Below are 57,506 nucleotides of genomic sequence, written 5' to 3'. Positions count from 1 at the left end.
CGCTGGGGTGCGAACGAGTCCGAATCGGAATAAGGGAAACGACAGGTTCGTTTCTTTGAGTTTGGGGCAAGCGGCCGCTTATGCAAGCGACGCGGAGCGATCGTTAGCGCCCGCCGCCGCCTCCACCGCCGCCACCAGGACCGCGGCCACCACCTCCGCCGCCTTGGCCTCTGCGTTGCGGCTTGGGCTGGATCTTCTCTTGAGCTTTCTTGAAGGCCTTAAACTGGGGCTTTTCCAGGAGCCCCTTCATTTCTTTGGTGAGTTCGGAGTCGAGCTTTTCGCGTTTGGACATCATTTCCATCATGAGCTCGCGGTTGTTTCCTTTCTTCTTCTGGCGAGCTTTCATCATCTCGGAGCGAAGCTTGATGCCTTCGAGGTAGTTCTTGGCGATCAATTGGGTGAAGGTCTCCTGCTGTTCGGCGGTAGGGGCTTTGTCGCCCATTTCCTTCTCGTAGCGAACGACGGTCCTTTCGATTTGCCCGTTGATCCAGTCCATCCGCTCTTCAGGGGTCATGGAGGCGAAGTCGGGCTGTTTTCTCTGGTTCTTTTTGGCTTTCTGCTCTTGGGCGAATCCGGAGATGGGGGCGAGGTAAAGGACTGAAGCGAGGAGGATCAGTCCTGTTTTGAGTAGGGATGTTTTTTTCATAGGGTATTTTGAGGTGGGGAAATACGGCTTCTTATACGGTGTTGTCTGAAACATGGTTTCGCCAGCTGTGCTGGGGCGAGTAGCCGAGCTCGGCCTTGGCTTTGTCGCAACTGAGGAGGGTTTCGAATTCCGCGAGCTCCTTTCGCAACGTCACGTTCGGGAAGACTTCGTCCATGAGGGATTTTGAGGATCTGTTCATGATGGTGTCGGCTGCGGTGATCGTGTAGTTGGGAGCTCCTGATACGTTCGCTTCGAGGGCGACGCGGCAGCTTTGGCCGACGTCGCGGGTATCGACGTAGCCCCAGAGGTTCCAGATGCGCTGCATGGGATCGTCCCAATAGGAAGGGACTTGGGCGTAGTCCTCGGGGCGGAAAATATTGGTGAAGCGTAGTCCGATAATGGGGATGTCGCTCCAGCGGCTGAACTGTCGGGCCATCTCTTCCGCGACCGATTTTGAAAGCGAGTAGCGGGAGTTTGGATACGGAGCGTGATCATCGTCGACCGGGGCGTAGAGAGGTGGGGTATCGCCGAAGGAGAGCCCGAGCACGGTTTCGCTGGAGGCCCAGACGACGCGTTTGAGTTTCAAGGTGGCGGCGGCCTGGAAGATGTTGTAGGTGCTCATCGTGTTGTTTTCGAACACGCGAGAGGGGGCATGGTGGTTCTCGTTGGGGATGGCCGCCATGTGGACGACGCTTTCGCAGCCGTTTAGAAGGTCAATCACTTCGCCCATGTTGCAGAGCTCCGCTTGTTTGAACGGATAGGGCTTAGCGTCGGGCCGCGGGGGGACTGTATCGATATTGATGACGTCGTATCCGTGGGCGGACAGTTCGTCTAGGGCTGCGTTGCCGGCTTTGCCGGATCCTCCAGTGACTGCGATAAGGGGCATGGCAGCGAGTGTGCCTCTCGGATTGAGGATGGCAAGACAGGAGCGGGGCCATCGGGGGCGATGGCGGCTTCCTTTGCTTAGCTGACGTTTTTGCCTTTGCCGTCGAGGTACTTCCAGGAGCCTTTGTGGCGTTTGAAGCGGGAGAGTTCGTGGAGTTCGTAGGGCTTTCCGCCGTGGAAGTATTCGGCGATAAATTCGACCTTCCCGGTTTTGTCCTCTTTGCCGCCGCGGGTCTTGTTGACGATGGTCAGGCGGTTCCAGTTGGCTTGATGGATGGTTTTTTGAAGCTCCTTCTTGAGGCCTGGGTCACGGGTATCGGGATGGGTCGTTTCGAAAAGGTATTCTACGCGGCGGTAGTAGTAGGCGCTGTAGCGCGAGCGCATGAGTTGCTCGGCGGTGTCGGGTTTAGCCTTGCCGTGATGGTAGGGGCGGCAGCAGGTCCCGTATTTGTTTCCGCTTCCGCAGGGGCAGTAGGCGTTTTCTCGCCGCTCCCGAAATTCGTATCTGTTCTCGCTCATTGCTAGGGGGAATGGGCTGTTGCTTAACCGATGTAAAAGGAAATCAGCAAGACGAGCGCTAGCCCGCCTCCGAACATGAGCAGGAAGAGGAGGTTTAGCAAGAGGGTGGAGCCGATTGCGCGTTTCCAGCTGAGCTCGAAGATCCGTTTGAGGGCGATGACGCAATAGACTTGGATCCAGAGTATGGATACGTTCCAGAAGTAGTTGGAGAATGTCTGGTTCCAGATTGAAAGAAGATCGGAGAGGATGCCGACGAGAAGTACCCACAAGAGCAGGAAGGTCTGCAGGTGCATGGAGATGATGGCATGCTCGAGGTAGACGTATCCGCGTTTTCTGAATACGATCCGGGTCGCGAGGGCTAGAGTAGGCACGCCGAGCAGGAAGACGCGGGGCAGCCAGGTGTTTACGGAAGCTATGAAGGCGTCCGGGCTTTGGAATTTCTCCTGCATCTTTTCGCTGAGCGCTTCGGCGCTGGAGCCGGGGCGGGCGTCTTCGTTCAGCTGGGCCATTTCCGCCTCGGTGGGGGCGACGATTTGAAATGTGTCGGAAGTGGTGAACCAGAGGAAGAAGATGAGGGAGGCGAAAAGGTAGAGTCGCAGCGGGGGAATCTGGCTGGAGCGTTTTCCATCGAGAAACACTTTGGTGCTCAGGCCCGGGCGAAAGAGGATCTGGAAGAGGCCGCGAGGGATTTTGCCGTCTACGTTTAGGAAGGAGGAGGCGTATTCGCCGACCAGGCCTTTCCAGTCGCGTTTGAACTCGATGTCGCGTTGACCGCAGGAGGCGCAGTAGGGGCCGTTGAGCGGGGCGGAGCAGTTTTGGCAGCGAGGGGCGTTAGGTTCTGAGGGAGATGGGGTAGCGGGGGCGCTCATTCGGCTGCGGTGGGGGACGCGGTCTTGGCGGGGGAGGAGAAATTCATGATGCGGGGTCGATTGACGATTTCCTCGGGAGGTTTGCGTCGCACGGCTGATCTCATGAGGAGCCCGAAGGACTGGATTGAGCGACGGGCGCGGATTCTGAATTTGGTGAAGCCTTTGTCTGGTGCGGCGGTGGAGCTGAGTCCAAATCGGGAAACGGACTCTTCGATGATGGCTCGCTCCTGTTTAGAGACGCCGTCCTCTTCGAGGATTTTGATGAACTCGCTGTCGGCGTGCGCCTTGAAGGGATCGATATCGAGCTGGCCCGCTCTGATGAGGTTGTAGAGGGCGTCGTGGATGGCGGTGCCGCGCAGGACCTTGGGTGTGTCGATGCCGGGACCGGAGGCGCCGTCCCATGAAAAGCCGGATTGCAGGGTGAGCTGATCGCCTGAGAGGTGGATGTGTTCGAACTCGAGCTCGTGTTGGGAGTCGAAGGAGAGCTGGTGGATGTAGGGCTCGCCGATCTGGTATTTGGGTTGCGTGTAGATTTCGAAGCAGCGTTTGAAGCCTTTGCTTTCGCTATCTGGGGCGTTCTCGCTGTCCGCTTTGGCTAGCGGAAGGGCGAGGGCTAAAAGGAGACTGTAGCGGGCGAGCTGGCTGAGACGTAGGCGCATATTTCAAGTGAGAAAGGCAGAGGAGCTTCAGTCCACCTCCGTTTCGGGCAGTCGTGCAAAGGTGTGGCGGAAGCGGCCTTTGCGGAGCTCGACTTTGAAAAACGACGGGGTTTCTCCAGGCATGAAGCGTAGCGTGACATCATTTTGGCTGGAGACAAGGTAGGATTCGCCTGCGGGAAGGTACTCGACCGGGTCGTCGTCGCCTTCTTGCCAGAAGAAACTGCCGTTTTCTGAGAAGAAGGTTTTGTTGCGATGCCCCTCGTCTCCGTAGCGGCCTTCGAAGGTGGCGAAGCTTGCCGAGTCGAAGGATTCCAAAGGTGTGGGGAGGACAAAGGGATCTTTGGCGTATTCGGCGTTTTTGAGCTTTTGGCGTTCGATGGCTTCGATGCCGCGGCCGGTCTTGTCGCTGCCGAAAACTTTGCCTTTGGGCATCTGGGACTCGATGTAGACGCTGGCGAGGGCTTCGATGTCGCCTTCGTTGAAGGCGGCTTCGTTTGCGGTGAGGACGGACCAGTAGAGGACACCTTTGCGCACGCCTTCCACGGCGTCCTTGATGAGAGGCTTGAAGGCGGCGATAGCGGCACGGGCGAGGGCGCGTTTGACGGGGCCTAGGTCTCCGGCTTCGAATGCGAGAGGAAGGACTTCTTTCAGGACCTTGTTGAGGGAGTTTCGTGGGGGCAGGTAGAAGATCCAGGTGAATTCCTCGAAGTCCTGTTGTTTTAGGTCGGTCGCCTTGAGTTGGGCGAGCAGGGTGTCGACTTGCTCCGGGTCGAAGTTGCGTTCCCAGGCGAGCAGGTAGAGCTGGGCTGCCATTTGTGGAAGCGGTATGGGGAAGGCGTCGACCAGTTTTCTGACGTCGAAGGGGATGTCGTCGTCGCCCTCGTCCATCTCGAAGTGGATCTTTTCGCGCCACTTTCCGAAGCCGTTTTCGAGCTCGGTCGCGATTGCTTTGAGTTCGGGGGAGGCGTTGTCGCTCTGGGCTGTTTCCATGAACTTCTCGAAGAGAGTGATGGGGTGGGGTTCTCCGGAGCGGCCGATGATGACGAGCCCGCTGCCGGGGGAGCGTTCGAGGGTGCGGTAGGCGACTTCGACGACTTTATGGGCGAAGCGGGTCGCGTAGGAGCGGTCGCCGCCGTTGCGGGCGAAGACGGTAATTGGGATCTCCTCGCCTGTTACCTGAAAGGGCTCGAGCTCGTAGTAGTCGGAGAACTGTTTGGCGTCGTCTTTCGGTTTCGCGGAGAGCTCGTTTCCTGCGCTCAGAAGAAGACAGGCAAGCAAAAGCGGGGTGACGAAGGGTTGATTAGGAGTTGGCAGACGCATGGAAGGAGAGGCAATTTCTTGAGTTCGTGGTTTATCGCGAGCGTTTACCCAAAAAAGTTGCAGGTGGTTGCCGGAATTTTCCGAGAGGTTCGTTGAGCAGACGAAACCAAGCGAGAGCGACGGTATTTCGGGTCGACATGTGAGGCGTCCGTGGGAACCTTTGCTTCAAATTTAGCCCCCCTTTTTTGAAAATGGAAAAAGTAACGATAGGAAAGAGTTCACTTGAGTCTACGCGTCTGGTTTACGGCTGCATGCGAATCGCTGGCGATAATTCCCCGGAAGCCCGCAAACGCGGACGCGAAGCGCTGAAGGCTGCCTATGACGCTGGCTACAACCATTTCGACCATGCGGATATTTACGGCGCGGGCGCTTGCGAGGAGGTGTTTGCCGAAGCGGTGGAGGAGTTTGGGTTCGAGCGGGAAAAGCTGATCGTGACCAGCAAGTGCGGCATCCATTTCGAAGACAGCCCGAATGCGGGAGACCCGAAGCGCTACGACTTTTCGCGGGACCACATTTTGCGGAGCGTGGAAGGGTCGCTCAAGCGACTGAAGCTCGACTCCCTGGATCTCTTTTTGCTGCACCGCCCCGACTATCTGATGGATGCGGCCGCTACGGCTGCGACCCTGCAGGAGCTCGTTGACTCCGGCATGGTTCGCAACTGCGGGGTAAGCAATTTCAGTCCTTCGCAGTTCCGCATGCTGCAGTCTTTCTACGGCCAGCCGTTGGTCGCGAACCAGGTGGAGATTAACATCCACAATGTGGATACTTTGAAGGATGGGACGCTTGATCAGTGCCAAGAGCTAGGAGTTGCTCCGATGGCTTGGTGCCCGATTGGCGGGGTCGCTTATCCGGCTTGGGGCAATACCTTTTCGCCGGAGGATGAGGCGCGCATCAAGAAGGAAGTCGATCGTCAGGCGGCCAAGTACGGTGTGGAGGATTGGGTGCTTATTTTGGCTTGGATTCTCAAGTTGCCCGCTCGCGTGCTTCCGATCATCGGATCGACGACGCCGGAGCGGATTCGCGCGGCGCTTCAGTCGTTGGATTTAGAATACAGCCGTGAAGACTGGTATTTGATGCTGGAAGCTCGTGACGGGAATGCGGTTCCTTGATCGGGTCGAGGCGACTGAATTTACGGCAATGACGGAGCATTGCCCTCCTAGATCTCAAGCGATTTGGGTTGCTTTGGTTTAGGGGAGGGAGCAGACAGGCGCGTGGATTTCTATTTCAACTGTTATGCTGAGCTCGGGCTGCAGCGCTACATGGTGTCGGACCGACCGCGCACGGACGCGTTTGCGGCGGCGATCAAGGAAGCTCTTGAAGGGGGCGAGACGGTGATCGACGTAGGGACGGGCTCAGGGCTCTTGGCCATGCTGGCTGCGAAGGCGGGAGCGGAAAAGGTGTACGCTCTTGATCAGTCGGCGGTGGCGGAGGCCGCGCGTGAGACGGTGGAGCGAAATGGCATGAGCCAGCGTATCGAGGTTGTGAAAGGGAACGCGGCTGGATTTCAGGTAGCGGAGCCGGTTGATCTGATCATCAGCGAATGGCTGGGGCATTTCGCCTTTGCGGAGACCATGCTGGATGACGTGATCGATTGTCGGGACGCGAATTTGAAGGAGGGAGGGAGAATGCTTCCGTGCGGCGTCGAGTTGAAGCTCGCTCCGGTTGGTTCGGATGTGCTCTACATGCAGGACGGGCCTGGCTTTTGGAAAAAGCAGGTTCATGGGATCGACTTTTCTCACTTGGAGGGCAGGGAGCTTGAGCAGGCCCTCGCGGTGAAAACCGAGGTACACCCTGATGACTTGATCGGGCCTGCGAAGGGGCTGTTCGGTCTCGACCTGGCCAAGGCGAAGAAGGAGGACGTTTGGCAGTCGGGCAGGGTGGAGATGGAGATCAAGCACGATGGCGAGCTCAATGGTTTCGCAGGCTGGTTCGTGGCGGAGCTTACTCCGTCTGTGATTTTGGATACAGGTCCTGCTCATGAGATCACGCACTGGATGCAGACGTATTTTCCGATTTCGCCGATTCCGGTGAAGGCGGGCGAGACGCTGGAGGTATGTTTCGATCTGACGCGCCACCCTGTGGAGGAGCGCAGTTTGCTGATGAGTCTAACGGTCGGGGATTCGAGCTATTCGTTTACGGTTGGGTAGCCTGAGTTCAGGCTTCTGTAATCTCCGTGATAAGAGGGGCTTCAACACGGCCTAAAGCGTTGCTTTTAGGTGGATAAGAGGGGCTAACTGGGCTATATTGTCCTGAATGAAACGCCCCGCGGCGATCTTCGTTTTTCGCGGGGCGATTCGGTTTGCGTTAACCCTAAAACCTCGAAAGTCATGCTCAAAGACAGAGTTGTCGAACGGACCTGTAATCTGGTCCACCGCGAAGTGAAGCTCGAACTGGCTTGCGACGAAAACGAGACGACGGGATTCCAGACGCCGAGTATGATCAAGGCGTGCGATTCCTGCCATTTGTGCGGCGTCAAGAACGGGACGGAGTATCACTGGGAACGTTGCCTGTTTTATGGCAAAGCTCTTTAGCGGTATAATCTGACCGCTAGGGATTTGTGACCACCGCGCGTTTGTGGGCGGTGGTCCGGTCTTGCTGTTCTTTGCTTTTGGGGGAGTCGGAGATCGAAAATCGGTCTGGACAAGGAAGGTCAGGTCTCGCTAGGGCTTGGCTTTGTTAATGAAGGATCGGTTTAAGGAGAAGGTTTGCCGGGCTTTGGGAGCCTCGGACTTGCGTGAAGTGTCGATGATTCAGAGTCTTTGGAGCGGCTATGGGAAGATTGCTCGCTACGAGGTGTTGAATGGGGGAGTCGATACTGTAGTTGTGAAGCTGGTACGACTGCCGAACGAGGCGGATCACCCGCGTGGGTGGAACACTGATTTGTCGCACGAGCGAAAGGTGCGTTCCTACGACGTGGAAACGTGCTGGTATGGCAGGTACGCCGAGCAAGCTGGGGACGTCGCTCGTTTGCCCAAGTGTTTTGCGACTGATTCTGAAGGGGCGGAGGTGATGATCGCTTTGGAGGACCTGGATGCTGCCGGATTTTTGGAGCGTCGGACTGCTGCTGATCTGGGCGATATGCGGCTTTGTCTGGAGTGGTTGGCGGCGTTTCATGCCAGCTTTCTAGGGCAGGAGCCGGAAGGTCTTTGGGAGAACGGAACGTATTGGCATTTGGATACGCGGCCGGAGGAATTGGAGGTTTTGGATGATCTCCCTCTGAAGGCGGCGGCATCGGAGATTGATAGGATCTTGAAGGAGTGTCGCTGGAAGTCCTTTGTTCATGGGGATGCCAAATTGGCGAATTTCTGTTTTCGGGGAGATGGAAAGGGTGTTGCTGCAGTCGACTTTCAGTATGTGGGAGGGGGCTGCGGGATGAAGGATGTGGCTTACTTTATTGGTAGTTGCTTGAATGATACGGATTGCGAGCGTCTAGAGGACACTCTTCTGGATTTGTATTTTTCTGCTTTGCGGCGTGCTCTTGACGCGTGCGGAAAGGGGGACTGTTTTTCTGAGGTAGAGCTTGAATGGCGGGCGATGTACCCGATCGCTTGGACGGACTTTCACCGGTTTCTGAAAGGGTGGAGTCCGGGGCACTGGAAGGTGCATAGCTACAGCGAACGTCTGGCGAGAGAAGTTGTTTCTGGTTTGCGAGGATGAGCACGGTCGATGGGCATCTGTCGGAATTGCGACTTTTGGCGGTAGAGGCTGCTAAACGGGCGGGAGCGTTTGTTCAGGAGCGGGCGGGCGGCGCGTTGCGAGTGGAATGCAAGGAAGCGGGGGACTCGGAAGCGTCTCAGGTGGTCACTGAGGTGGACCGTCAGGCGCAGGCGTTGATTCTCGAGTTTTTGCAGGAGAGCACGCGGGCATTCGACCTGGGAGTCTTGGCGGAAGAGCTAGGGGATGACGGGAGTCGTTTTGAGAAGGAGCATTTCTGGTGTGTTGATCCCTTGGATGGCACGTTGCCGTTCACGGAGAATCGAAGCGGTTATGCGGTTTCTATTGCTCTTGTCTCGCGAGAAGGGGCGTCGAAGGTCGGGGTTGTTTACGACCCGAGGGGGGAGATTCTCTACGACGCTGCGTTGGGAGAAGGAGCGAAGCGGAATGGTGTTGATTGGGCTTTGGAGCCATCGGGAGATTCGAATTTGCGAGTGTTCGCTGATCGTAGCTTGAGGAAATCGGCCGTGTTTGAGGCTTTGCGCTCCGGCCTTGAGGAGTTGGCGGGAGAGAGGGGCTTGGGTGGTGTGGAGTTCGTATGCCAGGGGGGCGCTGCTTTGAACGCGTGTTGGACGCTAGAGAATGGGCCGGCGTGCTATTTCAAGCTTCCCAAGCGTAACCCGGGCGGTGGGAGCGTGTGGGATTTTGCGGCGACGAGTTGTTTGTTTGGCGAGCTGGGGGCTTCTTTCGGAGACGTGGAGGGAGAGCCGCTGGAGTTGAATCGAGTCGAATCGACCTTCCTAAACCATCGCGGTTTCTGTTGTGCGACGGACGCTCGACTAGCCGAGGGGATTCGGCGCATTTGTTCAGATTTCAGAAGTTTGTAGGGGGCCGGTTGCGGGAATCCGTTAGGAAGATTTACGGGGTCTTGATAGGGGGTCTTTGTAGTTCCTTCTGCACTACATTCGCAGCTCGGCGCGAGCTTTCGCCCTAATGAACTGAGCTTGAGGGGCTTGTAACGCTATAATTACATTTTTTTAGCGAGGGTGCCGTTTGCGCTGCTGGGTGTTTATCTCTTAGTTTTAAGGGGCCCGAGTGTCGTCCATTTCTACTTATCAGATGAAAACCCCTGAGGCAACTGAGCGTGAGCCGCTGTTTGGCTACGTTTTGAAGGTCGCGTGTTTGAGCGCGGCCTATGTGCTTACGGCCTATCTGACTTTGTTTTTGGTGATTCCGCCCAATTATGCGTCTCCGGTTTGGCCGGCTGCGGCGGTGGCCTTGGTTTGGGTGGCGATAAAGGGGTATCGCTATTTGCCGGGGGTAGGGCTGGGAGCGTTGATTGTTTCGCTCTACCAGTTCGAGCGGACGGGAGTGGGGATCTTTTTTACCACGGCGATGGGCGTCTCGTTTCTGGTCGCGATGGGGGCGACTCTGCAAGCGGCATTCGGGGCGTATCTGATAAAGCGGTATGTTGATTTCGAGCGGTATTTGATCGCTCCCAAGAACGTGTTGCTCGTTTTCCTGCTAGGGGGGCCGCTTAGCTGTGTGGTTAACTCGATGGTAGGGACGGTTTCGCTCTGGGCCGTCGGGGCCTTGCCAGCGGAGGCGATGCTGAACAACTGGTTCACTTGGTGGTTGGGCGATAGCTTGGGCGTCTTTTGTTTCGGACCTTTGCTGGTGTTGGTGCTGAGTCCGAGGAGGTCGTTTCAGCCTAGAGTCAAGTGGGGAGCTACGGCTGCGTTGATGGCGGTGTTTTCCTTGGTTTTGGTCGGCATCATGCAGATCAAGGAAGTCGAGTTCGAGCGGCAGGAGGAGCTGTTTCGGGCGGAAGCTGAAAAGGTCTACGAGCTCTTTTCGGCGGATCTGGATGTGGCTCTAGAACCGATGCGAGCGATGGGAGCTGTGCTGTCCTCTGAGGAGGCGGTTTCGGATGAGACTTTGAAGGAGATCAGCAGATCGTTTGTTGAGCGAAGCGAGGCGTTGAAGATGCTCTCATGGGGTGAGCTCTCTGGAGGCGGGATCTTTTCGGTGGAAGGAGCGTGTGATCCAAATAGCGCCTACGAAAAGCTGGATGGTAGGGCAGTCGCGGGAGAGGATGAGTTGCGGAAGCTGGGAAGAGGCAAAGTCTTTCCATTGGCTTCTGGTGTTGGGGGGCAGATTGAGGGGGGCGATCGGATGCTGGCGCTTTTGCCTGTTAGCGATTCCGTTGAAGGGGCGGTTCGTTGCCTGTTGGCAGGGTACGATCGCGATGTATTGTTTCAGATGATACGGGAGCTTCCAAGAGAGAGGGGGATCGATGTACGTTTGAGGGCGATTGAGGATGAGCAGGTCTTGTTGGATGAGCGTCTTGCTTCGATTGGCGAGGCGTCTGTGCCAGCGGAGAATTTTGTAGAGTTTCCGGTTTCATTCGCTGGAGCGGCGTGGCGACTCGAGTTGAGGGAGGGCGCGATGGCTGCGTCGCGAAACGATAGCGGGAGTTTGCGTCTTACTACGATCTGGGGGTGCATGTTTACGGGGGCAGCTGGATTGGTGATCTTGTTTGTTTCGGGGCGTAGTGAACTTGTGGGTACGCTAGTTCGCGAACAGATACGTCAATTGAACAAGCAGGCGGGGGAACTGGAGCGATCGAATCGGGAGTTGACGGAGTTGGCGCAGAAAGCGGAGTCGGCGAATGTGGCCAAGAGCCAGTTTCTGGCGGCGATGAGTCACGAGATCCGGACCCCGATGAACGGGATCTTGGGGGTGCTGCATATTTTGCGCGAGGATTTGCCGGAGCGCAGTTTGGCGATGCTGGAGGTGGCTCGTCAGAGCGCGGATAAGCTTCTGGTTTTGATCAACGATATCTTGGACCTGTCCAAAATCGAAGAGGGGAAGATGACGCTGGAGATGCTCGAGATATCGAGTCTGAGCGTAGTGGAAGAGGTTTGCGAGCTTCATGCGGTCAAGGCTCGGGACAAGGGGATCGTATTGTCCGCTCGAGTCAGGCCGGAGGATTGTTGCATCTTCAGGGGCGATTCTTACCGGCTTGGGCAGGTGCTCAGCAATCTGGTGAGTAATGCGGTGAAGTTTACCGAGGGGGGGCGTATCGAGGTGTCGTGTAAGTTGCTCGGAAAAGGGGGGCGCGAATCGATTCAATTTCGGGTGAAAGATACGGGGATTGGGATTCCTGACGAGTATCGTGAGAATTTGTTCAAGCCGTTCACGCAAGCGGACAGGAGTACGACTCGAAAGCATGGCGGGAGCGGCTTGGGTCTCTCCATTTGCCTGAAGATCGTGGAATTGATGGGCGGGGGCATCGAGCTGGCTGAGTCGGAGGAGGTCGGTTCCGAGTTTATTGTGACGCTTCCGTTGGCTTCGCCATCGATTCCCAGAAAGATTGGCCGGCCGGTCTTGCGTGGGCGTTCGGTCGCTCTGGTTCACCCGGACGAGGGCTTCCGGGAGTACATACGCGAGTGGATGGAGCTTTGGGGAGGGACGCTGTTTTTGGCGAGCTCGGCGGATGCTTTGGGGCGAGTCGCGGATGGCGTGGATTTTGACTTTTGTTTGATAGACGAGAGCGTTTGGTCCGGGCGGAATGGATTAGAGGGCCGTCTGGAGACGTGTTTTATTGGATATAATCAGCCTGAAGACGCTTGGAAGCTAAGGAATGGGGACAAGGCGACCGTATTAATAAAGCCTGTACGTATTGAAAATCTCTTCCCTGTGTTCGATCAGCTGGATCAGCCGGCTGCGGTGGATGAGAAAAATGAGAAGAGTATGCAGCAAACAAGAGTGCTTCTAGTGGACGATAACCCGACCAATACCATGGTCGCGGCTGCCATTTTGAAACGTAGGCACCAGATCGAGCCGGATACTGCGGAGAACGGACTCGTCGCCTTGGACCTGATGAAGGACAAGGAGTACGATGTGGTTTATATGGACTGCATGATGCCGGAGTTGGATGGCTATGCGACGACCCGCGCGATTCGCAAGGGGGATGCTGGCGTTCTGAACCAGAGTACTCCGATAATTGCGCTTACGGCGAACGCCATGAAGGAGGACGAGAGGATTTGCCTCGATTCCGGTATGAGCGACTACATTGCCAAGCCGGTTGATCCGAAGCGGATCGAGAAGTCGCTCGTCCATTGGGTGGGTCGAAGTCATCCGGTGGACAGTTAGCCTCTAGGGTGGGTGGACCAAAAAAAACGCGAGACCTGAGCGGGCTCGCGTTTTGTGTTTTTGAAATTGAGTGGGGCGATCCTAGCGGCTGGCGCGTTTGCGGAGAGTCGCGTTTAGGATGCGCTTGCGGAGGCGAAGGTGGTTGGGCGTCGCTTCCACGAATTCGTCGTTGGCGATGTACTCGATCGAACGCTCGAGGGAGAAGGTGATCGGTGGGCTGAGCTGGATGCCTTTGCCTTCGCCTGAGGAGCGGAAGTTGGTGAGCTGTTTCGCCTTGGTCGGATTGACCGGGATTTCGCCTTGGCGTGGGTTTTCTCCGACGATCATGCCTTCGTAGACTTCGGTGCCAGCGCCAACGAAGAGCTTGCCGCGATCTTCGAGAGCGGCGAGCGAGTAGGCGGTGGTCTTGCCGTTGTCCATGGAGACGAGGGTGCCGCTCTTGCGGGTGACGATGTCGCCAGCCATCGGACGGTACTCGAGGAAGAGGTGGGACATGATGCCGTGGCCGCTGGTAGCGTTTACGAGGTCGATCTCGAAACCGATGATGCCGCGGGTAGGAATTTCCATCTCGAGGAAAACGATGCCGTTGCGCGTTTCCATGTTGGTCATGATGCCGCGGCGGTTGTTGAGGTTTTCCATGATGCCGCCCATGCACTCTTCTGGGAGCTCGATCCAGAGAGTCTCGAACGGTTCGCAAGTGACGCCGTCGATTTGCTGGGTGATGACGCTTGGGCGGGAGACGAGCACTTCGAAGCCTTCGCGGCGCATGGTTTCCACGAGGACGGCGATTTGCATCGCTCCGCGCGCTGAAACATTGAATACGCCGGAGGTCTCGCCGTCTTCGACTTGGATGGAGACGTTGGTCTTCATCTCGCGCATGAGGCGCTCGCGAATTTGGCGGGAGGTGACGAGCTTGCCGTCTCGGCCTGCGAGCGGGCCGTCGTTGACCGCGAACTGCATCATGATGGTTGGCGGATCGATTTCGACGAAGGGGAGAGGTTCCTGCTCTTCGGTGTGGCAGAGGGTTTCGCCGATTTCGACTTCGTCGAATCCAGCGACGCCAACGATGGTACCTGCTTCGCCTTCGACGGATTCGGCGGATGCCATGCCGGAGTATTCGAAGACCTTGGTGACCTTGATGCGCTCGCGCTTGCCGTCTTCCCTTACGCGGAAGATGGTGTCGCCCTTAGCGACCTTGCCGCTGAGGACCTTGCCGATGGCGACGCGACCGACGTAGTCGTCCCAGTCGATGTTGGAAACGAGCATCTTGAACTCGCCTTCGGTGTCTGCTTCCGGGGCAGGGATGTGCTCGAGCACGGTTTCGAAGAGAGGAGTCATGTCGACGCGCTCGTCTTCGAGGTCGCGGACTGCGAATCCGTTTTTGGCGGAGCCGTAGATGAAAGGGGCGTTGAACTGATCGTCGTCAGCGTCGAGAGCGAGGAAGAGTTCGAGGACCAGGTCGTGTACGCGGTGCGGGTCGGCGTGTTCGCGGTCGAGCTTGTTGATGACCACGATTGGCTTGAGGCCGTGGCCGAGGGCCTTGCGGAGCACGAAACGCGTTTGAGCTTGGGGGCCGTCCTTGGCGTCGACTAGGAGGAGTACGCCGTCGACCATCTTCATGACGCGTTCCACTTCGCCGCCGAAGTCGGCGTGTCCCGGGGTGTCGACGATGTTGATGGTCTTGCCGTTCCAGTGGACGGAAGTGTTCTTGGCCTTGATGGTGATGCCTTTTTCACGCTCGAGGTCCATGGAATCCATGGCGCGCTCTGCGACCTCCTGGTTTTCGCGGTAGATGCCGCCTTCCTGCATGAGCCGGTCGACGAGGGTGGTTTTCCCGTGGTCGACGTGGGCGATGATAGCGATGTTGCGGATGTCTTCGTTGCGTTTCATTGGTGCCTCTTGGTGAAAAAGGGGGGACAGATGACCATCAAAAGTGGCTTTGGCAAGGCTCGATGCGAGATCGCCCCTCTAATAATGTATAATTCGGGGCGGATTTGCCGGTTTTTGAGGGGTGAGCGCCCTCGTTTTTCGCTTTTCCCGATCATTTCTTTTGAACTGTAAAATTATCTTATGAGATAAAAAATATCAAAAATATTATTGCAGAGAAAAAGATTGTGGTTTTGGGTTTTGATCATGGCGAAGGACCCCGAAACAGCTTCAGAAGCAGTGCCAGCGTTTGATTTCTCGATTTTGCGGGAAATTCGGAAACGGGCGGATTTGACCTTGAGCGCTCTTTCCGAGCGGAGTGGCGTATCGGTTGCGGTCATCTCGAAGTTGGAGAGGAACCAGACCCAGGCGGAAGTCGGCACCTTGCATAAGATCGGCAAGGTTTTCGGGATGCGGGCGACGGATATCCTGTCTTTGGCCGAGGCGCCGATTTCGAACAAGAAGAGCTCGGTCAAGTACCAGTCTGGAGAGTTCGCCTTGGAGGCGATTCGCTATGGGAATGCCGACTGTATTTTTGCCACGGCTGATGCGGGAGCACAGGTATCCAAGCCGGAGATACATCACGACGACCACGAGATTTGCTGGGTGCTAAAGGGGAAGGTGAGGCTCGATCTGCCAAAGGAAAGCCACGACCTCGAAGCGGGGCAGAGTATTCAATTTGATGCGATTCAAGAACACACTTACGAGGCGATCGAGAAGTGCGAGGTTGTGATCGTGCATATTCGTAAAGGGAAACGTTACTAGGAAGAACGGTTATGAGTTTCGAGAAACTATGTCTCCACACGATCACTACGAAATCGTGGGATTTGCAAACTGCGGTACAAAAGTACTCTGCTGCCGGAATCGGTGGTGTATCGATCTGGCAAGACTCGGCCCAAGCGTATGCGGGCGGATTGAAGGCTGCCGGAGAGATGACGCGTTCGGAGGGGCTTGATATCGTTTCGTACGTACGCGGAGGTTTTTTTACGGGCTTGGATGCGGCAACGCGACAGAAGGCGATCGATCACAATAAATCGATGATCGATGAGGCGGCCGAGTTGGGCGCTCCTTTGATTGTCTTGGTCTGCGGAGCGACTCCGGGCCAATCGCTTTTCACTTCTCGCGATCAGATCGCTGAGGGGTTGGCTCAGGTGATGCCTCATGCTGAGGCGGCGGGGGTTAAACTTGGTATCGAGCCATTGCACCCTATGTATGCGGACAGCCGCAGCGCGGTTTCGACCATGGCCCAGTCGAACGCGATTTGCGATATCGTTGACCACAAGAATTTGGGAATCACACTCGACGTTTTTCATGTCTGGTGGGATGACCAGCTGGAAGCCCAGATCAAGGTGACGGGCGAGAAGGGACGGCTCTTCTCTTTTCACATTTGCGACTGGAAAGACAATCCGGAGGACATGCTCAACGACCGTGGGTTGATGGGCGAGGGCGTTATCGATATTCCGCAAATTCGCTCTTGGGTGAATGCGGCCGGTTTCGACGGGTATGACGAAGTTGAGATCTTCTCGAATCGCTACTGGGCGATGGATCAGGACGAGTATCTCGCGATGATCAAACAAGCCTATTTGGATACCAAATAGAGCGCGGAACACTGTAATCAGAAATTTAAGACAAAATATTCAGATCATGAAAGTACACAAAATTGGCATCATCATGAACGGCGTCACAGGACGCATGGGTAAGAATCAGCACCTGCTCCGCTCGATCGTCGAGATCATCAAGCAAGGAGGGGTGCACGTGAGCCCGACTGAGTTCATTATGCCGGATCCTATTTTGGTTGGCCGCAACGAGGTAAAGCTTAAGGAGCTTTGCAAGCTGACTGGTATCGAGAAGTGGACTACGGATCTTGATAGCGTGATGGCCGACCCTGAGTACCCAATCTACTTCGATGCTCAGACTACGCTCCGTCGCGCTGACGCTGTTAAGGCGGCTGCGACTGCTGGAAAGCATGTCTATTGTGAAAAGCCAACTGCGATCGATACCGAAACCGCTTTGGATCTCTTCAAGTTCTGCGAGGAGAAGGGCGTGAAGAACGGTGTTGTACAGGACAAGCTTTGGTTGCCTGGCCTTGTTAAGCTGCAACGCGCTATTCAGAACGGCTACCTCGGTCGTATCGTTTCCGTGACAGGTGATTTTGGATACTGGGTTTTCGAGGGGGATTCAGTGCCTGCGCAGCGTCCTTCCTGGAACTACCGTAAGGAAGATGGGGGTGGCATGATCATCGACATGCTCTGCCACTGGCGTTATGTGCTCGATAATATCTTTGGCCCAGTGAAGGCGGTTCAGTGTCGTGGGGCGACTCACATCAAGGAGCGTGTGGATGAAGCGGGTAACACGTACAAGTGTACGGCTGACGATGCGGCTTACGCTATGTTTGAAATCGATGGTCCAGATGGTGAGATCATCGTGAACTTCAACTCCTCTTGGGTGACTCGCGTTCGTCGCGACGACTTGCTCACTCTCCACGTTGATGGTGAAAAGGGATCTGCGGTCGCCGGGCTTCGCGATTGTTACATTCAGCACTACAGCAACACTCCTAAGCCAGTTTGGAATCCGGACATCGATCAGCCGATCAACTTCTATGACGATTGGTCAAAGGTGCCTGACCAGGAAGGCTACGACAATGCGTTCAAGGTGCAGTGGGAGATGTTTCTCAAGCACGTAGTTCTCGATGAACCGTTCCGTTGGACGCTTCTCGAGGGAGCGAAAGGCGTACAGCTTGCCGAGCTTGGTATCAAGAGCTGGGAAGAGCGTAAGTGGCTCGACGTAGACGATCTAGCGTAAACTTTTTTGCGATATTGAACAACGAAAGCAGGCGTGGGGAGCGATTGGCGAACCACGCCTGTGTTGGATTTTAGAAAGGAGAAGATTGAAATGAAAAAGACAGCTTTAGTAACTGGTGGTTCTCGTGGGATCGGATTTGGGGTAGCCCTTGCTCTGGCGAAGGAAGGTTGGGATCTTGTGATCAACGGAATGCGTCCTGAGGAGGGCGTGAGCGAGCCGCTCGAGACGCTTCGTGCGGAAGGTGTATCCGTGGCGTACGCACGAGGGGATATCGGTAGTGTAGAGGGGCGTGATGCGATTTTGAAGGTGGCTCGTGAAGCTGCCGGTGGGTCCTTGAATCTCTTGGTCAATAATGCGGGCGTTGCTCCGAAGGTGCGTCTGGACTTGTTGGATACTACGGAAGAGAGCTACGACTTCGTAGTGGATACGAACCTGAAGGGAGCTTTCTTTCTCACGCAGGCGGTTGCGAACGACATGGTCGCTGCGAAAAAGGAGAATGAGGAATTTTCCGGCACGATCGTGAACGTGTCATCAATTTCGGCTACTGTGGCTTCTGTTAATCGAGGAGAATACTGTATCGCGAAAGCCGGTTTGAGTATGGTGACGAGCCTGTTCGCGGCCCGTCTAGGGGAGTTTGGCTTGCCGGTCTATGAAGTACGCCCCGGTGTGACCAAGACGGACATGACTGCGGGTGTATCAGAAAAGTATGACAAGCTCATTGAAGACGGCTTGTGCGTTACCAAGCGTTGGGGATTCCCGGAGGATATTGGCAAGGCGGTGGCTAGCCTTTCTCGTGGTGACTTCCCGTACTCGACAGGTCAGGTCATCATGATCGATGGAGGACTGACGCTGCCGAGGCTCTAGTTTGATTAGGAGGGCGATGCTCCGTCATAGGCTATGTGATAGTAGGAAATGACGGAGCATTTCCCTCCTGTGGGATCTGCTTATAGGTCCTCGAACTCCTCAGCTATCCAAGGTTCGGTGCGGTCTTTCTGCTCTTCTAGGTAGCCTCGTGCTTCGCCAGGCTCGAAAGGGGACGCGTTGTTGCCCCAGGCGGAGCGAATGTAGTTGAGGACGTCGTTGAAGGCCTCCCCCTTGAGGGATGCATGTTTGCCGTGAGCGGGCATTGCGGCGCTCCAGAGCGTGTCGCCGACTTCGATCGGTCCATAGAGTCCTTGTCCGACTACGAGAGCGAGGCGCCGCTTGTCTCCGGTTACCCAGTCGACGCCAACGAGTTCAGGCGCGAGAGAGGGGTGCCCTTCGCCATTTGCTTGGTGGCAGATTCCGCAGAGGTTCTCGTACAAAGGCTTACCTCGGTTGATGGAGGCGAGTTCCTCGTCGCTGTATTGGTAAGCCACTACAGCGTTGGGATCGATCTTTCCTTCCCAGGTGAAGGCGGCGTAAATAGGGGATTCCTCGTCGACGAAGGATTGCGGTTTCGAAGCGATCTCGAGCGGAGTCACGTTCTTTGCTTCCATGGCGTTGAGGAATCCTTGTGTGATCGCTTCAGTGATGGGAGCTGGAGTTTGCTGCTGGTTGGCAACTGCCGCGAAATGGAGTGCGGTGTCGGTGTACCCAGCTTTGAATACTGCTTGGACGAGGAGAGAGAGGAGTTGTTTGTAGCGGTCGGAGTTGGGGGCTGATTCTGCGAGTTCGAGAATGCTGGTTTCGTGTTGGTGGAGAGTGGATACGAGCGCGTCGAGGAAGTAGGGATCTGTGAGGTCGCTTTCCGGGAGATTCGCGATGGCGTGTTGAGTGACGCTTGCGTTTTCCACGCGACCGAGAAGGTGAACGGCTTGCAGGCGGATCCGTTTCGAGTCGCTGGAAAGGGCCTGCATGTAGCTTTGCCAAAGTTCGTTTTGTTGAGCGTTGGCTTGGGGGAGGAGGGGTTCTGAGATACGTAGAACGTGCGCTTGGACGAATTCGTCACCTGTTTCGAAGGCGGTTGTGAGAATCTCTTCTGAAATGAGACCCAGTCCTTCTAGGGTCCAGAGCGCGTGGAGTCGAGTGACGGTGTTCGCCGATGCAGTTTGTCGTATGAGAATGTCGGTCGCTTCTTTTGAAATGGATCTGCTTTCCACGAGCAGGCGTTGGGCGGTGTCGCGTTCCCAGCCGTTGTCGCTATCGAGTTTTTCGGCGAGTTGGGCGGAGGTGAGGTCGGCTAGTTTGGGCGCGGCTCGCGAGCTATCGTCGCTTTCGTGCACGATGCGGTAGATGCGGCCCAATCCGACTGGATTGTCTAGTCCACGCTCGATAATTTGCTTGCGAAGGAAGGTGGTTAGGAAGGCCTTGTGCTGCAGGATGCCGCGATACATGTCTACGACGTACATGAATCCGTCGGGTCCTAGAGCAGTGGCGACAGGGCGGAAACGTTCGTCGGTCGAGGCGATGAACTCGATCTCTCCCCATTTGCTTCCGTCGTGGAGTTGTTTGGTTCCGTGAATCTCGAGCTCTTCGTTCGCGAGTTGGAATCTGGATACGACGTTGCCGCCTGGCTCGGGGACGAGCGCGTTGCCTTGGGCGTCTTCCGGGTAGCGGTGTCCTCGCGCTATTGCGGGAGCGCTGATCGCGTCGGTCTTTTTCATGCGAAAGTCCGGGCGAAGCCAGTTTTCGCGGTAGGCTCGATTGAGGCCTGGGTTGATTCGATTTGTGAATACGGATTGATCGGGGACGACGGGAGTTCTGAATCCGGCGGTTGGTTTGTGTCCGGGGTGCTTGGATACGTTTTCCCAAGGGATGGTATCGCCGTAGAGGTAGAAGCTATTGGTGGTGTAGTAGAGGCGACCGTAGTCGTCTTGGGTGATGCCCCATTGACCGCGAAAGTGCGTGTCTTCGAAGGTGATCTGGCCGTTCTCGAATTTGAACCGGCGGTTGGATTTTGCGTTGTAGTACCAGTTGTCTATGCCTCGCAGCAGGCCATTTTCGGCGTGTTCGACGTTTCCTTTGACGGCATACGGTGCGACGATGGTTTTCTCGTCGCTAACCAGGTCGCCGTCGGTGTCTTTGCAGAAGTAGAGGTTAGGGGGATCGGCGATCAGTACGCCGTCTTCGACGATTGCGACGGCTCGAGGGAGCACGAGCTTGTCTAGGAATACGGTCGAGCGGTCCATTTGTCCGTCGTTGTCCAAATCTTCTAGAACGACGACTCGACTGACGGGTTGGTCCTCGCCTGTGCCATCGACATCGGGCATGAAGGCCCACATTTCAGCGACCCAGAGGCGACCGTGCTCATCCCAAGTTACAGCGACGGGATCGTTTACGAGAGGTTCGGCGGCAACTAGTTCGAGAGAGTAGCCCGCTTCGATTTCGAAGCTCTCCATAGCTTCCTCTGGGGAAAGGATCGGTGCTGGGGGGACGTCCATCGTTTTCCAGACCTCTTCTTGGACTTGGCCGGGTTCGTCTCGTTTGTCTCCCGCTTGAGCGAGGAGAATCTGAGGGAGGCAGGCGAGAGTCGCTGCGAGCGTGGCGGCGTAAAAGGAATGCTTTGGATAGCGTGTCATAGATGTTTGTTTAGAGACCAAACAAAATAGGTAGGCATTCAAGCCGTTATTTTGCTCGAAGCGTTTAGTCCCGCTACGGAGCGTTTGGTTCGATCGATTCGGGCACAAAAAAAGACCGCTAATCGCGGTCTTTTTTTAAATGGTGCTCAGAAGAGGATTGGTTCGGGCTGAACGCCCGAAGCCCTGCGGGCTAATGCCTGCGGCATTCCCCATCTTCGCTCCTTATGTCGCTCCGTCGAACTTCGTTCTCGTCCACTTATTCGCACACAAAAAAAGACCGCAAAATGCGGTCTTCTTTTTAAATGGTGCTCAGAAGAGGACTCGAACCTCCACGGCTTGCGCCATACGCCCCTCAAGCGTACGTGTCTACCAATTCCACCACCTGAGCAATGTTGTTGAGGCCGCAAAGAAATGGAGATCTTCACGTCTTTGTAAAGTGCGAAAATGAACTTTTTTTCGATTTCTTCGTATTGGGTTGATTCCGGACCAACAAGCTCGTAGATCGTCCTTCAATTCTCCCTTTACCGTCCCTTCCTAAGAGACTTCTCTAGAACTACAAACTACAGGATGCCCAGATAACCCGGCGCCTTTTATTCAGCTCAGATGCCCGATTCCACACCTACGGAACCCGACGAGGAACCTAAACAAGACTCAGTCGACCTTTCAGATCTCAAAAGCTTTAGCTTCGGCACGCAGTGGACCGCTGCGAGCAAGTCGTCTTCCGATTCTGGGAGATCGCGCCAAGGGAAGGGAGGTCCGCGTAAGGACCGTCGTCCTGGTGGCGGCCCGCCAGCTCGCAAGGACCGTCGTCCTCCTCGTCCGCCTCGCCGTGAATCGGCAGAGGGGGGAGAGCAGCAGCCACGCCGCGACCATGGTGGCCGTGGGCATGGAGATCAGCAGCAGGGCCGACGTCAGTTCCGTCGCGGTGGGAAGCACGATTCGCACAGAGCTCCTTTCCAGCCTTACGAGAGTCAGGTCTTTGATGTGTGCTTCTACCCGGACGACAGCTGTTTTTCAGCGATCATCAAGGCGATGCGGGCGAACCACCTGACCTACGAGCTTTTCCAGGTCGCTAAGCTTTTCATGGAGAAGCCGGACCGCTTCATCGCGAGCGTCACCCGCAAGGCGGTTGATGGGCAAAAGCCAGAGAAGGTGTTTATTTGCGCCTTCGATAACATGCCTTTCCTGACGGAGGAAGAAGTGCTTAGCCACGCGATGGCGAACCACGCGAGCGAGTTTTTCACCGTAGAGGAAGTGGAAGTTGAAGCGCCAAGCGGCAATTTCGCTTTCGTTAACCGTTGCCCCTTTACCAAGGAGCTGCTCGGTCCGCCAAACTACCATAAGTACGAGACTACGCTTCGGAACCACCATCGGACCCGACTTCCAAACATGTCTTTCGAGAAGCTGCAGAGCTCGATCGAGACGGTACGTGAGGAAGAAGCGGTTGCTCAATGGCTAGAAAGCCAGAAGAAGGCGACACGCTATTCGGCGAAGGAAGTGACCGAGGGAGCTGAAGCTCAGGTTTTCGACTCGGTAGAAGATGCGATGGGCTACCTGCGGACGGCTTTGAAATCCAAGATCGTCAAGCAAGTGAACTACGCTCGTGTTTCAGGTACAGTTCTTGAGTCCTTCAAGGATTCCGAGGCGTTCAAGGCGATGGACGGTGAGCGTCAGCGTCAGCAGCGCTTCCCGCTCGACACGGCAAACGCGATTCGCGGTCGTATGCGTCGCGAAAAGTTCAGCATCTATAAGAAGGGCGCCAAGGGCGTAACCTATGTTTGCTCGACCAAGCGTAATTTCCGCAGCCCTGGCCAAGTGATGTCTCCGGATTTGGATCGGATCATTCAGTTCCTCGAGGGGAACCAGTCGATCAAGTCCAAGGATATGCCGAGCCTTTACGAAGCTTGGCTCAAGGAAAAGGGGATCGAGATCGATTTCGACGAGAAGAAGGTGCAGCGCGATTTGCACTGGTTGATTGCCGATGGTTATATCAGCCACTTCGAGGACGACAGCCTTTTTGCTCAGCCTGTCTTGGACTCCGGTTCGAAGGGCGAGGCGAAGAAAGCGCCGGCTGCTCCTGCTCCGGAAGCGAAGGCTGAGTCTGCTCCAGCAGCGAAAACCAAGGTCGAGAAAGCTGAGGAAACGCCTGCTCCTGAGGTAAAGGAGGAAGCTCCTGCCGCTGAAGCGGAAACTCCAGCTACCGAACCGACGCCGGAAGAGGCTGCTCCATCAGAGCCGGAAAAGCCTGAAGCCGCAGTGGCTGTTGAGGAAGCGCCGACAGCAGAAGAACCAGCTGCTGAAGCGAAGCCTGAGGCTGAGGAGAACGAGAGCGAAGCGGAAAAGGCATAAGTTTCTCGTTTAGTTCTAGATTTTTGAGGGAGTCCCGGTTTGGGGCTCCCTTTTTTTGTTAGGATAGGGCCTGCTATCCTTGTTATATGTGGCGAACCATCGATATGGCCGTTGGGGACAACGGCCGCTACCTTGTTTGTTTTTCTAAAACAACTACTGGCTAATTTCGTTTTGCTCTGCGGAGCGGCGCGAGCGCCGTCCCTACTTTTTGGCAATCGGTCGCTCTTCACAAAGAGGAGATTGCTTGTAGTGAACCTTCAACGACGAGGAGATTAACCTTGCTGGAGGGGGGCGCTTGCTTTGACTGGAGGTTCCCTAATCCCCGAACTGAAAGTACCCCCCAATATTGCCTAATGACTGATTCCTCTTCTGATGAAGCGAAAGACGGCTCCCCTGTGTCCCGCTCTGACAAGCAAATAGAGAAGCGTCGGACTTTTCTCCGATCCAGTTTCAAAGTGATTCTTTGTCTGTTGCCGATCTGGTTTTTCGTAAGCTACGGCTGCGGAATTTTGTTTCGGGATTGGCTGGATCAGAATTTCCCATCGGTGGGGAACGCGCCGTTCGGATTTTGGATGGCGCAGCAAGGATCGATCATTTGTTTCGTTCTCATCCTGATCACGTATGCGGTTTTGATGAACCGACTTGATCGCAAGTATAGTTCTGACGAAGGGGAGTAATACAGATGTCTCAGGATCTTTTAAACTTCCTCTTTATCGGGGCGACCTTCGGTCTCTATATCTTTATAGCTGTCACTTCCCGCGCATCCTCTACCAAGGAATATTATACGGCGGGAGGCGGCGTTTCTCCATTTGCGAACGGGATGGCGACTGCTGCGGATTGGATGTCTGCCGCTACTTTCATTTCGATGGCTGGCACTGTAGCCATAAGTGGATACGACGCGTCTCGTTTCTTGATGGGATGGACCGGTGGTTTCGTATTGCTGACGGTGTTGATGGTTCCGTATCTCCGGAAGTTCAATAAGCCGACAGTCCCTGATTTTATCGGGGATCGCTACTATTCGCGGACGGCTCGAGGAGTGGCGGTCGTTTGCGCGATCTTCATTTGCATGACCTATATCATGGGGCAAATGCGAGGCGTGGGTGTGGTATTTTCCCAGTTATTCGGAATCGAAATCCAATCGGGCGTTTTGGTGGGGGCGAGTATCGTTTTTATCTATGCAGGCCTCGGCGGGATGAAGGGGATCACTTACACGCAGGTGGCCCAATATTGCGTGATGGCGTTTTCTTATACGATCCCAGCTATCTTTATCGCGATCGCCTTGACGAATAATTTCATTCCGCAGCTTGGTTTGATTGGAGACTTTACTGCTGAAGGGGCGAAGGTCCCGTTCTTGGAAAAGTTGAACAATATCAATACGGAGCTTGGCTTCAGCGAGTTCACGGCGGGAAAACTGGATACGGTAAACATGTTCTGTATCACCGCGGCTCTCATGTGCGGCACGGCTGGGCTGCCTCACGTGATCGTGCGATTCTTCACGGTTAAGAACGTTGCGTCCGTGCGAAAATCGGCGTGTTGGACCTTGGCGTTTATCGCGGTCATTTACCTAACCGCTCCGACCATCGGCTCTTTCGCTCGTGTGAATCTAATCACTACGCTGCACGAAAGCAGTTATGAGAAAGCTCCTTATTGGTTTAAGGACTTCGAGGAGACGGGGCAGATGGCTTGGGTCGACAAGAATGGCGATGGGAAGATCCAGTATTTCGGGCCCGGCAAATCGGAATTGAACTCGAACTCCGTATTCATCGGAAAAGGACCGTTGTATCCGGCGGATGACGCTCCTGAAAGCCAGCGCTTCGGATCGCTCGGGCAACGTCTCATCGCGAATAAGGCGGATATGACGAATCCTAACGAGCTGTGGTTTGGCAACGATATCATGGTGATGGCGAACCCGCATATGGCTGGTTTGCCTAAGTGGGTGATCGCTTTGCTGATGGCGGGCTGTATCGCGGCGGCTTTGTCCACGGCGGCCGGACTGCTACTGGTTTTGTCGACTTCGATCTCCCACGATTTGATGAAGAAGATCGTCAAGCCGACCTTGAGCGACAAGGAGGAGGTCAATTACGCGCGTGCCGCCTCGTTTGTAGCGCTCGCGGTTGCTGCGTATTTCGGGATCAATCCGCCCTCGGCATTTATCGCTAAGACGGTGGCGTTCGCCTTTGGTCTAGCGGCTTCTTCTTTCTTCCCGACGCTGTTGATAGGCATCTTCTTCAAGAGGATCAATAAGCAGGGCGCGATCTGGGGGATGTTGGCGGGGATCGTTTTTACGATCAGCTACATCGTTTACTTCCAGTTTTTGGGCGGAACGGCGGATCAGTATCTTTGGGGAATCACTCCGGAGGGGATCGGGTTCATCGGAATGCTGATCAACTTCCTTGTCGCCTTCACGGTAAGCTACCTCACGCCCGCGCCTCCCGCTGAGATTCAGCGTATGGTGGAAAGCATCCATTTGCCGGGGCCAACTAGGGCTCTTACCGGTGAGGAAGCGGAAGAACGCCAAGCGGGTGTGGGAGGCGAGGGCATCTAGCCGCTCCTCGCAGATTCCTCCCGGTGTGACAGCTCGTCCCCGGGCTTCAGTTTTAAAACGGTCAGCGTGTCCCGCTGGCCGTTTTTCATTGGGAGCGTCGCTGCCTGGAATTCATTGTAAATCGAGACTCGCAATTTTCGCAAATAGGCGAAGGCTAAGGACTTAGGTATGCTTCGGGAATTCCGATACAGGAATTCTCACGCCCGGTACAAAAGCTGCAAAGATGGGGCCGAGGAGGAAAACCCGAAATGATTGATCCAAATAGACTTACCGAAATGGCCCGCAACGCTCTGACCGAGGCTCAGAGCATTTCTCGACGTAAGCAGAACAACGAGGTCGATACGCTGCACCTTTTGTCCGCGCTCGCCGAGCAAGAGAATGGGATTGTGCAGGGAGTGTTGAAGAAGCTGGGCATCCCGGAGAGTGCAGTGCCGCTGGCTCTCGATCGAGAGCTTGATAAGCTGCCCAAAGTTTCGGGAAGTGTGGATAGCTCGAAGATCTTCATTACGCAGGCGACGAACGAGGTGTATTCGAAGGCGGAGGAGGAGGCCGCGTCTTTGAAGGACGAATACATCAGTGTGGAGCATCTGTTTCTGGCTTTGGCGACAGTACGCAAGCCGCATGCCCTGGAGTCGGTTTTGAAGAGCTTCGACCTTTCTCGGGATCGTATTCTAGGGGCTCTGCAATCGGTGCGGGGAAATCAGCGAGTGACCTCGCAAAATCCGGAAGCGACTTTTCAGGCTCTTGAGAAGTACGGCTCGGATTTGGTGGACAGGGCTCGGTCGGGGAAAATGGACCCGGTGATCGGGCGCGACGACGAGATTCGCCGCGTGATTCGTATCCTTTCTCGTAAGACAAAGAACAATCCGGTCCTGATCGGCGAGCCTGGTGTTGGTAAGACGGCGATCGCAGAGGGGCTTGCTCAGAGAATTGTTCGTGGTGATGTGCCCGAGGGCTTGAAGGACAAGACTGTGTTCTCGCTCGATATGGGAGCCTTGATTGCCGGAGCGAAGTTTCGTGGCGAGTTTGAAGAGCGTCTAAAAGCGGTCTTGCAGGAAGTGAAATCGAGCGAGGGTCAGATTCTGCTCTTCATCGATGAGCTGCACACGATCGTGGGGGCTGGAAAGACCGATGGGGCGATGGATGCCGGAAATTTGCTGAAGCCGATGCTGGCGCGTGGCGAACTGCACTGTATTGGGGCAACCACGCTCGACGAGTACCGACAGTACATCGAGAAGGATGCTGCTCTGGAGCGCAGATTCCAAAGCGTGTTGGTGGATCAGCCTAGCGTGGAGGACACGATATCAATTTTGCGCGGCTTGAAGGAGCGTTTCGAGGTGCATCACGGTGTGAGGATACAGGATAATGCTCTCGTGACCGCGACGGTGCTTTCGAATCGCTACATCACGGACCGTTTCTTGCCTGACAAGGCGATTGATTTGGTGGATGAGGCGTGCGCGGCGATCCGTACGGAAATGGACAGCTTGCCTGAGGAGCTCGATGCTCTCACGCGTCGTTTGATGCAGCTAGAGATTGAAGAAGCGGCCCTTATCCAGGAAACGGATACGGTATCCAAAGATCGCCTTAAGGGAGTGCAAAAGGAGATCGCGGATCTTCGGGAAGAGGAAAAAGCCCAGCGGCAAGTTTGGCAGGCTGAGAAGGACGTCATTTCGTCTTTGCAGCAGTTGCGCGAGTCGATCGAAGCGACCAAGACGGAGATCGAGCGGGCGGAGCGGGCTTACGATTTGAACAAGGCGGCTGAGCTGAAGCATGGGCGTTTGCCGGAGCTTGAGGAGCAGTTGGAAGCTGCGGAAGCCAAGCACAGCGAGCGGTCTTTACTGAAGGAGGAGGTCTCGCAGGAGGAGATTGCGGAGATCGTTTCGCGTTGGACGGGAGTGCCGGTGACAAAGCTCATCGAAGGAGAGCGTCAGAAACTGTTGCATCTCGATTCGGCTCTGGAAGAGCGTGTTATTGGTCAGCCGGAGGCGATTCGCTATGTCTCGGAGGCGATCCTACGTGCTCGTGCGGGGATCAAGGATCCGAAGCGTCCGATTGGTAGCTTTATCTTCCTGGGGCCTACGGGCGTGGGAAAGACGGAATTAGTGAAGACCTTGGCGAGCACTTTGTTTGATAGCGAAGATGCGATTATCCGTATCGACATGAGCGAATACATGGAGCGTCACGCGGTGGCCCGACTTATTGGAGCGCCTCCGGGCTATGTGGGCTATGAGGAAGGCGGGCAATTGACGGAGGCTGTCCGTCGCAAGCCGTATTCGGTCGTTTTGTTCGACGAGGTCGAGAAAGCTCACCCAGACGTATTCAACATAATGCTACAGATCCTTGATGATGGTCGTGTGACCGACTCTCAGGGGCGAGTCGTCGATTTCAAGAATACGATCGTGATTATGACTTCGAATCTCGGTAGCCAGTATTTGCTGGAACAAGGCGGGGGCGAGATTTCGGAGTCGACCAAAGAGGCTGTTTTGACGGAGCTGCGCGGGCGTTTCCGACCGGAGTTTCTGAATCGCATCGACGAGACCGTAGTATTCAAGCCGCTCGATCTAGAGGATATCGAAAAGATCGTAGTACTGCTTTTGGCGGACCTGAACCGGACGCTCGAGGAGCGACGGATCGTCGTCGAGTTGGATGAGGAGGCGTTGAAATGGGTCGCTTTGAAAGGGTTCGATCCTGTTTACGGGGCTCGTCCGCTCCGTCGCTTTATTCAGCGTTCGATCCAGACCGATTTGGCGAAGGCGATCATCGCCGGAACAGTTACCGATGGTAGCACGGCCCGTTTTGTGGTGAAGGGCGACGAGCTTTGTTTGGTCGAGTCCTAGTTGGCCTGGGTCCACCGGCTTAGGGTGGCGGCGAGCGGTTTGATTTCGAGTGGCTTGGACAAGTAGTCGTCCATGCCAGCCTCGAAGCAACGCTCCTTGGTCCCTTTGAGGGAGAGGGCAGTCAAGGCGATGATGGGCGTTCTTGGCTGAGAGGACTCTTTCTCGATGGCGCGGATTTCTTGAGTGGTTTCAAATCCGTCGAGCTCGGGCATCTGACAGTCCATGAGCACGAGGTCGTAGTTGTTTTTCTTGAACAGCTCGATTGCTTCCAGACCGTTGTTCGCGGTGTCGGCGGAGAGACCGATGCGTTTGAGCATCCCGAGGATTAGCTTTTGGTTGCCGATGTTGTCCTCTGCGACGAGCACCCGGTGCTGGCTCATTTCTGCGGGATCGATGGAGAGCGGGGTGTCGAAAAATTGCTCCTCTTGCTGTACGCTGGTTTCGAGGTAGGCGGTTACGTGGAAGGTGGAGCCTTGTCCCGGGGAGCTCTCGATGGTGATGTCTCCCCCCATCATTTCGGCGAGACGTTTTGAGATGACGAGTCCAAGGCCTGTACCACCGTGTTTTCTGCGAGTTGACGAATCGGCTTGGGTGAAGGGTTGGAAGAGGCGGTTCTGCACGTCTGGCGGAATGCCGATTCCTGTATCGGATACGCTGATACGTATCATGGAGTGGGTATCGGTGGCGCTGTCCGCTTTGGCTTCGATCTTCACTCCTCCTTTCGCGGTGAACTTAATCGCGTTGCTGACGAGGTTGAGCATGATCTGGCGAACTTTTCCAGGATCGCCGATAACGAACTCGGAGAGGGTGTCGGAGTAGGAGAGTTCGAGCTTGAGGGCTTTGTCTGCAGCGATGGGGGAGGTGATGTTGAGGACCTCTTGAAGCGTTTGGTTGAGATTGAAACTGACAAGTTCCAGCTCCTCGCGTCCGGCTTCGATTTTGGAGAAGTCAAGAATGTCGTTGATAATGCTGAGCAGGGAGTCGCCGGAGGTGCGGATGGTGCCGACAAAGTCCCGCTGCTCCTGGCTCATGTCGGTTTCCAGCAAGAGGGAGGCGAAGCCGATGACACCGTTCATCGGTGTGCGAAGCTCGTGGCTCATCATGGCGAGGAATTCGCTTTTGGCCTGGTTGGCTTTTTCCGCTTCGTCTTTGGCTTTGAGGAAGGCGGCGGTGCGCTTGGCCACTGTTTCCTCGAGGCTCTTGTTTTGGAGTTGGAGTTCTCCGCGTAGAGCGAGGCCGTAGAGAGTGGTGGCTGTTAGGGTGAGGGTAAGCGATATGTGGTTGAGGACGATGTTTTGTTGCTCGCTTGGGCGGGATTGGTCGAAGAGGCCCACGTACATGCCTAAGGTGCGTTCTCGGGTGGAGAGCGAGTGCAGCATGAGGTGGAGCCCCGACTTGTCGTCTTGCCACAAAAGAGGTTTCTGCTGGCGCAGGGCCCAGGCGAAGGCTCCTTGTCGAATGGCTCGGCGAATGACAGTGGTGAGCGTGTCGTATTCGGCGGAAGGGCGCGTCTTGTGGAGCTCGAATCCGCCTTCGCGTTCGTCTACCAGGTAGAAGCCTTGGACGGAGAATTCCTGAATGCTCTCGAGTTCGTTTTCGCTTATTTGGATGACTTCGCGGACGTTGCTGGCTTCGCGAAGTTTACGCTGGAAGAAGTCTAGCGACTCAAAGCGACTCTGCTGCTGCTCGTATTTTTCCTGTCCTTTGGGATCCATCATTTCTTAGGGATGCTCGAGGAAAACGGAGCAGACGCTGTCGAGCTGTCGTAGTAGATCTTCGACTACGTTGGCTATTTTGGATTCTTCGAATCGAGCATAGCCCCAAGCTGCTTCAGAGAACTCGGGGACGAATCGATCGCCGGAATCGCCTATTTGCAAAGCGGATACGAGGAAACTGGCAATGTGCACGAGGCTGACTCCGCGAACGAAATTGCGGGCGAGCACCGGCTTGTTGTGGTAGCGAACCAGGGTGGAAATGTTTTCTGGGAAGTGCCAAAGCTGGAGGGCTTCGGCTCCGATAGCGCTGTCGTCGATCCCGAGTTGCTGCTGGGCCGCTGAAGTGTAGAGGGTATCCCGTTTTTGGGTACTCTTGTAGATTTTCTTACCTTTTTCCGGTATGAGTTGTCCGATCAGCGGGCGTCCTAGCTTATGCAGGAAACCGGCTATAAAGTGTCGCTCGGTGTTTGCTTCACGGCATTCGAGAGCCATCAGTCGAGTGCAGAGGCCGACTGCGATGCTGTATTTCCAGAAGGCTTTGTGGTTTACCGGAAAGCCTGGGGATTCGGGGAATTGTTTGGGGAGGCAAAGCAGGACGCTGAGGTTGCGGACGTTGCGAAGTCCGATGACGCTGAGGGCGTCTGGCACGGTGGTGACCTTTATGGGGTAGTCGTAGAAGCGGCTGTTGGCTAATGCGAGGATGCGGCCCGATAGCTCGGCGTCGGACTCGACTACGCGGGCAATGTCTTCGAAGGATGACTCGGGATTGTCGACTGCTGTTTCGATCGCTTGTCCGATGTCGGGCAGTGGGGGGAAAGCCTCCGGATCTTCGAGAAGTGGGTTGAGGGGAGGGTTCACGAGTTGCTGTTATGAGCGTCGGAGGATTTCGCCATTTCTAGTACGGCGAGTTCGCGAATCGCGATGACTGCGGGATGAGAGGACTTAACCAGCTTGAAGCGTTTCTGCACGGCGAGCTCGGCATCCTGTTTTACTGTATTGGAGAAGCTGCGGATTGAGACGGTCTCGGGATCGTCGACGCTGCCTTGCACGGTTACGTTTTCAACCCCCCACATCATCAGGATCTCGATCCTCTTTTCATTGAGGATAGTGCCTGATGGGAAGAGCAACTTGGCGTCTAGGTTGTAGACGTCGTCGGCGAGCGCCATTCCGGCTTTGAGATCGTGAGGGGAGTGGTTGGGCATACCTGTTTCTGTTGTGAAGCTGGCGAATCAACCTAGCAAGGGCGCTGCAGATCGCAAACGCCGCTTATACTCGGATCTCGCTTTTCCAATTTTTTGCAGGAATGTAGGCGAGAGCGATAACCGCAAGCTGAGTGAGCCAGAAGGCGAGTAGGTAGTGGAAGGCGGAGTTCATGAACCCGTAGGAATGAAGTCCGATTCCGAGCATGTTGGTGCCCATCCAGGACCAGCTTGTCACCACGTTGCCGAAGATGGCCATCGCCATGATGCCGCGTGTCTTCGCGAAGCCGCCCCAACGGGAGTGCAGAATGATGACGTTCCAGAGGACGAGTAGGATGGCGCCGTTTTCCTTCGGGTCCCAACCCCAGAAGCGGCCCCATGACTGGTCGGCCCAGATGCCGCCGCTGACGGTTCCGAAGAAGCTGAAGAGGGTGGAGAAGCAGATGATACCGTAGACTACGGAGGCGAGCATCTTGCTACGCTGCTTGTCGATGAGTTTGGTGGTGAGGCCGGCGAGAACCCAGAATATGCCGATGAATCCTGAGAAGAACGTCGACGCGTAGCCGAAAGTGATGGTCAGGACGTGAACGGTTAGCCAGAAGTTCGAGTCGAGCACGGCTTTCATTTGCTCGAGCGTATCCCGGCCGTCGATAAGGTGGTGGGCTACGATCAAGCTCGCGATACCTATAACGGCGGCGATGAAGCTGCCGATGCCATTGCGGTAAAGGCGTTCGATTATGAGGGAGAGCAAGGTCGCTCCCCATCCCACGTAGATGGCGGATGAGTAGAGGTTGATGACGGGGGCGTATCCGATAATGTATACACGGTAGCCCATGCCGATGGTATGGATCGCGAATACGGCGATCAACGTCCAGAATGCGGCGCGATTGAGTCCTCGGGACGAGAACGGCCAGGAGAATACGGCGAGCAGAAATACGAAGACGTATCCGACGATGGATACGTAGAAGGGAGAGAGATAGTTGAACTGATGTTCCGCCTTGGCCTTGCTGAAGGCTTTTGCGTCCTCGGCGTCGAGTGCCGCCAAAAGCTCTGCGGCCGCCTGATTGAAGGTGGCAACGTCATCTTGGCGGTAGGCGTCAGTGAGGGTGGCGTAATTCTTGGAAATCTTGCTAGGCGCTCCGTCTCGGGTGACTTCGTCCAGGACAACGCTCATCTTGTCCCAGTTTGGCTGGCCATCGACTGGCTCTGCCGGGTGGGTGAAGAAGGCTGCGTTTTCGCCGAAGCCGCGGTAGAGCTGGATGAAGCCGAGCATCCCTTGGAGACTTTCGCTGTCGAACGCTTCGCCGCGTTGCTGCTTTTCGGTTTCCGCAACTGCTTTGGGAGCGATTGTCTGCATGGCGGCCAGCTCATCGAGGTAGCTAGGCGTTTCGCCGTGGTGTATGGTGCGAGTAAGGTTATAGAACTGGATCGCGTTGTTGGCGAGGTTGACGACCGCCTTTTGGTAGCGGGTGCGGAGTTCGGACTCGATCTGAGAAGCTTCCATCGCATCGCGCCGGATCTTTTCGAAGGAGCCGCGGATTTCATTGAAGGAGTAGTAGTGGTGACTGCTTCCGGAGCCGAACAGGGCTGCCATGATGGCTGAGTCGCGTTGCTCGGGCGTCTTGTGGGGAAGGATGGCGCGTAGGCCGTCGTCATGAATTCTGAATACGGGACGGTCGAAGGCTGCGCTTGGTTCGAAAATCGCTTCGGCGAGCCATTCGATGGCGTGGTGCTTGGTGCCGTCCTGGTAAACGGCGGAGCGCTTGCCGTTCATGGCGAGCAACGAGTTTTTCGCCACGGAGTCCAGCGGTTGAACGCGACCGTTCATGATCACTGGCACCTTGCCAAGTGTGTCGAAGTCGAAGTCCGACTTGGGGGTCTGCTTCTTGAAGTTCGAGTAGATGTACCCGAAGAAGAAGAGGATCGAGAGTATGGTGGCTAGATTGCGTTTCATGCGTCCGCTTTCTTTCTTTTCTTAGAGAATCGTTGGAGGCCGAATGCGAATTGGATCGCGAGACCGAGAGTCATGACCGTGGTGGAGATGTAAGGGAGGGAGCGGCCTGGATTGCGTACCACTTGCAGGATCGAAGTTTGGTCGCCGGGAAGGAAGCTGGCTTGGTAGAACGTCAAGTCGTCGTAGCGAAGCGGGTTGTTCATGTAGATCAGGAAGTCCTGTTCGAGCCCGGTGCGCTTGTCTTTGACTGTGACGTCGCTGGAGAAGTTCTTGGGGATGTTGGTGCCCAAGTAGCGATCGTGACTGAAATCGTTGAGCGTGATGTAGTAGTCGATGATTTCACGTTGCCTGCGGAGAACGAGGTCGTAGTTGCGGCCTTGATACGAGAAGGATTGGTGGCGCATGAACTCGCGGGCGAGCCAAGTGCCGAGGATTTCCGATTCACCGTCGACAGATTCCTTTGCGAACAAGGTTACTATGGTGGAAGGCTGGTTGCGCTCGCTCATCTTTCCAGTTTCGGGCACCTCGATCGCGAAGTACTGGAGTCCGAAGCCCTGGTTGACTACGTGAGCGGATTCCGGAGCGGTGTCGTCGCGACGCTGTAGGGCGGAGTTGGGCATGAACACGTCCACGCTGATGTGGAAAGGAAGCTCGTCGATTTCGATTTGCTGCTTTCGTTCCAGCATGGCTTCCGGGATGGCGTAGACTCGGTCGGTTTCCGTATCCGTGGTATCGATAACGGCCAGTTCCACGAGGCTGGTGCTTTCGGTGAAATCTGCGGTGCCGCCTTCGTCTAGGGTGAGGTTGGCCTCTTCCTGAAATACGCTTGAGATGAACTCGCCGAGAAGCAGGAGGACGAAACCGAGGTGGATCAACCAGATGCCCAGCTTTTTGCTGCCCATGCGGAAGCGGTAGATCATGGCGGATAGGTTGTTGAGAAACAAGGCGAAGCCTATGAGGTAGCCGCCGGGCATGTAGGGGACATTGATGTCGAGAAACTCTACGTATTGGGTGACGAATACGGTGTAGAAGTATTTTTCGGTGGCTCCGTGGATGCCGAGGTGCGTTTGATCCAAAGTCCCGAAGAGGATGAGGACCATGGCGAGCACGAGACAGCCGATGGTGAGCTCGAGGGATGCGAGAAGTTTTAGAAGTGGCTTCATTTTCTGAGATCGCGACGGCGCGAACTAGTGGTTGTGGCCTTCGTGGCTAAAGTGGACGCTTTGCAGCAGGGCTTTGAATTCCTCGTCTTGCAGTTCCAGGAGCAGAGCGTCTCCACGGAGTTTGAAGAACCAGGAGCGGCCGGCGAAATTCATGATGGCGACGAGGATGCGTTGGTCGTCCTGCGAGCTTTCCCCGTTTTCCGCTTTGAGCTCGAAGAAGGTGAACTCGTGGCCGGCAGGGTTCATAATGGTCTCGGCGGCGGCGTTCACTTGTTCGCTATTCCAGTTGGAGAGACCGATTTGGTTGCGCCAACGATTGACGTTGGCGACGAGGCCGCCGGTGTCGCCCGGGAAGGATGTTACGGCGAAGTCGGCTGGCGGATGGCCTTCCTTTTTGACGGCGAGGCTGGCGATTCGCATGGAGCTGCCTTGGGAGGGAACCCAGCCATCCGGCGTGTCGAAGGTGAGGTCGCCGATATGCTGGTGCTCGTGCTCGTGGTTGTGCTCGGCTTGCTGGGAACGGGCTTCTTCGCCGAAGCGGACGCTGCGAAGCATTTTTCCGAAAGCGGGGATCTGGCTTTGTACGGTGGGGTACGGGCCGGACATTTTGATGAACCAGCTTTGCCCTTGGTAGGGGATGATGGCCGCGTAGACGCGGGTCGAGCTGGGGTCGCGGCTTTCCGCTTTGAGATCGAGGACGGAGGCGGTGACTTGTGATGACAGTTGGACTTCCGACACGATCTCCGCCAATCGAGCTTGATCGACTTCGGGGAGCGAGGCCTGGCGAAGCCAGCGATTCGCGTTGGCGAGCAGGCCGCCGGTTGAGCCGGGGAAGGAGGTGACGGTGATTTCGGCTAGGCCGGCGTCGTCGGAAAACTGGTAGTTGCCTTTGCGGAACTGGGTGGGCGGGAGCTCTTTCCACTGTGTCGACGGCGTCCAGCTGAGGGGGAGTTGCTCCTGCGGGGCTTGCGATTGTTGCGATGCGGCAGCCGTCTGGGCGAGCGGACGCGCCGCTTGAGCAGCGTTCTTGGGCGCGTTATAGACCTGGACTTCAGGCTTTCGGCAGGCAGTAGGAAGGAGTAGCGACGCTGTCAGGACGCCGATCCAGATTGGACGAAATGGTGATCTCATAGGAATCGGGTGAGACATAAGGGATACGATTTACATAAATCAAGCAGGACCGGAGCTCTTTGTGACGGTTCTTTGTGGCTGTGCTTGGTAATTGCGAGACGAGCGAGGGGGAGGGAAGGATTGCCAAAGTTCTGGGTAGTATTCTAGAGACCTTCCCAGCAGTTATTTACCTTTGATGGCAAAAAAAGAATCCTCCCTTGATCGCGTGCTGGGGCATATCGAAAGCCTCGACGCCACGAACCTGACGAATTTGGCCCAGAAACTGGCCCGGGAACGAGCCTATCTGGAGACGGTTTTCAATACGGCGCTTGAGGGGATCCTGGTGGTCGACGCCGATGGGGAGGTGCAGTATGCGAACGAGTCGGGACTGCGCATGATCGGGTTGAAGGAGTCTGATGTGGGGACGACTTTGCTGTGGCGCTTGATCCCGGGGTTGCGGGATTCGCTTGGCTTGGAGGAAGGGGAACCGTTGCGGGACTCGATTAGTTCTCGGGAGCTGGAGCTGACTTATCCGGAGCAACGTTTCGTGCGGATCTATTTTTTGCCTTTCAAGGAACCGGTTGGGGATGATGAAAAGCAGTTCGTGGTGATGCTCTCGGATATCACCAGCGAGAAGATCTCGAAGGACGAGACGATCGAGTCGGAGAAGATAGCGTCGATTTTGCTGTTGGCGGCCGGAGTGGCTCACGAATTGGGGAATCCGCTCAATTCGCTTACGATTCACCTGCAGTTGATGGAGCGCCAGCTGAGGCGAATCGAGGCGTCGCCGAGTTCGGAGAAGCTGGGGAACTCCCTGGAAGTTTGCCGAGGGGAGGTCGAGCGCCTGGACGGGATTATCAAGAATTTCCTGGAGGCGATCCGGCCTCAGGACCCCGATTTTCAAGTGCTGGACCTCAGTCTGGTGCTGGAGGAAGTCTTCGAGGTTGTCGGGTCGGAGCTGAAGGATCGTGGCATTTCGGTGGAAGTCGAAGTGGTGGCGGAAGCGCCGATCGTGCGAGCGGACCGCAACCAGATGAAGCAGGTGTTTTTCAATCTGATTAAGAACGCGATGGAGGCGATGCAGCCCGGTGGGACTTTGAAGATCGTTTCTCGCTCGGACGAGGAGAAGATTTACCTGCAGTTTGGTGATTCCGGGGTGGGGATCCGGCAAGCGGATTTGTCACGCGTCTTCCAGCCTTACCACACGAGCAAGAAGGAGGGGTCTGGCCTGGGCTTGATGATCGTGCAGCGAATCATACGCGGGCATGGAGGACAGGTGGGGATCGATAGCCAGGAGGGAGTGGGGACGGTCGTCACGTTGGAGCTGCCCAAGCGGAATCGTAAGCTGAAGATGTTGGAAGCCTAGGTGTGCTCGTCTAAGCAGAATGAGCTGCAGGACCTATTCTGCGCAGTTTTGAACGTAACGTTACGTAGCAAACTGCGCAAAAGATGGGGCGAGCGTTGATCTCGGTTGGAGGGTGGTGTGGCGGGCGACGCTATGGAGGGGGCGACCTGGTGACGGATGGTCGCATTGCAATACGTATGCCGTTGTTGTGGCGTTGGGGTGGCGGTGCTGGATTTGTTTGCTTGGGGAGAGGAATTGGGGGCTGTCTTTTTTGTGGCGATCTAGTTGTGGGACAGTATTGCACACTTGACCTTGCCTTTGTTTTAGGCACTTTGGGCTTCGATGGTGCCAACTATTCTCATTGTTGACGACGAGCGGCATACCCGTGAAGGGCTGATGCAGGTGCTCGAGGACTCTTACGACGTTTACATGGCGGAAAACGCTGAAGAGGCGTTTAATCTCATGGAGTCGGAGACTTTCGAAGTGGTATTGACCGATCTTCGTATGCCGGGGAAATCAGGGATGAAGGTTATCGACAAGGCGCTCAGTTTGCCGAATCGCCCGCCGGTGATAATGATGACGGCCTACGGCGATGTCGATTCGGCGGTCGAGGCGATGAAGCGCGGGGCCTACGACTTTCTGACGAAGCCGGTGAACATCGAGAAGCTCGAGATCCTGATCAAGCGGGCCTTGAAGTCGAAGAACCTCGAGAAGGAGGTGGAGCAATTGCATGAGCGGCTCGACGTGAAGTTCAACTTCGATGGGATTGTGGGGAATTCGACCGAGCTGCTGAAGGTGATCGAGCGCGTGAAATTGGTCGCCCCGTCGCGTGCGAGCGTGCTGATCGAGGGTGAGACCGGTACGGGTAAGGAGTTGATCGCTCAGGCGATTCATCAGAACTCGAATCGAGCGAAGGGGCCGTTTGTGGCGGTGCATTGCGCGGCGCTTCCGGCGAACTTGCTGGAGAGCGAGTTGTTTGGTCACGAGAAGGGGTCGTTCACCGGAGCGACTGAACGTCGGATCGGGCGTTTCGAGATGGCGGAAGGGGGGACCTTGTTTCTCGATGAAATCGGGGAGATCGACCTTTCTACCCAGGTGAAGCTGCTACGCTTTCTGGAGCAACGGACCTTTGAGCGACTCGGTAGTTCGAAGTCGATCAAGGTCGATACCCGTCTGGTGGCGGCGACGAACAAGGACCTCTTAAAGATGGTTGAGAAGGGCGACTTTCGGGAGGATTTGTACTACCGCTTGAATGTGGTGCAGATCCAGATGCCGTCGCTTGCGGATCGGGCGGAAGACCTGCCTCAGCTCTTGAATCACTTCCTGGACGAGTTTGCGGAGGAGAACGGAATGGAGCCGCCGAGTTTCGAGCCCGGCGCGATCCAGGCTCTGCGGCGCTATGCGTGGCCCGGCAATATCCGCGAGCTCAGGAACTTTGCCGAGAACGCGGTGGTGCTGCATCGCGGAGGGGTGATCCACGATTACGATTTGGAGGCGAAGTTCCGCGGGGAAGGGCCGTCGGTCGATGGTTCTGGCAAGATCGTTTCGCCGCTGGATAAGGAGGAGAACGAGAAACGTCTGCTTCGCGAGGCGTTGGCGGACGCTCGGGGAAATCGCACGCGGGCGGCTGCTTTGTTGGGAATTTCGCGTCGTACCTTGCATCGGAAACTCCAGCAATGGCCGGAGCTCGATGTGATTGATCGCTAGGCGGTAGAAGGTTCGGAGGGCGGTGGATGGGCTGTTTTGCGAACTGCGAATTTTGCTGAATTTTCTGTTGACTTGGGGGTTCTGAAATGGATTCTGACCGACCTCTTTAATGAGGCGGGCGTAGCTCAGTTGGTAGAGCACCACCTTGCCAAGGTGGCTGTCGAGAGTTCGAATCTCTTCGCCCGCTCCATTTCTCCTCGGTTCTTCCGATGGGAGTGCAGCAAATCTCATTAATGCGGGCGTAGCTCAGTTGGTAGAGCACCACCTTGCCAAGGTGGCTGTCGAGAGTTCGAATCTCTTCGCCCGCTCCACTTTTCTAAGAAGCCTCTCCGAAATCGGGGAGGCTTTTTTGTACTCAAAATTATGGAGCTAAATGACTTACAAAATTGAAAGTGGATGGCTCACGTGGGGAGATCAGTCTGTAAAGGTGTAAGCGTTAGGGTACAGTTTGATAGGTATTAACATAAAATATGTTAAATATTAGTAGGTTTTCAATATTATGATAATCAATGTCTTACATCGATGTCTATGGTGCTAGGGGATTATGTGTCTATTCTAAGGTATGTGAATTGCTAAAAGTAGGGTGAGTATTTAAGTGGTGCCATTTGCGGGTGCCCGAAACCAAACTCCCAAAATAAATGAAAATTAAGACTATACTAGGGGCTATTGCAGCTCTCTGTTTTGCAGCAACAAACGCGTCAGCGGTAAATATCTATCTAAATGAATCAAGTGCTCCCGGAAAGGTGCATTATGATCTAGGAGGAGGTCTTTTCGCGACATTAATTGGTCTTCAGACGGATGCTCCATCTTTGGATGGAGTTGTGGTCGAGCACGCGGATCTGGTTGCAGCTGCTGGAGGCGGTTCTGTCAGCTTCTACTACGCTGCTGGAAATGCCCTCTCTGTAATGTTTGATAACGTAGTGGAATTTACTCCGTTCGTTCAGGATGAGCTTTCGGAAGTTGGATATAAGAAGACGTCTGCTTGGGACTCTCTTTGGATCGTTTACGATGGTAACTTGGTTGTTTCGGACTCGTCTGGAACGAACACGATTTCTACGGTTGATCCGCAGCAAGCGCCCGTTATCCGTGAGAATCCATTCGCTAAACCTGTCCCTGACACGGGAGCAACTCTCATGATGCTCGGTCTCAGTTTTCTCGGTCTGGTAGGCGCCCGCAAGCGTTTCGCTAGGTAGAGCGATTTCTTTTTTTTTGATTTGATGAGTCCGTCCGAGAGAGGGCGGACTTTTTTTGTGTCGTTTTGTCGGGGGAGGATTGCTGGCTTTGTTGAATCGAAGTGTAGCAATGACGGAGCATTGCCCTCCGGGTGGGCTTTCGGGCTTGCTGGGGGAGGGGCTTGTGGCTCGAATGCGGCCGTGAAAGCCAGCGACCTCTTCTCTTTTCCTGACAGTATTCCGTTTAAGGACTTTTTCTCTCCAGATGCCTTGCCTTGGGAGTGGATCGGTCAAATCAAGCCGGCTTTGGCTGCTGGATTCGAGGAACGTGTCCCCGGGAATGTGCCGGCGGGCGTTTCGATTTCGGGGAAGGTATTTATTCACGAGTCGGTTAAACTCCCTGCGTTTTGTTCGATTCAGGGACCGGTTTGGATTGGCGAGAATGTGGAGATCCGTCCGGGAGCTTACATTCGCGGCAACGTGATTATCGGGGCGGGGTCCGTGGTGGGTAACTCTTGTGAGTACAAGAATTGTTTTCTAATGGAGGGGGTGCAGACGCCGCATTTCTCCTATATTGGGGATTCGGTTCTTGGAAATCGTTCCCATTTGGGCGCGGGGGTGATCCTGTCGAATCTGCGTTTGGATCAGAAGCCGGTGAAGGCGAAGACTGAGGACGGATTTATGGACACTGGCCTGCGTAAGTTCGGGGCCCTGCTTGGGGACGAGGCGGAGGTTGGCTGCAATGCGGTGCTCAATCCGGGATCGATTTTGGGGAAGCGAGCCTTGGTGGGGCCTTGTACGCCTTTCGCTGGTACTTTAGCTGAGGGACGGATGCTGCTGAGCAAGCCGCAAAGCCGCGAGATCGGGCGTCCTGACTAGTTTCGCTTGAAACCGACGAGGCCGGTCCCAGAATCCGGCAGTTTTCCCCACGACAATCTGACCATGAGAATTCTTTCCGGCATCCAGCCTTCGGGCATCCTTCACGCGGGCAACTATTTCGGCATGATGAAGCCGTCTATCGAACTGCAGGAGCAGGGCGAGGCGTTCTACTTCATCGCGGACTACCACTCGATGACGTCGTTGACCGACGCGAATTTGCGTCGCGAGTACACGAAGCGGGTCGCGATCGACTTTCTAGCGTGCGGACTGGATCCTGAGAAGGCGGTCCTTTTCAAGCAGTCCGACGTTCCCGAGCACGTCGAGCTGTCATGGATTTTATCGTCTCTTTGTCCGATGGGGTTGCTCGAACGTTGTCACAGCTACAAGGACAAGATCGCCAAGGGGATTTCGCCAAATCATGGGCTGTTCGCTTATCCTGTGTTGATGGCCGCGGATATTTTGATCTACGACGCGGATGTGGTGCCAGTAGGGCAGGATCAGAAGCAGCATGTTGAAGTAACGCGCGACTTGGCGAACAAGTTCAACGACCAGTACGGCGAGACTTTTGTAGTACCCGAGCCGCGGATACGTCGCGATGTTGCGAAAGTTCCGGGCACTGACGGAGCAAAGATGTCCAAGAGCTACAACAACACGATCGACATTTTCGGTGAAGAGAAGGCGATCAAGAAGCGGATCATGAGCATCGTGATGGACAGTCGCGGGATGGACGAACCTAAGCCAGACGCGGAAGAGAACAACGCGATCCAGATACTTAAGAACGTCGCCGACGAACAGACTTACAATGAGACGGTAGAGCTTCTTAAGGCCGGTGGATACGGCTATGGTCACGTGAAGAAGAAGCTTTTCGAAGTCTACTGGGAGCACTTTGCCCCAGCGCGGAAGCGTCGTGAAGAGCTACTCGCGAACATGGACTACGTCGATCAGGTGCTTCGCGAGGGCGCGGAAAAGGCTCGTGGTATCGCTTCAGTGGTAAACAAGCGCGCTCGAGCGGCTTGTGGGCTGGAGTAGGTAGCGGTTTGCGGACGAGTTAGCCGGGACTTGGGCGATTCGAGTTAAAGATCGCTCAAGTTGAAGAGTTGGCTTGTATTTTGCATTAGTTGTTTTGTGTTAGGAGTTTCCTTCTCTACCTATGCCGGATCCCTCAAAGATTAGCGTTATGGTGGTCGACGATTCGTCGACGGCTCGCCGAATTCTCACCGACATCGTCAATCGCGGACAAAATATGGAAGTGATCGCGGCGGTAGCGGATCCCTTTGAAGCGGTGGCGCAGTTGAAGCGTCGCACGCCGGATGTGATGATTTTGGACGTGCAGATGCCGCGCATGGATGGGATCACGTTTCTCAAGAAGCTGATGGTGCAGCACCCGCTGCCTGTGATCATGTGTTCGAGCCTTACTGAGGAGGGATCGCGGACTTCGTTTGAATGCTTGGAAAATGGAGCGGTGGAAATCATCGCTAAACCGAGAGCGGCCACTCGCGAGGTCATGCAGGAACTTGAACTGCGTATTCACGATACCATACGTTCGGCTGCGGTGGCGCGGTTCCGCTCGCGTTCGGGTAAATTGACGTCGAGCCGGTCGGAGACGAAGGCGGCTCCAACTCCCTTCGTGCCGCGTGCGAAACTTTCTCCGGATGAGGTCGTGCTTCCTCCACGTTCCGGATCTTATACGAAGATCCCGGTCACGCCTCAAAAGATTATAGCGCTCGGTGCCTCGACGGGTGGCACGGACGCGATAAAGGTGTTTCTCGAGCAACTGCCCGCCAATTGCCCGCCGGTGATCATCGTGCAGCACATGCCGGAAGGTTTTACGGCTTCGTTCGCGAACCGTCTCAATGCGACTTGCCCGATGCGGGTGAAAGAGGCTCGTAATGGGGACTTGGTCGAAGCGGGTACTGTTTTGATTGCCCCCGGGTCCTACCACATGACGCTTCGTCGGACCGGGAGTCGGTATACGGTCGAGGTGAAGCAAGGGCCTTTGGTCAGCCGTCATCGACCTTCAGTCGATGTGCTTTTTCGTTCGGTCGCCCAGAATGCGGGGAAGAACGCAGTCGGAGTCATTCTTACTGGAATGGGAGACGATGGCGCTTTGTGCATGAAGGAAATGCGGGATGCGGGAAGCTACAATTTTGCCCAGAACCGTGATACTTGCGTGGTGTTTGGCATGCCAAACGAAGCGATCAAGCACGGTGGCGTTCAGGAGACTCTGCCGCTGGAGAAGATCGCTCCTCGCGTTTTGGCGAAAATCTTGAGTTAGGATTTCGAGCCTTTTCTGGGGGAATCCCGGGGTGACAAATTCGATTGGGAAGTGATACGTTAAGCAGTAAACCTATGCCCAGTCGCGCTAACAGTCAGAGCCATTTCCCGCGGACCGCGTTCACCTTGTTCGAATTGATCTTGGTGATGGGGGTGCTGGGACTGTTGGTCGGTTCGAGCTTGGTTATTTTTTTAGGCGGTCGATCCGAGGTGAAGAAAGACCGGGCGAAAGCGGATATGCAAGTGATCCAGCAAGGGCTGGAAGCGTACCGAGCCCGTTTCGGCGACTATCCTAAAATCCCCAGCAATTACTCAGGTCTTGGTGTAGTGGATACGCCGGAGGAGTTTTTGTTAAATGCTCTTTTTGGAAAAATTGGTCCGGTTTACGACGTGGTCGCGGGCATTCCTGTTATGGTGAATAGCTCGATTCTTGAATACGCAAATCAGGCTCTTCCTTATATCGATGAAGCGGTTCCGGCGAACTCTCTGAAGTCCAATTGGTTTATCGATCCTTGGGGGAATGCTTATGAGTACGACTATCGTCCTAGCGATAACGACTGGCTCGTATTCGGATATACGCTGAGGTCTTATGGCGAAAATGGCGTGAGAGATGCCAATGGAGACGACATCGTTGCGGAATGAGGTACAGTCGTCAGTCAGGTTTTACGCTATTCGAGATTCTGGTGCTGCTGACCGTCATGGTGGTGATCGCGGGTATCTCGTTTCTTAGTTTGGCTCAGACAAATGAGGATCGTTCCTTGGAGAAGGCGGCGGACATCTTGCATGCGATGGTGAGGGTCGCTCGCACAGAGGCGATCACTCGTGGCGTTCACTCGCGGTTGATCGTTAATTTGGATACGAATGACGAGGATCGTTATTTAAGGCGATTGGGAGTGATCGTGGAAGATGACACGTCGGGGCAGTGGGTAGCGGTAGACCGTGGCATGTCCTTGCCCGGTGGCGTTTTTGTTGTTCCGCAATCGGGGAGTATCGTCCTGCCCGGAGGATGGCCTGATTCTGGGCGTAGAAGTGTGTATCGAGTTACCAATACTGATTCTGACGGTTCATCGGTGCGTACTTTCGAGTACCCGCTCAAAGCCAGCGTGGGCGAATCGACTTCTAGCGCTCCATCTTGGATGTGTATCCAGTTTTCTCCTAATGGTCGTCTTTCGACGGGGAATTGGGGAGGTGGCGGAGGGCTGGTCCCTCTTTCTAATCAGCTTGTTATCGCCAATGGTTCTTGGGAGGGAGGAAAGGTTGCCTTCCTTTCGGCAAGGGACTTTGTAGGGATCGCATTCAAGAGCAATGGGTCGAGCTATCAAACCCGGGAGACCGAACTGGTAGATGATGAGGAATAGAAACAGTCGCAGTGCAGGCTTCTCGCTTCTGGAGGTGGTGATCGCTTTGGCTATGCTGGCTCTGATCGCGGTGCCTGCGGTGGGGTTAGCGACCATGGCGGTGAGCAGCAGTAAGGAGCAGATGAAGACGGGCGCAGCTTCGGAGTTGAAGGCGAGAGTGGATGTCGCTCTGCGAGGCTATGGAAGCGGAGCTGTGTTTTCGACCGATCTTATCCCGGCCGAGGGAGACCTCGCTTTTGTCGCAAGCGAGAATCTGCAGTTTATCGAATTGGAGGGAAGTGTTCTCGATAATGATAACGATGCGTATTATCGAATCGTGATTGACGAGCCGAAGGGCTATTCCTTCACCGGAACGGATACCTACCGGCTTGTTGTTTATCGCGTAGAGTGGCCGAACAACACTTCTGATCCTGCGAGCAATCAGTTGTTTTTTACTACTGTATTTAGAAAATGAATATGGTGAACGGGAAGAAGGCCTTTACTTTGATGGAGATGATCGTGTCGCTAGCGATCACCTCGGTCATTGCCTTGTTCGTTTTCAGTTTCTCGAGCAGTCTCGCTGAACTCTGGCGAAATTCTGAAAGTGGAGTGAGTACCGAGCTTGATGCCCAGATCGCGTTGGATCGCATCGTTAAGGATTTCGAGTCGGCGATTTTTCAGGAACGTGGAGTTCCTATGCTCGCCGTGACGGCGATACCAAAATCGGTCGAGGATGGTTTTGACGTGTCTTTTTCGGGAAGGTGGCAAACGGAGTCCACGGAAGGTACAGGCAATCCAGTTGACGCGCATCTGAGGGCGAGTGGTTTGCATTTTGATCCAGAGAATCACCGTTACGGCTACGCGGGTGTCTGGCTGCGTTTTTTTTCTGCGGCCCCAAATCTCAATGCGATTGGTTACCAAATCGTTCGTCGGCCAGCTTTTACTAGTTCCAGTGAACCAAGGTATCTGTTGCACCGGGCGGTCGTACGACAGGACAATACCTTGGAAGCGGGATTCGATATTACGTCTACGGCTTATAATGCGGCCCCGAGTTCAGATATTAGCGCGGGAGTGGTCGAGAGTCCTTGGCTCACTAATGTGCTTTTGGAAGATGTCGTGGATTTTGGAATACGGATGTATGTCTTTGATGAGAGTTTTAATGGGAATGACGATGCTCCCAAAGGCTTACGGTTGATTTTTCCGTCAGCAAATAACGTTGATCTCGATTCGAACGAAACGGAGCATCTTGCTTCTACGCATGCGGAGAGTGCGTTCTCTACTAATTATCCCGATGTGGTTGAAATTTACTTACGCGTTCTCGATGACGCAGGAGCTCGCTCGCTAATCTACTCGGAGGAGGTTGAAGCGGGAGAGCCGTACGAGACCTTGATCGGTCAGCATGGGCGGGTTTATCGAAGAATGGTTCGTTTGCCAGGAAAGGAGTCCGCGCTTTGAGCAGTAGGAAGAAACGGGGCTTTGCGATTATCCTGGTGGCGTCTTTAGCGGGCTTGGTGTTTTTGTTGGGCGCGTCATTGGTGGCAGTGTCGCGTTTGCAGTCAGCATCCGCAAATTACGACCAAAGGGTGAGGCTCGCTCGGGAGCACGCTCGGGCTTCCTTAGATATGGCGATCGCCCAGCTGCAGGAAACGCTTGGTAAAGACACGGCGGTGAGCTACGCGGCGGATGTTTATCGGAACGTTAGCAACGATACTGATGACGATTTCAAGACGCCGAGTAATCCGGACAGTGTGAACGTTGCTGAGCCATTTTGGATGGCGGCGAATGATGGTTCGGAAACCTGGCTCGTAACGCAGCCGATTTCGAGTGATTTTAACGGCGATGGCAACGGAGTTTACGCTGACCCTCTTATTGCGGATCAGCCAGATCCGGTCGTGCTCCTTGGGACTGGAACAGTTGGAGATGCGAACAGTGTTCTAGAGGTGAGCGTTCCCAAGGAAGTCATCGAGGTTGAAGACGTGCAGGGGTATGCGAACGCCAGAACGATTGGTCACTACGCGTACTGGATCGGGGATCTCGGTGTGAAGGCGAGCTACGCGTTGTACGACAATACTGATTCGGTCGATCATGATGAATATTCTGATGACCGTAGTGGACGATTGAGGCAATTGCGGGCGACCCAACCGGTATACGAGTCAGATATCGTGGATACGAATCAGGAAGGAGCTCAAGCGTCGCTGAGCAATTCAAACCCGATGAGAATCGATGCGTTTGCGAACGATTTTCAATTTAGAGATCGGTTTGGTACAGCGAGTGAAGATGAACGTTTTCTTCTGGGGCTCGACGAGGACGAGTATCAGGATTACTTCCACGATTTTACGCCCTTGTCGAAGGGACTGCTTGTGAACACGGCGGCGGGAGGCTTTAGGACGGATTTGTCCAATTTGGTGGATACAGGCGATTCTGACTATGATACCCACTACAAGGATTATTCGGTATTGGCGAAATCCGCTGCTTCCACGTCTGTCAGCTACGATGCTCATGCTTTTCCTGTTCAAGGCGGCGACCTCCCGATCGTGCCTGTGATCACACAGTTTAACTTGAATTATTCGGTGTATCTGTCGTCGGACGTGGTCGGTGAACAAACCATCTACCTATCGTTTGCGGCGGCGCTCGAGTTGTGGAATCCGTTCACTTCAACCTTGGATTTGGGGAGTGGCAGTTTGATTTTGGAGATGGAAAATTTGCCCGAGCTTTCGGTTTGGTTTAATTCAGGTTTTGGGAGTCGGGATTGGGGAGTGGATCTTGCGAATCTTTCAGAGACAGCGTCCTTTGAGATTCTTAGCCTCGGGAGCGATAGCAATCAGTTACGTCCAGGGCAAATCGCTGTCTACACTGGTCCGAGTAGCGGGGATGTATCTGGAGACGCCCCATTCCCTCTCAGCTTTGGCCCGGATGAAATTGCATCCGATGACCGTGTTTTGGCGGCAACCGGGACAGTCACATTGACGGAGGATGTTGGGCAATTTGTATTGAAATTTGGAGACGGTGAAACGCTCGAAGTCTCGGACTTCAAAGTGAAACTTTTTTTGAAGGAGGCCGACGATACGACAACACTTTTAAGTACCTATAGTTTAAGCTCCCCATTCTTTTTGCCGGCAGGGGCTGACGGAAACACAATCGAGGTAGGATCACCATCTTTGGGATTCGGGTGGGATGTTAAGGATACGAGCAAAGCCTCGTTTTCGAGCTATCATCCTTTGGATACGGATTTGCTTGTTTCGGATTCGGAGGACAGCACTTTGTTTAGTGCTAACAATGCCTTCAAGACTCCTCAGTTTTTGGATGGGGACAACGAGACTTTTGGCTACAACCCAAGTGACTTAACGGATACCGTTGACGTCTCTTACGATGTGCCGGTTTTGCAAATTCCCAAACAGGAGCTGACCTCGCCCGCACAGCTCTCTCGTGCGTACAGCGGTAGTTGGGAATCAGCTCTGGTCGGGGCTGTCGATGCGAGCCATAACGATTTTCTCGATCAGTACTTTTTCTCGACGGTCCCCAAAGGAACGAGTACCTGGGGCTTAGGTGACCCTTTGCCGAATACAGGCTACCGTGCCCGGCATGACGCTTCTGCTGCGGATCTGACGGCAGCTACTTCTGCGGATAGCTTGTTCGTGCATGGCATGTTCAATGTTCACTCGACTTCGATTGATTCGTGGGCGGCTTTGCTGAAGTCTGCTCCCGCTTCTGCGAATCCGTTTTGGCACGACTATTTTGACGATATTGAGGATGGCGGAACGGGGAATGGAACTCTCGCCACGGAAGTGTATTTGCTTTTCAATCACCCTTCGGGAGGAGAGGACTTGGCTTATTTCGGTGCGCCTCCGGAGGATTCAGATGATCAGTTCCGTTTGAGTATGAGAAAGAGTGTTTTCTCCTTCGAAGAGTCTGATCTCGATTTGTTGGCAAAACACATTGTGGCGAACATTCGGGAACGTATTCAGGGAGTGAGTCCATATACGACTGGAAACGATGGGAGGTTCGAGTCGCTGGAGGATTTTGCTGATTCTGGAGTTTTGGAAAATGCGATCGCCGATGCCCATTCGGAAATAGCAGTCGATGGGGAGAGCGTTTTCAAAGCGGATTGGGTGACTGCTGGATCGCCTGCAGAGTTTAGTCAGGCGACTATTCTTAATTTGATTGGAGCCTACATTTCTGCGCGGAGTGACACGTTTGTGGTTCGAGCTTACGGCGATGCGGTAAGCCCGGCTGATCCTACGAAGGTTTGGGCGAGAGCGTATTGTGAGGCAGTCGTTCAGCGCGTTCATAGCTTGCATCGCGCGTCTGAGTTGGGAAGGGAGTTTGAAGTGGTGGCGTTTCGTTGGCTTTCGCCCTCTGAGATATGAAAACGATCATACTAGTTTTAGTTGCGTGTTTTGTGGTGTTGATCGGCAACGCCCAGGAACCCGGTACTGAGTTTCGAGTGCTGGCTTATGGCGACGGGCTGTTTGAGGGCGTTTTCTTTGAAGACGCTTCCGAGGGGGAACCCAAGCGGGTTTATCTTGAGTTTTTGCCGAACCAGAAATCTCGAAAGTACTCCGTGGTTGAGGCCAAGGGGACGATCGAGTTTTTCCAGGAGGTCGAGGAAGAAGGCGCTCTCGTTCAGATCGAAGTCGGGCGGGCTGAGTTTGAGCAAGAGTCGGAAGTTTTGCTGCTCGTATTTTTCGAGACCTCGGATTTCGAGGAGTCGCAGGAGTATGAGGTCCTGACGCTTGATGAGTCGGATCGTGTGTGGCGGGCAGGGTGCGTGCGTTTTCTCAACCTGAGTGGAGCGGAGCTTTTAGGTCAGATCGGGGAGGTGTCGCTTCAGCTTCCTCACGATGCGTCGGAAGTGGTTTGCTTTGAGGAGGGAAATCGCGACGCGCGCCGAATCCAGTTGCGAGTGCGGTGGGAGGGGAGCGAGAGAGTCGTATATTCCTCCCGTTTTCTGCCTGATCCTAACCACCCTAAATTGATGGTAATCAAACCGCCTCTCGAGGAGCGTAGCCTAAAAGTTCGGGTGGAGACACTCTGGTAGGGGATTCGCTGAAATTCGGCTTTTGAGAGGCTCGATCAACGTTTTCCGAGGGGAGTGGAATTTTGTTAAAAATAGAGGTTGAAATGGGCGGTGGTAGATCCGAGGTTCTGCATCGGCCAGGTCCTATGCGATGATGGACGGGCGAATCCCGCCAGGACCGGAAGGTAGCAACGGTAGTCACGCTCCACATGCGCCGTAGGGTGCCTGGCCACCTTTTTCCCTTTTTATGGGCGTCCGCCCACCTCCTTTCCCAAACGAATGAGCCAAGGCTATCAGGTTATTGCCCGCAAGTGGCGCCCGCAGAAGTTCGACGAGGTTGTCGGTCAGGATCATGTGGTCCGCACCTTGAAGAACGCTATCGAGCAAAACCGTATTGCTCATGCCTATCTCTTCGTTGGCCCTCGCGGCACGGGTAAGACCACGACTGCTCGCATTTTTGCGAAGTGTCTTAATTGCGAAAACGGCCCCTTGCCTGAACCGCCTGATGATTCCGAGATCTGTAAGGCGATCATGGCGGGTACGTGTATGGACGTTCTGGAAATCGATGGAGCGTCCAACAATGGCGTGGAGCAGGTGAGAGCGCTTCGCGAGGACGCTCAGTACGCTCCGAGTCAAGGCAAGTACAAGGTCTACATCATCGACGAGGTGCACATGCTCTCTACGGGCGCTTTCAATGCTTTGCTGAAGATTCTCGAAGAGCCGCCCGAGCACGTGAAGTTCGTCTTCGCGACGACTGAGGCTCACAAGGTATTACCGACGATTGTTTCCCGCTGCCAACGTTTCGACCTGAAGCCGATCCCGGAAGATCTGATTCGCGAGCGATTGGCTTTGATTTGCGAAACTGAGGGAATCGATGCCGACGAGGAGGCTCTCAAGGCGGTTGCTCGTCTCGCGGATGGCGGAATGCGTGATTCGCAATCGATCCTCGACCAGATGATCGCGTTCTGTGGGACCAAGATTACCGAGCCGGACGTATTGCAGGTGTATGGTCTTGTGAGTGGCGAGCATATCGACGAGCTGGCCAAGTCGATCGCTACCGGGGATCACCCGCGCTTGCTCGAGTTGAGCGATCAGTTCGACGCGTCGGGACAAGATTTTTATCGAGCTCTGGTCGACCTCCAGTCTCGCGTGCGTCAGGCTTTGCTTGAGGCGGTGCGTGGCGGCGGCAGGACAGCAAGCTTGGGCGAGGAGTTGAGTACGGAGTCTTTGACTCGTTTGCTCGATAGCCTGCGTCAGAGCGAATCTGGTTTGAAGTTTGGCTTGAGCGAGAAGGTGAACTTCGAGGTCGCTCTATTGAAGGCGTCTGAAGAGTGTCGTGCTCGTGCGATTGACGGTCTGATTCGTGAACTTTCGACGATCGCGGAAGGGTTGCCGGAGACTGCAGACGAAAAAAAAAACGACTGACGGTCCCGGAGCGTAAGCCCTACGTCAAGACGAGCATCGCGCCAGCTCCCGAGCGCAAAGTTCCTGTAGGAGCGAATGAGGCAAGCCCGTTTCCCAATGAGGAGACGCAGGCGGATGAGAGCTATGTCGATCAGCCGGATGAGTATGACTTGGCTGAGATTTACGGCGGAGCGATGCCGGTACGTGAGGAGGACATCATCCCGGATGATGGAGCCGAATTGCCGGACATCGAAGTGGTTGAAAAGCGGATACCCGAAAAGACCAAGGTTTTGATGGAAGAGCTTTTCCGGGCGAAGCTGACGAAGGTGGAGCGCGTGAATCCTAAGAAGATTCGGTAGGGGCGTGTCTGTAGCGCGGAGCTTTAGCCCGCGGAGTAGTATTTTGGACGCGGGCTAAAGCACCGCGCTACGTCTCGTCTGGTTTGGGAATGGAGTTTAGCCAGTCGCGGAGCGGTTCGAGGTCGTCGTCGGTATCGCTCATATCGAGGTAGTTCTTGTCGAGACTGAAGGCGACGAGCAGGTGCTTTTTTGCGGTATCCAAGTCGTCGTTACAACAGGCGTAGCAACCTAGGTTGTATTGAATGATCGCCTCTTTGGGAAAGCGTTTGGCTGCGTTTTCGAGGATGATTCTTGCTCCCTCGAGGCTGTTGGCTCGACGGGTGACGTAGGCGAGATTGACGAGGTTTCCCGGATCGGAAGAGTGGTTGGCCGCGAGCAGATTGGCGATGGGGAGGGCCTTTTTCCAGCGACGGGCTTCCATGAGAATGGCCAGTTGCATCTGAAGCAGCTCTTTTTCGTTTTCGTAACGCGTATCGAGGTTTTTCAGTTCCGTCAGTGCATCGTCGAACATGCCGAGCTCGCGGTAGCCGTTGGCGTAGGTGAGGGCTTTTTTGAAGAGGATCTGATCGCGTTCCGTTAGCATTTCGTTTGCTTGGACGCTAGTGGGGCGAAAGGTGAGGGCAATTGCGAATGTGAAAACGAAACGGGCCCAGCCTGAGGCTGGACCCGTCCGTGTGTGTTGTGTGTGAAAAAATGGTTCCCCGCTTGGTTTTGCGAGCGCGGGGGCGCGGATCGATGTTTGCTTCGTACCCTAGTTTAGGATTCAGCGATCGGCTTACTCGGAAGTTTCTTCAGGAGCGGGGCCTCTGCGACCAGGGCCGCGGCGTTCGTGCATTGCGCTAACGGCTTCGAGCAGCTCTTCCGGGTTGAGCTCTCCGTCTCCGCTTGCGTCGAAATTTTCGATCATACGAGATCCCATTTCTTCCGGGGAGGGTGGGCCGCGTCGTCCGCCTTTTTTGCCCTTCTTGCCTTTCTTCCCTTTGCCTCCCGGAGGCGGCCCTTTGAGTTCACCGTCTCCTTCGCCGCCTTGACGGCCCATGCGGGGACCTCCTTTGCGCCCTTCAGGACGGGCTCCACGGTGCTTGTTGCGGAGTTCTTGGAATCCGGTGAGAAGTTCGTCTTGGCTGAGGCTGTTGTTTCCGTCGGCGTCAAATTCGAAGAGATCGATCACTACGGTTTCTGGATCGGGTGGAGCGGGGCGGTCTTCGGGTTCTGCGACGAGTGAAGTGGCGGCGATACTGCTTCCGAAGAGAGCGAGTACGAGTAGTGGTGTTTTCATTACGATTTAGTTCCTCCTAGAGTGTTTGGAAACGGATGATCTTCTTGTTTTCCGTTTCTATGCTCCCGATTTAACATCTTGTAGATTACCGGAATATGACGGAGCGAATTACAAAAATGTAATGAATCGGATCCTTGCCTGAGCTCTCGAAAAGATGCAGGGTTATCGTTTATGAAAGTGCTGCTCGTAGAGGATGAGAAGAAGATTTCGGATTTCGTAGTCAAAGGCCTGAGAGAGCAGGGGTACGTGGTGGAGTTGGCGGAGGATGGAAACGACGGTTTCGTGCATGCGACGACGCAGAGCTACGACGTGGTTATTTTAGATATCATGCTCCCGGGCAGGGATGGCTTGAGTATTTTGAAATCGCTCCGAAAGGAGGGGAATACGGTGCCGGTGATTCTGGTTACGGCCCGCAGCGAGCTCGACGAGCGACTTGAAGGCTTGAATATGGGGGCGGATGACTACCTGACGAAGCCGTTCTATCTGGATGAGCTGGTCGCTCGTATCCAAGCCTTGCATCGGCGTTCGAGCGGACAATCGCTCAGTTTGATGCAGGTGGAGGATCTGATCGTGAACTTGACCACGCGGGAGGTGAAGCGCGGGGAGGACTCGATCGATTTGACAACACGTGAGTTTAACTTGCTTGAGTACTTAATTCGCTCTCCGGGGCGTGTGTTGACGCGTACCCAGATTCTGGAGCAAGTGTGGGGCTATGATTTCGATCCTAGCACGAACGTAGTGGATGTCTGTGTACAGCGATTGAGAAAGAAGGTGGATGCTGGGCGAGACCTGCAGTTGATAGAGACGGTGCGTGGCGCAGGGTACCGGATGCGGAAATCATGAAGTCGTTTCGGGCGAGAATCGTGATTTGGACCAGCGTTGTCGCTGGCTTGGTGATGCTAGGGTTTGGCATCGCGGGAAATTTCGCGTTCGAGAAGATCAAGCTCCGTCAGGTAGACGATTCGATGCATATCTTTGTGGCGCGGGTGGCTGCTCCGCCTACTCATTCGCGCTATTGGGATCGGATGGGAGGCGAGATCCGATCCGAATTGGAGCATCGCTTTGGTGCGGATGCGGTGGTGGCTGTGTACGGTTATAGGGAGTCAGATGAGACAGAGGGTGAAAAGAAGCGTTTCGAGGTGGTGACATGGGGCGACTTGAAAGGGCTTTTTGAGGATGAGTCAGCCCTGCCGTTGGTGGACGGTCTTTTTGATCCGAATGCTCAAGCGGCTCGTTTTGGGCCTCCTGGACCAGAAGGGCCAGGTGGGCGGAATCGAGGAAGAAGTCCGAGGGTGCTTGCCCCGCCACCATTGGTTGAGTCTTTTTCGGTGAAGCATGGGGAGAGCGGTGATCTTTGGCGCGTGTCCTTTGCGAAGCATCGTGGCTTCAATGTGTTGTTTGCGGTCAACTACGAGAAGGTTCGAGAGGATACGGTTTTGATGAGACGCAGCTTCGCGGTCGTATTTCCGATCGCCTTGATCGCCATGGGGGCGAGTATTTGGTTTTTCGTTACGAAGGCGATTCGTCCGGTTGGGCAGCTTTCGGCGGCGATCGAAAATGTGTCGGCTCAGCGCTTGGATGCCCGTCTGTCGAAGGAGGGCGTGTACAGCGAGTTTTCGTCATTGATCGAGCATTTCAATGGGATGCTGGAGCGATTGGAGCGGAGTTTTACGCAAGCGACCCGTTTTAGCGCGGATGCGGCGCACGAATTGAAGACGCCGTTAGCGATTTTGCAGGGGCAGCTGGAAGTGGCTTTGCAGAACACCGAAGACGGCAGCGAGCAGCAGGGGCTGCTTGCGGGATTGTTGGAAGAAACCCATCGATTGAAGGCGATCACCCGCAAGCTGCTTATCTTGGCGAAGGCGGATGCGGGGACCTTGGAGGTGCAAAGGGAGAAAATCGATTTGCGACAGCGTTTAAAGGAGTGGGTCGAGTTGGCTGAGGAGGATGATCCTTCTGCTCGGATCGTATTGGATGCGGAAGGCGCTGCTGGTGGTTTTGCGGCGGGAGACGATACTCTGATCCGCCAAATCCTTAACAACCTGATTGGCAATGCCTTGAAGTACCGAAGTCCGCGAGAGGAGGCGATCCGAGTCGAGCTGAGGAGGTTGAACGGTCGTTTCCAGGTGGAAATCGAAAACAGCTGCGAACCTTTGTCTGTAGAGGCTCGCGGGCGATTGTTTGATCGTTTCGTGCGGGCGGATGCGGCTCGCAACCGCTCCGAGGATGGCACGGGACTGGGGTTGAGTCTTTCGCTTGAGTTTGCCAAAGCCCAAGGAGGATCCTTGGAGCAGGTGGATGCGAGCGACGAACGTCGCTTGCGGATGAGGCTGACGCTTCCTGAGTTCGTCGAGCCGAACCGCATAGGTTGACCTGAGCCCGATTTTTGTTTGGATCTAGGCACTTATGAAGGCTGCCTACTCTTTTGTTCGTGGATCCAGACTGATGGTTTTGCTTTTTGGCTCGGTGTTGAGCCTGGCGCTTGTTTTTGGAGCTAGCTCCTTGGATGCGAAGTCGAAGAACAAGAAATTCAAGCAATACAACTCGAAGTTTGGCGTGATGGCGCCGGGGCCAGGTGGCAAGTATCGGGTGTACGCGGAGACTAACTACATCTACCGGAACGTGGACAAGGAGTACGTCCATGGCTTTGAAGTGGCTCGCAAGGACTTGCAGCGTTTTATGGGGCACTTCGAGATTCGCTTTCCCGAACCGATCACGATAACACCGGAGTTGGAGAAGGCGTATACGGTGATGGAAGGCGGCAAGTTTATCCGCTCGCAGTCCGAGATTCACTGGGAGGTGTACTCGAGCCCGTTCTGGTTTTCACCCGATGACCCGCTTGGAAACTACGAGTTGAAAATTTTCATCGATGGGGAGCTGTACCGGACGGTGGTCTACGAAGTGGTGCCGTTCGAAGGGACGCTGACTTTTTGAGGTGTCTGTCTCGACGCCTATCGTGATAGTTCCAGAAGCGTGATTTCGGGTGGGGCGAAAAGTCGCATTTGGGGTCCCCATGATCCTGTGCCACGGCTGAGGTAGAGCTGCTGTTTTGGCGCGAGCTCGCTGAGTCCAGGGCGTGCTTTGTAGACGGTGGAAGTAAGGAGGTGGAAGGGGAAAATCTGGCCGCCATGAGTGTGTCCGGAGAGTTGAAGATCGAATTTTCCCTCGCTCTGGGGATCGAAGTCGGGACGGTGTTTGAGCAGAAGATGGAAGGGGGCGCTGGAAAGAGTGTTTAGGGCGTCGGCCTCGGTCGCAATCGAAGGGGCGGATTGGTCTTCGACGCCGGCGATCGTTAGGTGGGCGGTCACGGCTTGATGGGTGTCTCGGAGCAATGTGAAGCCAGCCAATTCGGTGAGGGACATGGCCTCTTCGAGCCCGGCGTAGACTTCGTGGTTTCCCGATACCGCAAACTTCCCCATGGGGGCTTCGATTTCCCGCAGCGAATCGACGAAGGGGGCCATCAGTTCGAGATAGCCGTCGAATAGATCGCCGGTGGATACGACGATATCGGGCTTTAGCTCATTAACCTTGGAGACGATTTTTTGGATGTGTCCGATTGTGCTGCTGTCTCCGAGGTGAAGATCAGAGATCTGGACAATGCGTATTGGCTTTTCGAGGATTCTTAGTTTTTCGGAGTGTATCCGAACTTTTCTTACTCGAAAACGTCTGGCTTCAATCACGGACCAAATGCTCAGGGCTAGCACTGTTGTGAATACTAGCTGGAACTGGAATCGATCGTTGAAGGCCTGCGTGATTACCTGAATCAGATCGGTTGTCGCGATCGTGGCGAGGGCGATGCCTGATACTCCGAACCAAGTGTAGCCGATCCAGGAAAAGGGTAAGGAGAGGGCGAGCTTCTTTTGCTTTTCTAGAAAAATCGCGAGGAAAAGGGAGAGGAACGAGAGGATGATCCAGGTTGCGAACAGGACGCTGAGTTGCGGGTAGGCCGCCGACGCTGTGCGATAGATGTAGTAGTTGATGGCTCCCAATACGATTGGGACGACTATGAAAAACATGATCTCTGCTTATTAGTCCCAGATCTCTTCGAAGAGGGCGTTCATCGCTGAGAAGGAGCGGTTGGCGCTTGTCTTGTTGTACTTCGCTCCGCCCGAGTTGGCTGCTGGGTTGGTAAAGCTGTGAACCGTGTCGCTGTATTGGATGAGTTGCCAGTCTACTTTGGTGTCTTGCATTGTGGATACAAAGGTTTGGACGTGATCTTGGGGAACGTAGGGATCGTCCGCTCCGTGAAGCACTAGGACCTTTGCGGTTGTGTTCGCTGCATCGCTTTCGAGAGTGGGGGAAATGAGGTCACCGTGGAAGCTTACGACTGCGTCTACCTTGGACCCTGAGCGTCCGAGTTCTAAGACCGCTCCACCACCGAAGCAGAATCCGATGGCTGCTGTTTTTCGTTTGTCTAGCCCGACTCGAGAACCTTCGACTTTTAGAACTTCTAGCGCTTTAGCGGCTCGGGCTCGCATGAGGGGACGATCGGCCCGGATTGCGCCTGCGGCTTGACCGGCTTCTTTGCCATTTGATGGGCGGAGGTTGACACCGTACATATCGGCCATAAAGACGACGTAGTCATCGCCAGCAATTTTCTTTGCTTTTTTAAGTGAGCCCTCTGTGGGGCCCATCCAGTTTGGAATCATGAGGACTCCGGGTTTATTGTCGCCATGTTCCGAATACACGAGGGTTCCTTCGAAGGAAACGCCGTCGAGTTCGTAGCTGATCTTTTTAGCGTGCATGACGTCGTGGGCGAAAGTGGATATGGCGAGGGCGAGGGAGGCGAAGATAATGGAGGCGAGTTTCATGGTGGAGTGGGCTAGAGTTGTTGAGTGTGAAACGGTTGGGGAGTGGGAAGGATTGCTGGCGAGTTGGTAGCGCGGTGCTTTAGCCCGCGTCTAGGTTGGTCGGATTTTGCAA

The 57,506-nt window shown here is 55.0% G+C and carries 49 protein-coding genes, 3 tRNA genes and 1 other RNA gene; 34 read left to right on the top strand and 19 right to left on the bottom strand.

Going from position 1 to position 57,506, the window contains the following annotated elements; all coding sequences use genetic code 11:
* Window positions 1-103 precede the first annotated feature (103 nt).
* From JIN87_RS06795 to JIN87_RS06770, 6 genes are all read right to left on the bottom strand, one after another.
* Window positions 104-646 (bottom strand): hypothetical protein, encoded by a 543-nt coding sequence (locus tag JIN87_RS06795; RefSeq protein WP_200354784.1) that lies wholly within the window; start codon window positions 644-646, stop codon window positions 104-106.
* 31 nt (window positions 647-677) lie between these two features.
* Window positions 678-1,532, bottom strand: a complete 855-nt coding sequence (locus JIN87_RS06790) for an NAD-dependent epimerase/dehydratase family protein (RefSeq protein ID WP_200354783.1) — start codon at window positions 1,530-1,532, stop codon at window positions 678-680.
* A 77-nt stretch (window positions 1,533-1,609) separates the two neighbouring features.
* Window positions 1,610-2,050: a YchJ family protein gene (locus JIN87_RS06785; protein ID WP_200354782.1), complete on the bottom strand. Its 441-nt coding sequence runs from the start codon at window positions 2,048-2,050 to the stop codon at window positions 1,610-1,612.
* 23 nt (window positions 2,051-2,073) lie between these two features.
* A complete protein-coding gene (locus tag JIN87_RS06780; RefSeq protein ID WP_200354781.1) occupies window positions 2,074-2,919 on the bottom strand; it encodes a DUF3667 domain-containing protein in 846 nt (281 codons plus the stop codon).
* Window positions 2,916-3,578 carry a hypothetical protein gene (locus JIN87_RS06775; RefSeq protein WP_200354780.1) on the bottom strand — a complete coding sequence of 221 codons (663 nt, stop codon included), beginning with the start codon at window positions 3,576-3,578 and terminating at the stop codon, window positions 2,916-2,918. Before JIN87_RS06775 ends, JIN87_RS06780 begins: the two co-directional genes overlap by 4 nt.
* Window positions 3,579-3,605: 27 nt before the next feature.
* Window positions 3,606-4,898, bottom strand: a complete 1,293-nt coding sequence (locus JIN87_RS06770; protein ID WP_200354779.1) for a hypothetical protein — start codon at window positions 4,896-4,898, stop codon at window positions 3,606-3,608.
* Between the two features lie 191 nt (window positions 4,899-5,089).
* Between JIN87_RS06770 and JIN87_RS06765 the strand changes: the two genes are divergently transcribed.
* The 6 genes from JIN87_RS06765 (at window position 5,090) to JIN87_RS06740 (ending at window position 12,710) form a co-directional block, all read left to right on the top strand.
* Entirely contained in the window at window positions 5,090-6,007 is a 918-nt protein-coding gene (locus JIN87_RS06765; RefSeq protein WP_200354778.1) for an aldo/keto reductase, read from the top strand.
* Window positions 6,008-6,109: 102 nt separating this feature from the next.
* A complete protein-coding gene (locus JIN87_RS06760; RefSeq protein ID WP_200354777.1) occupies window positions 6,110-7,045 on the top strand; it encodes a 50S ribosomal protein L11 methyltransferase in 936 nt (311 codons plus the stop codon).
* Window positions 7,046-7,225: 180 nt separating this feature from the next.
* A complete protein-coding gene (locus JIN87_RS06755) occupies window positions 7,226-7,429 on the top strand; it encodes a hypothetical protein (protein ID WP_200354776.1) in 204 nt (67 codons plus the stop codon).
* Window positions 7,430-7,577: 148 nt separating this feature from the next.
* Window positions 7,578-8,555: a phosphotransferase gene (locus tag JIN87_RS06750; protein ID WP_200354775.1), complete on the top strand. Its 978-nt coding sequence runs from the start codon at window positions 7,578-7,580 to the stop codon at window positions 8,553-8,555.
* Complete coding sequence (locus tag JIN87_RS06745) at window positions 8,552-9,439, top strand: 3'(2'),5'-bisphosphate nucleotidase CysQ family protein (protein WP_200354774.1); 888 nt, start codon at window positions 8,552-8,554, stop codon at window positions 9,437-9,439. The genes JIN87_RS06750 and JIN87_RS06745 overlap by 4 nt, the downstream gene beginning before the upstream one ends.
* Window positions 9,440-9,671: 232 nt before the next feature.
* Complete coding sequence (locus JIN87_RS06740; protein WP_200354773.1) at window positions 9,672-12,710, top strand: ATP-binding protein; 3,039 nt, start codon at window positions 9,672-9,674, stop codon at window positions 12,708-12,710.
* Between the two features lie 81 nt (window positions 12,711-12,791).
* Here JIN87_RS06740 and typA read toward each other — a convergent pair whose 3' ends face one another.
* A complete protein-coding gene (gene typA, locus JIN87_RS06735) occupies window positions 12,792-14,600 on the bottom strand; it encodes a translational GTPase TypA (protein ID WP_200354772.1) in 1,809 nt (602 codons plus the stop codon).
* Between the two features lie 243 nt (window positions 14,601-14,843).
* Between typA and JIN87_RS06730 the strand changes: the two genes are divergently transcribed.
* The 4 genes from JIN87_RS06730 (at window position 14,844) to JIN87_RS06715 (ending at window position 18,302) form a co-directional block, all read left to right on the top strand.
* Entirely contained in the window at window positions 14,844-15,401 is a 558-nt protein-coding gene (locus JIN87_RS06730; protein ID WP_200354771.1) for a helix-turn-helix domain-containing protein, read from the top strand.
* Window positions 15,402-15,412: 11 nt separating this feature from the next.
* Window positions 15,413-16,234, top strand: coding sequence for a sugar phosphate isomerase/epimerase family protein (locus tag JIN87_RS06725; RefSeq protein ID WP_200354770.1), 822 nt, complete (start codon window positions 15,413-15,415; stop codon window positions 16,232-16,234).
* 46 nt (window positions 16,235-16,280) lie between these two features.
* Window positions 16,281-17,438: a Gfo/Idh/MocA family protein gene (locus JIN87_RS06720; RefSeq protein WP_200354769.1), complete on the top strand. Its 1,158-nt coding sequence runs from the start codon at window positions 16,281-16,283 to the stop codon at window positions 17,436-17,438.
* A 90-nt stretch (window positions 17,439-17,528) separates the two neighbouring features.
* Window positions 17,529-18,302 carry a 3-ketoacyl-ACP reductase gene (locus JIN87_RS06715; RefSeq protein ID WP_200354768.1) on the top strand — a complete coding sequence of 258 codons (774 nt, stop codon included), beginning with the start codon at window positions 17,529-17,531 and terminating at the stop codon, window positions 18,300-18,302.
* An 80-nt stretch (window positions 18,303-18,382) separates the two neighbouring features.
* Here the strand turns inward: JIN87_RS06715 and JIN87_RS06710 are convergent, their stop codons facing one another.
* Both JIN87_RS06710 and JIN87_RS06705 read right to left on the bottom strand, forming a co-directional pair.
* Window positions 18,383-20,938, bottom strand: coding sequence for a DUF7133 domain-containing protein (locus JIN87_RS06710; RefSeq protein ID WP_200354767.1), 2,556 nt, complete (start codon window positions 20,936-20,938; stop codon window positions 18,383-18,385).
* Between the two features lie 303 nt (window positions 20,939-21,241).
* Window positions 21,242-21,326: transfer RNA gene (locus JIN87_RS06705), tRNA-Leu, on the bottom strand.
* Between the two features lie 215 nt (window positions 21,327-21,541).
* On the opposite strand from JIN87_RS06705, the gene JIN87_RS06700 reads away from it, so the two are divergent.
* The 4 genes from JIN87_RS06700 (at window position 21,542) to clpB (ending at window position 28,669) form a co-directional block, all read left to right on the top strand.
* Window positions 21,542-23,287, top strand: a complete 1,746-nt coding sequence (locus tag JIN87_RS06700; RefSeq protein WP_200354766.1) for a hypothetical protein — start codon at window positions 21,542-21,544, stop codon at window positions 23,285-23,287.
* A 353-nt stretch (window positions 23,288-23,640) separates the two neighbouring features.
* Complete coding sequence (locus JIN87_RS06695) at window positions 23,641-23,964, top strand: DUF4212 domain-containing protein (protein WP_200354765.1); 324 nt, start codon at window positions 23,641-23,643, stop codon at window positions 23,962-23,964.
* Between the two features lie 5 nt (window positions 23,965-23,969).
* On the top strand, window positions 23,970-25,832 hold the full coding sequence (locus JIN87_RS06690) for a sodium:solute symporter family protein (RefSeq protein ID WP_200354764.1): 1,863 nt from the start codon (window positions 23,970-23,972) through the stop codon (window positions 25,830-25,832).
* 251 nt (window positions 25,833-26,083) lie between these two features.
* The gene (gene clpB, locus JIN87_RS06685; RefSeq protein ID WP_345780786.1) at window positions 26,084-28,669 is read left to right on the top strand and encodes an ATP-dependent chaperone ClpB; all 2,586 of its coding nucleotides are present in this window, start codon (window positions 26,084-26,086) and stop codon (window positions 28,667-28,669) included.
* On the opposite strand, the gene JIN87_RS06680 is transcribed toward clpB, so the two are convergent.
* The 6 genes from JIN87_RS06680 to JIN87_RS06655 all read right to left on the bottom strand — a co-directional run bounded on the left by JIN87_RS06680 (window position 28,666) and on the right by JIN87_RS06655 (window position 35,831).
* Complete coding sequence (locus JIN87_RS06680; protein WP_200354763.1) at window positions 28,666-30,387, bottom strand: ATP-binding protein; 1,722 nt, start codon at window positions 30,385-30,387, stop codon at window positions 28,666-28,668. The genes clpB and JIN87_RS06680 overlap by 4 nt on opposite strands.
* 3 nt (window positions 30,388-30,390) lie before the next feature.
* Complete coding sequence (locus tag JIN87_RS06675) at window positions 30,391-31,242, bottom strand: HDOD domain-containing protein (protein ID WP_200354762.1); 852 nt, start codon at window positions 31,240-31,242, stop codon at window positions 30,391-30,393.
* Complete coding sequence (locus tag JIN87_RS06670) at window positions 31,239-31,586, bottom strand: hypothetical protein (protein WP_200354761.1); 348 nt, start codon at window positions 31,584-31,586, stop codon at window positions 31,239-31,241. Before JIN87_RS06670 ends, JIN87_RS06675 begins: the two co-directional genes overlap by 4 nt.
* Before the next feature lie 64 nt (window positions 31,587-31,650).
* A complete protein-coding gene (locus JIN87_RS06665; protein ID WP_200354760.1) occupies window positions 31,651-33,537 on the bottom strand; it encodes a cytochrome c biogenesis protein in 1,887 nt (628 codons plus the stop codon).
* A complete protein-coding gene (locus JIN87_RS06660; RefSeq protein WP_200354759.1) occupies window positions 33,534-34,700 on the bottom strand; it encodes a cytochrome c biogenesis ResB family protein in 1,167 nt (388 codons plus the stop codon). Before JIN87_RS06660 ends, JIN87_RS06665 begins: the two co-directional genes overlap by 4 nt.
* Window positions 34,701-34,724: 24 nt before the next feature.
* Window positions 34,725-35,831 (bottom strand): hypothetical protein, encoded by a 1,107-nt coding sequence (locus tag JIN87_RS06655; RefSeq protein ID WP_200354758.1) that lies wholly within the window; start codon window positions 35,829-35,831, stop codon window positions 34,725-34,727.
* A 175-nt stretch (window positions 35,832-36,006) separates the two neighbouring features.
* On the opposite strand from JIN87_RS06655, the gene JIN87_RS06650 reads away from it, so the two are divergent.
* The 17 genes from JIN87_RS06650 to JIN87_RS06570 all read left to right on the top strand — a co-directional run bounded on the left by JIN87_RS06650 (window position 36,007) and on the right by JIN87_RS06570 (window position 51,304).
* The gene (locus tag JIN87_RS06650) at window positions 36,007-37,176 is read left to right on the top strand and encodes a two-component system sensor histidine kinase NtrB (RefSeq protein WP_200354757.1); all 1,170 of its coding nucleotides are present in this window, start codon (window positions 36,007-36,009) and stop codon (window positions 37,174-37,176) included.
* Between the two features lie 321 nt (window positions 37,177-37,497).
* On the top strand, window positions 37,498-38,862 hold the full coding sequence (locus JIN87_RS06645) for a sigma-54-dependent transcriptional regulator (protein ID WP_200354756.1): 1,365 nt from the start codon (window positions 37,498-37,500) through the stop codon (window positions 38,860-38,862).
* A gap of 114 nt (window positions 38,863-38,976) precedes the next feature.
* Window positions 38,977-39,052 (top strand) — tRNA-Gly (locus JIN87_RS06640).
* A 45-nt stretch (window positions 39,053-39,097) separates the two neighbouring features.
* Window positions 39,098-39,173 (top strand) — tRNA-Gly (locus tag JIN87_RS06635).
* A gap of 327 nt (window positions 39,174-39,500) precedes the next feature.
* Window positions 39,501-40,055: a VPDSG-CTERM sorting domain-containing protein gene (locus tag JIN87_RS06630; protein WP_200354755.1), complete on the top strand. Its 555-nt coding sequence runs from the start codon at window positions 39,501-39,503 to the stop codon at window positions 40,053-40,055.
* Between the two features lie 180 nt (window positions 40,056-40,235).
* Entirely contained in the window at window positions 40,236-40,913 is a 678-nt protein-coding gene (locus tag JIN87_RS06625) for an acyltransferase (RefSeq protein ID WP_200354754.1), read from the top strand.
* Between the two features lie 63 nt (window positions 40,914-40,976).
* A complete protein-coding gene (trpS, locus tag JIN87_RS06620) occupies window positions 40,977-41,942 on the top strand; it encodes a tryptophan--tRNA ligase (protein WP_200354753.1) in 966 nt (321 codons plus the stop codon).
* Window positions 41,943-42,063: 121 nt separating this feature from the next.
* Window positions 42,064-43,188 (top strand): protein-glutamate methylesterase/protein-glutamine glutaminase, encoded by a 1,125-nt coding sequence (locus JIN87_RS06615; protein ID WP_200354752.1) that lies wholly within the window; start codon window positions 42,064-42,066, stop codon window positions 43,186-43,188.
* Window positions 43,189-43,262: 74 nt separating this feature from the next.
* Window positions 43,263-43,829: a hypothetical protein gene (locus JIN87_RS06610; RefSeq protein WP_200354751.1), complete on the top strand. Its 567-nt coding sequence runs from the start codon at window positions 43,263-43,265 to the stop codon at window positions 43,827-43,829.
* Window positions 43,826-44,545, top strand: coding sequence for a hypothetical protein (locus JIN87_RS06605; RefSeq protein WP_200354750.1), 720 nt, complete (start codon window positions 43,826-43,828; stop codon window positions 44,543-44,545). Before JIN87_RS06610 ends, JIN87_RS06605 begins: the two co-directional genes overlap by 4 nt.
* Window positions 44,532-44,999 (top strand): PulJ/GspJ family protein, encoded by a 468-nt coding sequence (locus JIN87_RS06600; protein WP_200354749.1) that lies wholly within the window; start codon window positions 44,532-44,534, stop codon window positions 44,997-44,999. Before JIN87_RS06605 ends, JIN87_RS06600 begins: the two co-directional genes overlap by 14 nt.
* Window positions 44,996-45,979: a PulJ/GspJ family protein gene (locus JIN87_RS06595; protein WP_200354748.1), complete on the top strand. Its 984-nt coding sequence runs from the start codon at window positions 44,996-44,998 to the stop codon at window positions 45,977-45,979. Before JIN87_RS06600 ends, JIN87_RS06595 begins: the two co-directional genes overlap by 4 nt.
* Window positions 45,976-48,891, top strand: coding sequence for a hypothetical protein (locus JIN87_RS06590; RefSeq protein WP_200354747.1), 2,916 nt, complete (start codon window positions 45,976-45,978; stop codon window positions 48,889-48,891). The genes JIN87_RS06595 and JIN87_RS06590 overlap by 4 nt, the downstream gene beginning before the upstream one ends.
* Window positions 48,888-49,562, top strand: coding sequence for a hypothetical protein (locus JIN87_RS06585; RefSeq protein WP_200354746.1), 675 nt, complete (start codon window positions 48,888-48,890; stop codon window positions 49,560-49,562). The genes JIN87_RS06590 and JIN87_RS06585 overlap by 4 nt, the downstream gene beginning before the upstream one ends.
* 114 nt (window positions 49,563-49,676) lie before the next feature.
* An RNA gene (gene ffs / locus JIN87_RS06580) (signal recognition particle sRNA small type) lies at window positions 49,677-49,775 on the top strand.
* Between the two features lie 45 nt (window positions 49,776-49,820).
* On the top strand, window positions 49,821-50,966 hold the full coding sequence (gene dnaX / locus JIN87_RS06575; protein ID WP_200354745.1) for a DNA polymerase III subunit gamma/tau: 1,146 nt from the start codon (window positions 49,821-49,823) through the stop codon (window positions 50,964-50,966).
* A 149-nt stretch (window positions 50,967-51,115) separates the two neighbouring features.
* Window positions 51,116-51,304, top strand: coding sequence for a hypothetical protein (locus tag JIN87_RS06570; protein ID WP_200354744.1), 189 nt, complete (start codon window positions 51,116-51,118; stop codon window positions 51,302-51,304).
* 67 nt (window positions 51,305-51,371) lie between these two features.
* Here JIN87_RS06570 and JIN87_RS06565 read toward each other — a convergent pair whose 3' ends face one another.
* Entirely contained in the window at window positions 51,372-51,887 is a 516-nt protein-coding gene (locus JIN87_RS06565; RefSeq protein ID WP_200354743.1) for a tetratricopeptide repeat protein, read from the bottom strand.
* A 192-nt stretch (window positions 51,888-52,079) separates the two neighbouring features.
* On the bottom strand, window positions 52,080-52,583 hold the full coding sequence (locus JIN87_RS06560; RefSeq protein ID WP_200354742.1) for an EF-hand domain-containing protein: 504 nt from the start codon (window positions 52,581-52,583) through the stop codon (window positions 52,080-52,082).
* Window positions 52,584-52,754: 171 nt separating this feature from the next.
* On the opposite strand from JIN87_RS06560, the gene JIN87_RS06555 reads away from it, so the two are divergent.
* The 3 genes from JIN87_RS06555 to JIN87_RS06545 all read left to right on the top strand — a co-directional run bounded on the left by JIN87_RS06555 (window position 52,755) and on the right by JIN87_RS06545 (window position 55,517).
* Window positions 52,755-53,426, top strand: a complete 672-nt coding sequence (locus tag JIN87_RS06555; protein WP_200354741.1) for a response regulator transcription factor — start codon at window positions 52,755-52,757, stop codon at window positions 53,424-53,426.
* The gene (locus JIN87_RS06550; protein WP_200354740.1) at window positions 53,423-54,955 is read left to right on the top strand and encodes an ATP-binding protein; all 1,533 of its coding nucleotides are present in this window, start codon (window positions 53,423-53,425) and stop codon (window positions 54,953-54,955) included. The genes JIN87_RS06555 and JIN87_RS06550 overlap by 4 nt, the downstream gene beginning before the upstream one ends.
* Before the next feature lie 73 nt (window positions 54,956-55,028).
* Complete coding sequence (locus tag JIN87_RS06545) at window positions 55,029-55,517, top strand: hypothetical protein (protein ID WP_200354739.1); 489 nt, start codon at window positions 55,029-55,031, stop codon at window positions 55,515-55,517.
* A gap of 17 nt (window positions 55,518-55,534) precedes the next feature.
* Here the strand turns inward: JIN87_RS06545 and JIN87_RS06540 are convergent, their stop codons facing one another.
* Together JIN87_RS06540 and JIN87_RS06535 are read right to left on the bottom strand one after the other, a co-directional pair.
* On the bottom strand, window positions 55,535-56,599 hold the full coding sequence (locus JIN87_RS06540; protein ID WP_200354738.1) for a metallophosphoesterase: 1,065 nt from the start codon (window positions 56,597-56,599) through the stop codon (window positions 55,535-55,537).
* 12 nt (window positions 56,600-56,611) lie between these two features.
* Window positions 56,612-57,394, bottom strand: a complete 783-nt coding sequence (locus JIN87_RS06535; protein ID WP_200354737.1) for a dienelactone hydrolase family protein — start codon at window positions 57,392-57,394, stop codon at window positions 56,612-56,614.
* Window positions 57,395-57,506: the final 112 nt, after the last annotated feature.

The organism is Pelagicoccus mobilis (assembly GCF_016595505.1).
Lineage (GTDB): Bacteria > Verrucomicrobiota > Verrucomicrobiia > Opitutales > Opitutaceae > Pelagicoccus > Pelagicoccus mobilis.
Note: the sequence above shows the minus strand (reverse complement) of the source record. Positions and strands in the feature narration are given on the sequence as shown.

Coding starts and splice junctions, on each gene's coding strand:
- dnaX (WP_200354745.1), top strand. CDS start 49,821: ATGAGCCAAGGCTATCAGGTTATTGCCCGCAAGTGGCGCCCGCAGAAG.
- JIN87_RS06610 (WP_200354751.1), top strand. CDS start 43,263: ATGCCCAGTCGCGCTAACAGTCAGAGCCATTTCCCGCGGACCGCGTTC.
- JIN87_RS06680 (WP_200354763.1), bottom strand. CDS start 30,387: ATGATGGATCCCAAAGGACAGGAAAAATACGAGCAGCAGCAGAGTCGC.
- JIN87_RS06605 (WP_200354750.1), top strand. CDS start 43,826: ATGAGGTACAGTCGTCAGTCAGGTTTTACGCTATTCGAGATTCTGGTG.
- JIN87_RS06790 (WP_200354783.1), bottom strand. CDS start 1,532: ATGCCCCTTATCGCAGTCACTGGAGGATCCGGCAAAGCCGGCAACGCA.
- JIN87_RS06595 (WP_200354748.1), top strand. CDS start 44,996: ATGAATATGGTGAACGGGAAGAAGGCCTTTACTTTGATGGAGATGATC.
- JIN87_RS06660 (WP_200354759.1), bottom strand. CDS start 34,700: ATGAAGCCACTTCTAAAACTTCTCGCATCCCTCGAGCTCACCATCGGC.
- JIN87_RS06715 (WP_200354768.1), top strand. CDS start 17,529: ATGAAAAAGACAGCTTTAGTAACTGGTGGTTCTCGTGGGATCGGATTT.
- JIN87_RS06690 (WP_200354764.1), top strand. CDS start 23,970: ATGTCTCAGGATCTTTTAAACTTCCTCTTTATCGGGGCGACCTTCGGT.
- JIN87_RS06775 (WP_200354780.1), bottom strand. CDS start 3,578: ATGCGCCTACGTCTCAGCCAGCTCGCCCGCTACAGTCTCCTTTTAGCC.
- JIN87_RS06795 (WP_200354784.1), bottom strand. CDS start 646: ATGAAAAAAACATCCCTACTCAAAACAGGACTGATCCTCCTCGCTTCA.
- JIN87_RS06700 (WP_200354766.1), top strand. CDS start 21,542: ATGCCCGATTCCACACCTACGGAACCCGACGAGGAACCTAAACAAGAC.
- JIN87_RS06755 (WP_200354776.1), top strand. CDS start 7,226: ATGCTCAAAGACAGAGTTGTCGAACGGACCTGTAATCTGGTCCACCGC.
- JIN87_RS06585 (WP_200354746.1), top strand. CDS start 48,888: ATGAAAACGATCATACTAGTTTTAGTTGCGTGTTTTGTGGTGTTGATC.
- JIN87_RS06730 (WP_200354771.1), top strand. CDS start 14,844: ATGGCGAAGGACCCCGAAACAGCTTCAGAAGCAGTGCCAGCGTTTGAT.
- JIN87_RS06710 (WP_200354767.1), bottom strand. CDS start 20,938: ATGACACGCTATCCAAAGCATTCCTTTTACGCCGCCACGCTCGCAGCG.
- JIN87_RS06670 (WP_200354761.1), bottom strand. CDS start 31,586: ATGCCCAACCACTCCCCTCACGATCTCAAAGCCGGAATGGCGCTCGCC.
- JIN87_RS06745 (WP_200354774.1), top strand. CDS start 8,552: ATGAGCACGGTCGATGGGCATCTGTCGGAATTGCGACTTTTGGCGGTA.
- JIN87_RS06645 (WP_200354756.1), top strand. CDS start 37,498: ATGGTGCCAACTATTCTCATTGTTGACGACGAGCGGCATACCCGTGAA.
- JIN87_RS06630 (WP_200354755.1), top strand. CDS start 39,501: ATGAAAATTAAGACTATACTAGGGGCTATTGCAGCTCTCTGTTTTGCA.
- JIN87_RS06555 (WP_200354741.1), top strand. CDS start 52,755: ATGAAAGTGCTGCTCGTAGAGGATGAGAAGAAGATTTCGGATTTCGTA.
- JIN87_RS06770 (WP_200354779.1), bottom strand. CDS start 4,898: ATGCGTCTGCCAACTCCTAATCAACCCTTCGTCACCCCGCTTTTGCTT.
- JIN87_RS06615 (WP_200354752.1), top strand. CDS start 42,064: ATGCCGGATCCCTCAAAGATTAGCGTTATGGTGGTCGACGATTCGTCG.
- JIN87_RS06600 (WP_200354749.1), top strand. CDS start 44,532: ATGATGAGGAATAGAAACAGTCGCAGTGCAGGCTTCTCGCTTCTGGAG.
- JIN87_RS06550 (WP_200354740.1), top strand. CDS start 53,423: ATGAAGTCGTTTCGGGCGAGAATCGTGATTTGGACCAGCGTTGTCGCT.
- JIN87_RS06750 (WP_200354775.1), top strand. CDS start 7,578: ATGAAGGATCGGTTTAAGGAGAAGGTTTGCCGGGCTTTGGGAGCCTCG.
- JIN87_RS06725 (WP_200354770.1), top strand. CDS start 15,413: ATGAGTTTCGAGAAACTATGTCTCCACACGATCACTACGAAATCGTGG.
- JIN87_RS06560 (WP_200354742.1), bottom strand. CDS start 52,583: ATGAAAACACCACTACTCGTACTCGCTCTCTTCGGAAGCAGTATCGCC.
- JIN87_RS06785 (WP_200354782.1), bottom strand. CDS start 2,050: ATGAGCGAGAACAGATACGAATTTCGGGAGCGGCGAGAAAACGCCTAC.
- JIN87_RS06535 (WP_200354737.1), bottom strand. CDS start 57,394: ATGAAACTCGCCTCCATTATCTTCGCCTCCCTCGCCCTCGCCATATCC.
- JIN87_RS06545 (WP_200354739.1), top strand. CDS start 55,029: ATGGTTTTGCTTTTTGGCTCGGTGTTGAGCCTGGCGCTTGTTTTTGGA.
- JIN87_RS06740 (WP_200354773.1), top strand. CDS start 9,672: ATGAAAACCCCTGAGGCAACTGAGCGTGAGCCGCTGTTTGGCTACGTT.
- JIN87_RS06565 (WP_200354743.1), bottom strand. CDS start 51,887: ATGCTAACGGAACGCGATCAGATCCTCTTCAAAAAAGCCCTCACCTAC.
- typA (WP_200354772.1), bottom strand. CDS start 14,600: ATGAAACGCAACGAAGACATCCGCAACATCGCTATCATCGCCCACGTC.
- JIN87_RS06665 (WP_200354760.1), bottom strand. CDS start 33,537: ATGAAACGCAATCTAGCCACCATACTCTCGATCCTCTTCTTCTTCGGG.
- JIN87_RS06720 (WP_200354769.1), top strand. CDS start 16,281: ATGAAAGTACACAAAATTGGCATCATCATGAACGGCGTCACAGGACGC.
- trpS (WP_200354753.1), top strand. CDS start 40,977: ATGAGAATTCTTTCCGGCATCCAGCCTTCGGGCATCCTTCACGCGGGC.
- JIN87_RS06650 (WP_200354757.1), top strand. CDS start 36,007: ATGGCAAAAAAAGAATCCTCCCTTGATCGCGTGCTGGGGCATATCGAA.
- JIN87_RS06655 (WP_200354758.1), bottom strand. CDS start 35,831: ATGAGATCACCATTTCGTCCAATCTGGATCGGCGTCCTGACAGCGTCG.
- JIN87_RS06765 (WP_200354778.1), top strand. CDS start 5,090: ATGGAAAAAGTAACGATAGGAAAGAGTTCACTTGAGTCTACGCGTCTG.
- JIN87_RS06780 (WP_200354781.1), bottom strand. CDS start 2,919: ATGAGCGCCCCCGCTACCCCATCTCCCTCAGAACCTAACGCCCCTCGC.
- JIN87_RS06540 (WP_200354738.1), bottom strand. CDS start 56,599: ATGTTTTTCATAGTCGTCCCAATCGTATTGGGAGCCATCAACTACTAC.
- JIN87_RS06695 (WP_200354765.1), top strand. CDS start 23,641: ATGACTGATTCCTCTTCTGATGAAGCGAAAGACGGCTCCCCTGTGTCC.